A 51,296-nucleotide genomic window follows, 5' to 3' on the forward strand; every position below is an offset into this window, starting at 1 on the left:
CACCAAGACCGCGGCCAACCCCGCACCAACACGTTCCATCACCCCGAAAAACTGCTCCGCGACGGAGACGACGACGACGAAGACGAAGACGAAGCTCCATAGCCTGAATCACAATTACCTTGCAACGCAACGTCATACGTGCTCAGCTCACCGTGCGAGGGAACTAGCTGCAATTCGTGGATAGCGGACGTCGCTGAAACTCTAGCCACGGTCGTCGTTCTCACCGCTTTGGCCCTCATCGCCGGGCGGAGTCTGGGCGGCCAAAATGATCGAGATCGGTATCGGTGTGGACAGCTCGAATTTGCCTTGCTCGTCATAGTAGGCGCCGATCGTGTACTCGCCTTCGGTCTCGATCGGGAACGAGAGTTCTTGGGTAAAACACCGGTATTTGGATGCCTTATCGTCGTCGTCCGGCCAATGCCAACTGGCTTTGAGGGTTCCGCACGGCACCCCGGCGGGATCCTTGCACACGACATGGAGTTCCGGGTCATAGTCACCGCCTGCTTTGGCATGTACCACCAGAACAACGGGAACCTTTGCCCAGAGCGGCATTTGGTCGACCTGAAACCAGGTCATCGGGATGCGCGTCGCATTGATCGCGCCGTATTCGTCCAGCGTGGCGGTGCCGGCAACGAACAATGACGATACGTGCAGCATCACGACATCATAAGGACATCGAATAGCTGAATCCGGACGTTCGAGTTGCGGGCGCGCCGCGCCCAGTTGCGCCCGGAGACGCGGTGTAGCGACGAAGGCGGATATCGCGCCGCCGGAACTGCCCGCCTGAGGGTCGGGCGATCGAGCGTTGCTACACCACGTCTCGGGACTTGTCCTCCGATCTAGTCGGCCCGAGAGCCGACACCGTGCTTACGAATCGATGTCGTCGACCACAAAGACAGCCCAGCACGCGTTTGATGCTGGCCTCTTGCTCGGCAACGGACATGGCCGCGGTGTCGCTGTCGGTGGCGTCGGGGTTTTCGCGCGGCGCGCTATCCAACTCGATGGTGAATGCCCCCGGCCGGTCTGTTAGTTGCAGGCCCCACCCGAAGATGCCGTGCGCGGTGCGAAAGTACTGCCTGGCCGGGACGGCACCGAATCCCGGTACGTTCAGCGCCCCGCTCACCGGATCCACCCAGTCAAGCGGCGGCAGCACCCCGAACGTCACATGTTCGATGACGTCGTAAGACGACATCCCGGGAAAGTCGATGCCGGCCAGCTTGCGGGTGATACTTGAGCCGCCGTCGGCGCCTATCAGGTATTCGGCCGTTAGCTCATAGGCGCCGTCCGGGCCGGCGATGTTGACGGTGACGCCGTCGTCGCACTGGTCGAAGCCGGTCAACGCGTGACCCCAGCGGAAGTCGACGCCGTATTTTTCGGCGGCGGCTACCAGCACCTCGATGAGCCTGGGTTGTTCCACCCGAAGTGTGTACAGCTGGTGATCCGGCACCTGCGCGAAACTGAATGCGAAGCCGGCGAAAAATGAGCCGGGGGCGGGTTGCGGGGGTTCATCCGTCCCGGTGAGAGTGCTGTACAGGCCGCGATGGTCGAAGATCCGGACTCCTTGGCCGACAATGCCCGCCGCGCGAGGTTGGCGGTTAGGGCCGGGACTGCCGTCCAATACCACCGGCCGTATCCCGGCCAGTCCCAGTTCGCAGGCCAGCATCAGCCCATTCGGGCCGGCTCCGGCGATGACGACCTGGGTCACGGGGTGAGATTACCTAGTCCGCCGCGGTGACCGGCCCGAGGCCGGTCACGATGTCGTCCAGACGGAACGACTCTGGCTGTTCGAGTTGGGCGTAGGTGCACGAGCGTGGATCGCGGTCCGGGCGCCACCGGTTGAACTGGGCCGTATGGCGAAACCGGGGGCCTTCCATGTGGTCGTAGCGCACTTCGACGACACGTTCGGGGCGCAGCGGCACGAACGACAGGTCTTTGCCGGCATTCCAGCGGGAGAATTCGTTCTTGCGCGGGGTGCGTTCGCCGGCTTCGTGGGCGGCCCAATTCCACGGATGGTTGTCGAAAGTTGTCACCAGCGGCTGTAATTCGGTGAAGAGCTGCCGTCGCTGCGCCATCGGGAAGGCGCCGATCACACCGACCGAAGCGAGTTGGCCGTCCTCCTGGTAGAGCCCCAGCAGCAGCGAGCCGACAGCGTCACCGCCGGACTTGTGCACCCGGTACCCGGCCACCACGCAGTCGGCGGTCCGTTCGTGCTTGATCTTGAACATGACCCGCTTGTCCGGCTGATAGGTGATGGTCAGCGGTTTGGCGATGACGCCGTCGAGACCGGCACCCTCGAACTCGAAGAACCAGCGCTGTGCGGTCGACAGGTCGGTGGTGGCCGGGGTGAGGTGGATCGACGGGCCCGAGCCGGACAGCGCATCCACCAGCGCCGCCCGCCGCTCACTGAACGGCCGCTTCGTGTAGTCGTCGTCGCCGAGTGCCAGCAGGTCGAACGCGATGAACGACGCCGGGGTGTGCTCGGCGAGCATGCGCACCCGCGAATCGGCCGGGTGGATGCGCTGTTGCAGGGCCTCGAAATCCAGGCCCTGCCCGGTGGCGATGACGATCTCGCCGTCGAACACGCAGCGCGGCGGCAGTTCGGCCCGCACCGCGGCGACCAGCTCGGGGAAATAGCGGGTCATCGGCCGCTCGTTGCGACTGCCCAGCTCGACCTCGTCGCCGTCGCGAAAACAGATGGACCGGAAGCCGTCCCATTTCGGTTCGTATGACGCGCCGGCCGGGATGGTCTTGACGGACTTGGCCAGCATCGGCGAAACGGGCGGCATCACGGGTAGGTCCACGGGTTCATTCTGTCGTGCGGCATGCTGGACTCCAGTTATGGCCGCTGCAGCAGAAGAACTCGACGTCGACGGCATCCGGGTGCGGGTGACCAACCCGGACCGGGTGTACTTCCCGCAGCTCGGGTCCGACGGCACCAAGCGGCGGCTGGTGGAGTACTACCTCGCCGTGGGCCGCGGCCCGATGCTGGGCGCGCTCCGCGACCGGCCCACACACCTGCAGCGCTTCCCCGACGGCATCGACGGCGAGGAGATCTATCAGAAGCGGGTGCCCCAGCACCGTCCCGACTACCTGCAGACCTGCAAGGTGACGTTCCCATCGGGACGCACCGCCGACGCGCTGAAGGTGACCCACCCGGCGGCGATCGTCTGGGCGGCGCAGATGGGCACCGTGACGCTGCACCCGTGGCAGGTGCGCTGTCCTGACACCGAGCACCCCGACGAGTTGCGCATCGATCTGGATCCGCAGCCCGGCACCGGTTTTGCGCAGGCGCGGGCGGTCACCGTCGACGTGTTGCGGCCGCTGCTCGACGAACTCGGGTTCGTCGGCTACCCGAAGACCTCCGGGGGGCGTGGGGTGCATGTGTTTGTCCGGATCGCCACCGACTGGGACTTCATCGCGGTGCGCCGGGCGGGCATCGCGCTGGCCCGCGAGGTGGAGCGTCGCGCGCCCGACACAGTGACCACGTCCTGGTGGAAGGAAGAACGCGGCGAGCGCATCTTCATCGACTTCAACCAAAATGCCCGCGACCGCACCATGGCGTCGGCGTATTCGGTGCGCCGCACCCCGATTGCCACCGTGTCGACACCGTTGACCTGGGATGAGCTGGCCGCCGCCGACCCCGACGACTACACCATGGCCACGGTGCCCGACCTGGTGCGGCGTCGCAAGGACCCCTGGGCCGGTATGGATGATGTGGCGCAGTCGATTGCGCCGTTGCTGGACATGGTTGCCGCCGACGAAGAGCGCGGGCTCGCAGATATGCCGTATCCGCCGAATTACCCGAAGATGCCGGGCGAACCGAAACGGGTGCAGCCGAGCCGGGATACCGATCTGAAGAGGGACACCCGAAACACCTAGCGGCTCGCCGAGCCCAGTCCGCGGTCAGCGCACCGGTGGCGGACTCGCGGCGTTGCTCTTCGGGTCGATCAGGATCTTCGCGTGTGCCTCGGGGTCGCCGAGCGCGTCGAACGCGGCCTCGACACCGGGCAACCCGACGGTCCCGGTGATCAGCGGCGCGGCATTGACCTTGCCGTCGGCGAGCATGTGCAGCGTGTCGCGGAACTCCAGCGGGGTATAGCCGAGCACGAACCGCAGGTCGATCTCTTTGTTGATCGCCATCGCCGGGCGGATGTGGTCTGCGCCCATGCATACCCCGACCACCACAACGCGGGAAAACAGCGGCGCACTCGCGATGATGCCGTCGATAATGCCTGGGACACCGACACATTCGAAGATGACCGGGCTCTTGGGTGTCGCCGCGCCGGCCGCTTCGGCGACGCGCCACAGATGCCACCAGGGCAGCCGTAACCGGTGCAGCTTTTCGACGGTGCCGACCGCGAGGTCGAACGCGTCGAGGATGCTCTTCAGGTAGCCCTTGCCCGGTCCATGGGCGGCGGCCGTTTCGTAGGGGGAGTCCTGCGCCGGGTCGACGACGGCGTCGGCACCGCAGGCGGTGGCCAGCGCGCGCCGGCCCGGGGAGAAGTCGCTGGCGATCACGGTGCGCACGCCGTGTGCCTTGAGCATGCAGATCACCGCGAGGCCGATGGGGCCGCAGCCGATCACGATTGCGACGTCGCGGCTGCCCACGTCGCCGCGCCGGACGGCGTGCCAGCCTACGGCCATCGGCTCGGTCAGCGCGGCGATCTCGGGCGACAGGCCGTTGGGGACGGGAAACGTCAGCGACTGCTCGACCAGCAGTTGCTCGGCGTAGGCGCCCGGTGCCATTGTCGACAGTCCGATCCCGTGCACCTCGTTGCCGCGTCGCAGCAGTGGCATGGCCACAACCGGCGTGCCGGGCCGGGGAGCCTTGCGGGTGCCGGGGCCGTAGTCGAGCACCTCGCCGCAGAACTCGTGTCCGAACACCACATGCTGATCGGATCGCATGAAGGCGTGGTAGCCCGATTCGTCCATCATGTCGGCGAGTTCGTCGCAGTGGTAACGGGCATGCAGGTCCGATCCGCAGATGCCGCACTTGCGGACATCGATCAGCAACTGCCCTTTGGCCGGTTGCGGGGTGGGCTGTTCGACTACCTCGAGCTTGGCGTTGGTGCAGGTTACCGCTCTCATTCTGAGACAGCCTGTTCGGTCGGGTTGATGTTCTTGCCGGGCCCAACGTAAACCTCGACGAACCCGGCTGTCACCCCCGGCACCGGCAGGTTGGCGTCAGGGTCAGGCAGCACCCGCCGAACTGATCATGGCTTCTCCGCGATCATCAGGGTGTAGCCGAGTCGTCCGGCCTGGACTTCGGCGCGCGCCAGCGCGGTGAACGCGCGGACGGTGTCGAGCTGGATGACGTTGTCTGCCAAGGTATCTGGTACGGCGATGGCCAAGGCGGTGATCCGCGAGTCGATGCGGTCGATCATGTCCAGCAGGCTCCGGTCGTGCGACTCGACGTGGCGGATGCGTAGCCCCGCCTGCTGCAGGATGCCGGTGTAGTCGGTGACCGACCGGGCGTCGGCGATGCAAGCCACCCATGCGCGCAGTGAGGTCAGCTCCGGCGGTAGGCCGGCATCGGTGACGGTGACATCGGTGATGCCGACCAAGCCTCCCGGACGCAGGATCCGGGCGAACTGGCGGGCTGCCGCAGCCTTGTCCGGAAAGGTGCACAGTGCGCATTCGCACACCAGGGCGTCAAAAGCGTTGTCCGCCAGGGGAAGTGCCTCGGCGTCGCCGTGATGGAGGTGCACCCGATGCTGCAGCCCGGCTTGCGCGACGGCCGCCCGGGCGCGCGTCACATTGATATCGCTGAGCTCCACTCCGTCGACCTCGACATGGTATTCACTGGCGAGCAGTCGTGCGGTGGCGCCCCGCCCGGCGGCGACATCGGCAACCCGCCGCCCTGACCGTAGCCCAAGCCGGTTTGCTAGCCTGCGGGTCAGTGCCGCGCCGCCCGGATGATAGGAGTCGCCGAGCAGCAGGGTGACGATGTCGCCGGAATAAGCTTCGGCGCAACAGGCTTTGATCTGCTGCGGTGACAGCGTGATTGGCGTCGCACGGTGGCCGGCCTGCTTGGAGCCGTGTGGGGAATCGGCCACCAGACCGGCCAGCGGGGCGGCGTTGGGCACGATATCGGGAACCGGCACGCCGGTGAGCTGTTCGCGGACTTGCTCGCGGTAGCCAACCGAGTTGTAGGCGCAGAACGGGATCAGTCGCCCGTCCGGAGTAAGTTGCTGCACACAGCATTTCATCAGTTGCTTGACGTTCAGGGTGTAGGGGTCCTGGAAGTCCTGGATCACGATGGCGAAGACCCGATCGGTCAGGTTGGCCAGCGCCTCGGGCAGGTTGATCCCGCAGGCGTTGGCGCAGTCGAGCGCGGCTGCCGCCCTCCGCAACTGTTCGATCGTGGTGTCGGTGCCCAGCACCGCCGACGCCGACCACAGCTTCTCCAGCGCTTCGCGAATCGCCAGGTCGGGGATCACCCGGTTGGACACGTAGTCGAGATAGTCCTGCACGTCGAGCAGCCGTGGAATCGGCAGCACATGCTCACCGTCGGTGAGCAGATAGGTGATCGATCGACAGGTGGGAAAACAACACGGAACCGGGAAAAAATCGTCGGCCTGGAACCAGTCGGGCAGCTGGGCGGCGATGCCGTGCACGATATCGGAGTTGGTCAGCCGGGTCAGGGGATCGAACTGCAGGTGCCGGCCGGCGTGGGTGACCGGCTGGAACACCACCGATTGCACCGCGGGCTGCGCCATACCGTGGCGGATGACGGCGCCGAGTTCGTGGTCGTTGATCCCGCGCTCCACTGCGGCAACCAGACTCACGGTCAGGCCCGCCGCCGCGCAGTTGTCCAGCGCACGGGCCTTGATGCCGCGCAGATCACGGCCGCGGATCTGCCGGTGGGTTGCTTCCTCGACGCCGTCGAACTGCAGGTAGATGTGCACCGGGCGGCCCGGCCGGTTGCGCTGCGCGAGGTTGGCGACGAACTGCCGGTCCGACGCGAGGCGAATGCCGTTGGTGTTGATGATGACGGTTTTGATCGGACGGGTCTGGGCGGCGTCGACGAACTCGAGGATCTGCTTGTGGATCGTCGGCTCGCCGCCCGAGAACATCACGACTTCGGGTTCGCCCTCGGCCGCGACGAGTGCGTCGAGCATCTTCTCGCACTGTGCCACGGTGAGCGCGTAGCCGTCGGGCTGGTGACCGGAGTCCGCGAAACAGATCGGGCAGTCCAGGTTGCAGTGGGTGTTGACTTCGATCAACCCCAGGCAGGCGTGCTGTTTGTGATCCGGGCACAGGCCGCAGTCGCTGGGACAGCCGTCGCGGATCTCGGTCTGAAACTGCAGCGGAATGGTGCCGGGTTTGTTGAATCGTATTGATTCCAAGTACATCTGGGCGTCCCCGTACACCAGGGCCTCGAACTCGCCATGGTCGCGGCAGCGCTTGCGCAGATATACCTTGCCGCTGCGGACGTTGACCTGAGCGTCCACCACCGCCTTGCACACCGGGCAGATGCTCCTGGTGTACTCGAGGAATACCTCGTCGAGATCCCGCTTCGTCATCGTCACTGGTGCCCCGCTTCCCATCGGCCCGGTGAACCGGAGTAGCTCATCACGGCGGATAGCGTGCCCGCGCGCAACTGTCATCAGGACTACAGTTCAGCTGCGCGCCGCACCGCAATAGCGTGCTATAGCGGCAAGGATGATTGCAGGAGGTTGACCAGAATGATTCGGGCTGTCTGGAACGGGGCCGTGCTTGCCGAGGCGCCGCGAACCGTCCGCGTGGAGGGCAATGACTACTTTCCGCCGGAGTCGCTGCGGCGCGAGCACCTGGTCGACAGCTCGACGAAGTCGAGATGCCCCTGGAAGGGCCTGGCGCACTATTACACCGTGTCGGTCAATGGCGAGGTGAATCCGGACGCCGCGTGGTACTACCCGCGTCCGAGCCCGCTGGCGCGTCGGATCAAGAACCACGTCGCGTTCTGGAACGGTGTGCGCGTGGAAGGGGCTCCCGAAGAAGCTCCCCCGCAAAGCCCATCGGATAAGGATGGCCGGCTGCCGATCTGGCGCATCGGCATCACCGGCGGTTTGGTCGGCATCCTGTGCTGCATCGGACCCACCGTCCTCGCGATGTTCGGAATCATCAGCGGCGCAACGGCATTGGTGTGGGCCAATAATCTGTACGGCAACTACGCGTGGTGGTTCCGGCTGAGCGGCCTGGGTGTCCTTGCGCTGCTCGTATGGATTGCGTTGCGGCGACGCAATCAGTGCAGTCTCCCCGGCATCCGCCGGTTACGGTGGCGGCTGGCGACCACGCTGGGGATCGCGGTTGGCACCTACGCGGCGTTGTATGCGGTGACGACCTGGCTGGAAAGGTTCGCGTAAAACCGATTCTAGTCCGACGGTCTGGTGATGCGATGAGATGCTGCGACGAGATGCCCTGCGACGGGCGAATATTCGCGATCCAAGGGCGGCAGCCAGGAGTGCGGCGAGAATTACCAGCAGCGGCCATACCCCGAGCGAGTCGACGCCCCGGACCAGCCAGGTTTGCACCGCACCGGCGGCTTCAATGACGGGATCCTCCGTGCCGGCCTCGGTGAAATACAACCGGATCTCGTAGTAACCGTAATAGGTCACGTAGAGCCCGGTCAGCAGCAGCAGCAGGCCGGCCATGCGACCGAGGTGGGGCAGGATGCGACGGAGCACGCCCGCCGCCGATGACCCGACAAAGGCCACGGCCAGTGCGGCCACTCCCACAGTGATGGCCATGCCGACGGCGTAGACCACGAATGCCAGAACCCCGGTGAGTATCGAGCCCCGCCGAAATGTGGTGCTGATCAACGCCAGAAAGGGCCCGATCGTGCACGACAGCGAAGCCACCGCGTATGCGACGCCGTAGCCGTACATGGAACGCAACCGCGCCGTCGGCGCGCCACCGGAAAGCTTCGGCACCACCACAGCGATATCTCTGCCGGTGAGCAGCCAGGCCGCCAAACCGATCAGCAACACACCGATGATCACGGTGGCAAACGGAACATACTGCTGCACCGAGGAGATCAGTGGAGCAATCAGCAGACCGAAGATGCCGAACACCGTGAGGAATCCGGCCGACATGACAAGCGTGGCCGCTCCGGCACGGGCCAGCGCCACCGACCGCGACGTGATCTGACTGCCGCCAGCAATCACCAAACCCAAATATCCTGGCAGGAAGGCAAATCCACACGGGTTCAGCGCGGCCACCAGCCCGGCTGCCAGCGCCAGGCCCAGCGGGGTCGTGTCGATCACAGGTCGGCCAGCCCGCTAACCCGCTTGGTCAACTCGGGTTCGGTCAAGGGGCCGTCGACGACGTCGATAGTGCCGTTTGCGCTGACGAATGCGAAAGCCGGTTGCGCCGTCACGCCGAACCTCGCCCAGACCGCCGCGTCGGTATCGGCCAGCTGCGGCATCGAGCTGAGCTGGTATCTGTCGACGAAATTTTGCATCGCCGGTAACTGGTCTTGCGCGGCCACTCCTATGAAGGTCACCGCCGGATGCGCCGCGGCGACGTTGCCGACCGTCGCGGCTTCCCTTTGGCAGACGGGACACCGCGGCGCCCAAAACCACAGCACTGCCGGCCTGCCCGACAGGCTTTCGCCCGAAAATATGCGGCCATCAAGGGTCTTTGCGGTGAACTGCAGCTGCGCCGGCACGGGCAGGTGGGCACCGGCCGGTCCGGATGGCGCAACCGAGGTTACCGCAGGCACCGCAGCCGGCAGCGTGGTAGCGCCGCGGGCGCACCCAGCGGTCAAAGCGATGAGGGCGGCAAGGCCGGTCAGGGGGCGACCGATCATGACGCGTCCCTGCGCCCGGTGATCGTGTTCAGGTGGCCAACCGGAATGGTCGCGCCGATCGACAGTGCTTTACTCGTCACCTCCGTAGTCCAGCCCAACGGGTCGACGGAAACCACAGGTTGGTCAGCGTGCTGACAGTTGCCCGTGTTCGCGCTGGTTGCGGAACGGTCCGGGCCGGGTATCAGCGTGGGATCAGATAGATCCGGCGCCGGAACATGCTAATAGGTGAACTATGACAACAGCGTTCGTGCTCTCCGGGGGCGGCAGCCTCGGGTCCATCCAGATCGGGATGCTCCTCGGTTTGGCCGAAAGCTGCATCGCGCCGGACCTGATCGTCGGCACGTCCGTCGGTGCCGTCAACGGCGGTTGGCTGGCGTCGCGTGCTGATGTCGAAGGGATCGGCATGCTGGCCGACCTCTGGCGGTCGCTGTCGAGAGAAGACGTATTCCCCACCCGCCCGATCGTCGGGCTGTTGGGTTTTCTCGGTCTGCGTTCCAACCTGGTCCCGAGCCACGGCCTGCGGCGGCTTCTCAAGGGCCATCTTTTTACCCGACGTCGAAACGACCGTTGGGCTCGCGGCAGGGCTGGCCGCCGTTAAAGCGCCGGTTCGTATGGGCGGCGCGGCCAAGTCGGGCTGTGCTCTGGGTCAGAGTCCCGTGTCACGTCGGTACGGGCCTCGTCGCGGGCGTTGGAAGGAAAAGAGGTGTCGACGCACCACCAGGCATCGCAGAGTTTAGCCCACCACTGCGGTACTGGTAGCGGGGAGGCGCCGCAGGCCACCACCCCGTAGGTATCCGGGTCGCCGGGAGCTCCGGGCGACGACGTCACGTATTGATCCACCATTGCGGCGACGTTGTTGTCCACGTCGATCTCGCAGTGCACGTTTCCCGCATACGGTGACGGGATGCTCACTTGCATACCAGCTTTCGCCGGATCGGCCAGCATGGTGTTGGTGGTGAATTCGCGGCCTGTTGCGCTCAACGGGGCCGTAGCCGTGTAGCTGTCGTTGACCATGTAGATCGCCCGAGCGCTGGAAATGGGCGCGTCCACCTTCACGATGTAGGTGACGTTGTGCGGGTTGTGGGGGTCGGCCAGGGCAGTCGCGGGAGTCAGCAGCCAGCCGATGGCAGCGCCCGTCACGGCGGCGATCACCGCCCAGCTGCGCGTGGTGGGACTCATGACGGCAGACAATACGCTCCACCTGCTTTGCCGGCCAGGCTTTTCCGGCCATTGCCGTAGCCACATTACGGCGAGGTCCGGCCACTATTCGGCTGCGCGAGTTCTTTCAACCGAATAGTCATGTGGATAACACACTCCTGCCAATCCGTCGCCGGCCCAGGTAACCCCGCATAACGATGTAAAAGTTTGGCTTCTGGCAGCCGCCTGTGTGGGTTACGCTCTGCGCTGACTTCCACGACGACAAGGATCCGCAATGGAATCTACATCCCTCGGGCGTCGCCCGCGGCGAACTCCATTGGACCGCAGGACATTTTTGGCGCTGATGGCTGTCACCGCCGGCGCGGGTGTGATCAGGAGCGCCGGTCCGGCGCGGGCCGGCGGCGAAGAGCTTCGCGACTTGGCCGAAGTTTCAAGCGAGAACGGCGTCTTGGATTATTCGCTGGAGGTGGTGACCAATCCGGTAGAGCTGGGTGGTCGTCAGCTGACCCTGGAGACATACAACGGTCAGTTTCCGGGACCGATCTTGCGGATACGGCAGGGCGACAACCTACGAATTCTGCTTAAGAACCGCATCGTTCCGGTAGGCATTCCCACAAATAATGTTTTCATGGTGCCCTATTGCGCCTCCAAGTCCAACGACCCGCGTTTCGATACCCGGCGAGCTTGCGTCCACGACTTTTGGAATAGGTGGGAGCGAAGGGCAACTATGTTCCAGGAGCTGGTCGACACGAACCTGCACACCCATGGGCTGCAGGTGTCTCCGGAAGACCCAGGGGACAACGTGGGACTTCAGCTGGGCCCGCTGCAAGACCACCAGTACAGCTACAACATCGCGGCCAACCAGCCGACCGGGTTGCACTGGTATCACCCGCATTTCCACACTGCGACGGCCCATCAACTGTGGAACGGGCTGTCCGGTCCGATCATCGTCGAGGGCGAGATCGACGCGATACCCGAGATTGCCGAAATGCGAGAGCGAACCATCGTGGTCAACGAGATGTGGATCGCGGACGACAGTGCCGAGGTGCCGTTCGCCGTGGTGGTTCCCATGGCGGGTCACGCGCCCTTCGAATCCATTCCCGCGGTGCCGTCGTCCATGTACTTTCCCCTCAACGGCCAGTTGCTGCCGGACATCAATATCAAACCGGGGGAGGCGCAGCGCTGGCGGTTTCTCAACGCGTGCCCGCATCGGTCGATCTGGCTGCATGTCGAGGGTCACACATTGCATCAAATCGCCACGGACGGAACGCCATACCGGACACCGCGGCCCCGGGCGAACATCATGCTGGCCGCCGGCAACCGGGCCGAGTTCATCATCAAGGGCGGTGAGCCGGGCCGCTACCGGATCTACGCGGCAGCCTACGACCAAGGCCACCCCGGTGGCGCCCGACCCTCGATGTCGTTGGGCACATTGGTGGTCAACGGGAACAAGGTCAACAGCCGGATGCCCACGACCCTGGTGGATCCGCCGCAGATGCCGAACCTGCCGATCGCCCGTCGGCGCACCATGGTGTTCTCCGGAGACATCACCGGCCGGACCGGCATGGGAGTGCAGTTCCTGATCGACGGCAAGGAATTCGATCACCAACGGATTGACACCGAGGTCGAGGCGGGCACCATCGAAGAGTGGACGTTGATCAATGAGGACGTCTTTCAGCATCCAATTCATATCCATGTCAACCCGTTTCAGGTCGTCGACATCCACGGCATTCCACCCGGGGACACCAGCTGGCAGACGGAGCCGGACGTGTGGTGGGATACCTTCCGGCTGCCCCCGTTCGGCCGGTACACCCTGCGTATGTATTTCCGCCCCGACGTGACCGGCATGACCGTTTATCACTGCCACATTCTGCCGCACGAAGACAGAGGAATGATGGGCCTTCTCATGATCGATCCGCCCGGACAGCATGCAATGGAGTGACGATGCACCGCCCAATTGTTGTCACTCTTGTGTTAGCGACGTTGTCGGCCGTGGGGCTCGCAACCGCGGAGCCCTCGATGCAACCGATGCAAAACCAAGGCCGTTACAGCTTCAACCAGCAGCATCGCGACAATCTCAGCTGGTGGAACCGCACCTGGGTGCCACAGCTCATTCCCAAAGGCGCGCTGCTCGAAGTGCAACTGCCGAGCGATCCGATCCACTGGATTCCCTACGGCGAACCGGACTGTCAGCCGAGCCCGGGTTGGGACTGGGCCGAAATCAGCGGTTCGTGGTACCCCGACGGCCCCCCGCGGCACCAGCGGGTTGCCGTGCAACTGGAAGGTCAGCGCACCGTTCCCAACGAGAACCGCTACCGGGAGTCGGCAAATCCGTACGAACTGCCCGGCGTGTACATCCCTTTCGACAAACGGGTGGACGGCAGCAAGACCATCACGATCTTCGACTACCGACTGCTGCCCGGAAACCCCGACGACTATTGGGCCGGAAGGGGTTTGGCAACAATCTGCCTGCGGCCCGACCCGATCCCCGAGGACGTCAGAGTGCTGGGCTTCCCGCCCGACACGCCGCCCACCTATGTGCTCACGCTGGTCGTCGGTGTGCGGCAGGCCTCCTACGGAGGCGGCCTGCCGCCGACCCCGTTACCGCTACCGCCGATGGTCACCCTCGAGCCGGACGGGCCGGCCGCGCCGACCGAGCCCGCCACCGAGGAGCATGGCTGAGGTTATGGCCCCCAAATCATGAGGTCTTCCATCCCGTTGTTCATCGTCACCGTGGTAGGCGAAGGGCCGGTAACGTCGAAGTGGATCTTTCCGGTTGATTGCGCGCCCTCGGGAATAGTGGCTCCGCTGATGTTGGACGGCGACGCGACAAACCACAGCACGCGGTAAGCGGCTTGGTCGGGGGCGACGGAGTTGAACTGCGAAATGGCGGGGGTGACGCTGCCCCGAATGGCCTTGACGGTCGCTGTCGCCTCCCAAAGCTTTCCGGCCACCTGGTAGCCCGGTGTCTCATCGCTGCTGGGCTGCAGGTTGCTGACCTTCCAGCTCAAGACAACCTGGCCGACGGTGTCGGTCATCGTTAGTTCGCTGCCAAGTTTGCCGACCACAGTATGGTCGGCCGACGCAATTGGTGCGTTGGTGAGCCCGGCAGTTGCGACGACCAGGGTTGCGACTGCCGCCTGTATCAACGTGGTGATTTTCATGGTGCTCTCCTCGGTGGTTGGAGCGACAACGATCTATATATAGATCACCCTTTTCGCATATGACCACTGTTTTCAAGAATTGTTATGCGCCGCCACCAGCACTCCGGCTCGGCGTGCGATTCGATGCCGACAGAAATGGTTGCTTTGACCATGCCGGTTGCTCGTTCGTGATGGATAGCGGCTATCCCAATGTGACCGGCGGAATACTTGACGATGTCGCCGGGCCGGCTACCGCAGGCCCGAATTCGAAAGTTATTGCGCGCGAGCGCGCAACCCGCCCTCGTCGACGATCTCGATGACCGCATATCCGACCCGGATCAGCTGATCGCGTTCAAAGTCCTTGATCAACTTGTTAATTGACGGACGTTGGACACCGAGCATGGCTGCGATGGTGCGTTGCGCCAGTTCGACATGGTTCTCGATGGCCTCGTCGAGCAGCAGTTGGGCCAGTTGAGCCGACAGCGGCCGGCCAAGCAGTCCGATCAACCGCGACTGACTGGCCGACACTCGTTGCGCCACGCTCGAAAGCCAACGCCGCGAAATCGCCGGGTGGGTTGCGAGCAGCCGATCGAATGCCTGCCGATCCAGAAACAGGCAGCTCGAATCGGTCAGCGCCCTTGCGGTGTAGGGCGGCGGCATGTCGAGCAGCAGCGGGATGTCGCCGTCGACATCGCCCGGGCGAAGCACATCGACCACCACGCGCCGCCGCCCGGAGCCGACCGCGAGTTCGATCCGTCCCTGCCGCACAATGCACACCCCGCTGGCGACGCGGTCGGCCAGGAAGACGACCGTTCCCGGGGCAAAGTCTCTGGATTGCAGGCTTTCCGCGAGCGCTGATACATCGTTGGGGTGCAGTGGCGCCGATGCTCCGCGACCCACGCACCGCGCCACCCAGGCTGCGTGTCGGACCTGCGCCTCCGAGACCTGCTGGCCGCCGCCCAGCGATTGCACGAGATGCCGGAGCGGACTTTCCGGGTGGTCTGACATCGCGCCTCCTTCATGCACCGCCGATCATGTCACGAGCGGGGGCCGATATCCGGTTGCGTTCGATGCCCGCTCAGCGATACCCCAGCCTGAGGAGAACTCGAGCATTGAAGGCGCCCTCGTCGGTTGTCGGCAGCCTGAAGTCGAGACCGTCGGCCACCCGATTGATCGTGTTGAACAACGCGCAGACCTCGATCGCGTCGCGGACCGCTTCCGGGCTGACGCCGGTGTCGAGGACCGCGCGCACATCGGGCGGTCCGATTTCATCGGGTGTGCGGGTCAACTTTTCCAACAGGCCCAGGGTCGCCCGCACCCGGTCATCGACCGCTGCGGTACGCCAATCGCTCACTGCCGCAACGGTGATCGCGGGGTCGAGGACAGCCGAAGCGACCGCTACGTGGGTGGTGGCGCAGAATTGGCACCGGTTTTGCTCCGAGACAAAGGCGGCGAAGAGTTCGCGCTCACCGACCGTCCACGGCGAGGGTCCGCGCATCACCGCCTGAACCAGTGCGAAGAACGGCTTGCCGAAGAACCGCGGACGGTAGTGCCGCATCTTGATGATGTCGGGTATGTCGCGGCGGGTCGCGGCCCGCAACGCCGCGAACAATAGGCGAGTGCCGAATCGGCCACGTGCGACGCTGTGCAGCCTCACCGCAACGCCTCGTTGAGGGCGCCCATACCCGCGCGCCGGCGGCTGTCACCCGCGCCGAGCGCGGCGGCGATAGTCACTTCGAATATCTGGTCCTCGGAGTAGCCGGCTCGGCGCAGCCGCTCGATGTCGCTGTCCTGCACGCGGTAGGCATGCCGGCGCAGCTTGTCCAGATATGCCTGCAACGGCTCGGGCAGGTCATCGCCGTGGTAGGCGGCGCGTCGCAGGGCGGGATCGGTATCGGCCGGGGCATCGAGAACAGCGTGGCGAAGTCTGTCCCGCAAGCGTGGGTATCGGTCCAGTATCGACACCGCGCACCCCCTTGTTGGTGGGCCGGTACGGCAGGGTGTGTCTGACCTTAGCCGGGGATCAGCTACAGCGCGCACGCCGGCAACCGGCCGGCCTGTCACCATGGAGTACGTGACCACCGCGATTGTGGTGACGGTGCTGGTACTGGTGGCTATCGGCATCGTGATCAACGAACTTCTTCGGCTACGCACGTGGTTGAAGAATTCGCCAACCCCGCCCTCCGAGAGGGACGACACGGAGCCCCCCGACGGGCTCGCGTGATTTCTCGTCGAGATTGCCGCCACGGTTGCGGACCGGTCAATCTCGATGCAACCGGCTACGCCCGCAGGGCGGCGACCGTATCGGCCAAGGTGCTCAGCGGATCCCGATAGGTGATGCCGAGTTCATGCTCGGACGGTGAGTCGTCGGACTCCGGCATCTGGGTGTAGTACTGCATCCCGGCGGCGGTGAACGGATTGTCAAACGGCAGGTACGGACCGGCCAAGTCCAGCAGCGTCCCCGCGACGCGCAGCACGGTGTCGGGGACCGGGACGCTCACCATCGGTGTCTTGGCTACCTGGCCGAGCATTGTGGCCAACTCCGCCACCGGAATCCGGTGCCCGCCCACCATGTAGCGACGGGGCCCATGCCCAGGCTCCAGCAGCGCGGCATGCACGACGGCCACGTCGCGGACGTCGATCACCAACCACGCCGCCCGGCGCCCGGGGATCGTGTGCATCTGCAGCGCCGCCTTGACCCCCTCACCGGCCTCACCGAATTGATCCCCGACGGGCGGCCCGAGAACCATGCCGGGATAGGTGATGTTCACCGGCGCGCCCGCGTCCTGTAGGCCGCGCGCATAGATTTCGACCTGAGCCTTCGACGTTCCGTAGCCATCCGTTCCGCCGACAACCGGCAGATCCGCCGTCAAGGTCTCCAAATCGGGATGAAAGAGCGCCGTGAAACTGGATACGTGCACGATGGGATCCAGCCCCAGTTGGACGGCCTGCCCGAGGACATTGCGGGCGCCCTCCATGTTGGTGCTCAGCATCTGTTGTGTCTGGCGCTGGTCGGTGGCAACCAGTGCGGCACTGTGCACGACGGCGTCACATCCGGTCAACGCCTCGCGGACCGCATCGCGGTCCTTGATGTCTGCGGGAACGAAGTCCGATGTGTCGACCCCCAGTTTGGCGACGGTTCTCTCCAGCTTTGCCGGATTTCGGACCAGGAAGCGCACCGAATGGCCGGCATCGGCAATCGCCTTGGCGGTCCAGCCGCCGACGAACCCCGTACCTCCGGTTACCAGAACATGCATGCTGCGATTGTGCACGGTGGGCGGACCGGCGCGCGGCCGGGGCGGGACTTGCGTCTGGCGTCGACTGTGCATCCCGTGACGCAACACGCCGACGAAGCGTCGAATGATTCACGCTCGGTGGGGGCGGATTCTTCAGATCCTAGAGGTGACGCGCCGCGAAATCCGCGCCCTGGCTTGTCATGCCGTTCATCGCATACGAGACGTGGGCGACGGGATCGTTGCCGGTACCGCAAACGCCGTCGCCGTTGGCGCACAACTCGATCGTCTTGGGCTGATAGAGCGGCCCGATGGTGATCGGCGGCGCGCCGTACCGGTTCAGGAATTGACCCGACGGCGTTCCGAAAAGGGTAACCGCGGCAACGTGATTGGCGATCTCTGCCGGCATCGGCGCCGGCACCGCGGCCGCCGGAACACCGGGCGGCACGGCAGCGGAGGTGACGTAACCGGCCACCGCCGCCCCCTGGGAGTAGCCGCCGAGTATCTGCCGAGTCGCGGGGCAGCTGGCCGCCATGGATCCGATATGCGAGCTGGCGTCGCGAACCCCGTCGATAACCGTGGGCGGGAAATCGCTGCTGGAAAAGTCGCTGCTGGCCGGATAGTTGATCGCATAGACCCCGAGTGACCTGGAACCGATCTGCGAGCGCAGCGCCTCCACGAACGAGGCTCCGATATTGCCAATTCCCGGCGGTTCGCCGGTGCCGCGGGCGAACAACACCTCGATGTCGGGGCATGGCTCGGCGGACGCCGATGGGACCTGGACGGCAGGTGCCGCGGTCAACGCGGCAAACGTGCCCACCGCGACCGCGGCGCCGGTTGTCAACCGGCGTGCCCAGGAGAACTTTGTCGTCGACCAGCGCTGGCCCATCGTGGTCATCCCTTACTTCCGGACGGCGTCCTAGACCTTCTCACCGGCATCTTTCAGGCTCGCCTTCGCCTGGTCGGCCCGGCCTCGGCTCGTGGTCTCCCGATTTCCGGTGGCCCTGCCGATCGCTTCCTTGGCCCGCCCGCCCAGGTCCTCGATTTTGTTCTTCAGCTTGTCCTTGTTGTTCTTGGCACTCATTGTCCCTGGATACCCGGCATCGGGCGAGGGTGAAACCTCGGCCATGGTTGGAAGGGTGCCGCCGGGTGGGCGGCGTGGACACACATCAGCGGAAGAAACCCGACTGCCCGGACCCGAGGTTGAAGCCGCCCGAGCTGTTCCCACCGGTGTTATGCAGGCCCGAGTTGCTGCCGGTGGCACCGGAATTGAAAAAGCCCGAGTTCAATCCGCCGCTGCCCGAATTGAAGAAGCCGGTCACACCGAAGCCTGCGCCCGAGTTGAAGAAGCCGGTAGCGCGGCCGCCACCGCCCTGGTTCCAGAAGCCGGAGTCCAAGCCGAGACCGCTGATATTGCCTATGCCCGAGCTGTTTTCGCCGCCGTTGAACAATCCTGAGCTACCGGACCCCGGGTTGCCGAAGCCCGAGTTGGGCCCGGGCTGGTCGGCTGAACTACCCAACCCGGTGTTCAGCTCGCCCGCATTGAACAGGCCGGTGTTGATACCGCCCGAGTTCGCCAGGCCGGTGTTCAACGGGCCCGAATTGAAGTAGCCGGTATTGATGAAACCCGAGTTGAAGCCGCCGGTGTTGTGGTTGCCGGAGTTGAAGCTGCCGACGTTGAACGAGCCTCCGTTCGCGAAACCGGTGTTGTGGTAGCCGCCGTTTCCGAAGCCGGTGTTGACGCCGCCGAAAGCGCCGGAGCCCGAGTTCCCGACGCCGGTGTTGGTGTCGCCGGAGTTCCAGATGCCCGTGTCGACCTGGCCCGAGTTCGCGATGCCGAAGCTGTTGAGCCCGGAATTGGCGATGCCCACGTTGCCGCTGCCGGAGTTGAAGAAGCCGATGTTGCCGGTGCCCGAATTGCCGAAGCCGATGTTGCCGCTTCCCGAATTCAGCCAGCCGGCGAGATTGATGCCTCGCTGATTGTCGCCGGTGAGCCCAATGCCGATGTTTGCGTTGCCGGTGTTGCCGAAGCCGATGTTGTTGTTGCCGCTGTTGCCCAGTCCCCAGTTGCGATCGCCGACATTGCCGTACCCCACGTTGACGTTGCCGTTGTTGCCGGATCCGACGTTCTGGTTGCCGCTGTTGCCGTTGCCGAAGTTTCCGCTGCCCAGGTTCCCACTACCGACGTTTCCATTGCCCGCCGAACTCCCCGGGCCCGAGTTGCCGAAGCCCACGTTATTGCTGCCGTTGTTCCCACTACCGACGTTGAAGTTGGCCTGCACCGCGTCCAAGAAGTTCCCGTTGCCGCTGCCGAGGTTGAAGTCGCCGAAGTTTCCGCTGCCCAGGTTGGTGTTGCCGAAGTTTCCGCTGCCCATGTTGGTGTTGCCGATATTGCCGCTGCCCAGGTTGGCGTTGCCGGTGTTGCCGCCGCCGAGGTTGAGCGAGCCGATGTTGCCGAGACCGAGGTTGATCGGTGGCAACTGCGCGGCCACGGCCGACGCCAGCGCGTGATAGCCGGACATTGCGGCCGCGTCCTGAGCCCACATCTGCTCATAGCAGGCTTCGACGGCCGCGATCGCCGGGGCGTTCTGCCCGAACAGGTTCGACCACACCAGCGACACCAGCTGACCGCGATTGGCCGCGACCATCATCGGATGCACGGTTGCTGCCCGAGCGGCCTCGTAGCCGGCGGCCGCCACCCGGGCCTGGCCCGCCGCTTGGGCAGCCGCGGCCGCGGCCGTGGCGAGCCAGGCTGCGTACGGGGTCGCCGCCGCGGCCATTGCGGCGGCCGCCGGGCCCTGCCAGGATTGACCGGCCAACGCCGTGGTCACCGATCCGAATGAGCTTGCGGCGGCCTCTAATTGGGTGCTCAGCCGATCCCAGGCCGCCGCTGCGGTCAGCATCGGAGCAGTCCCCGCGCCGGCGAAGATCCGCGCCGAGTTCAGCTCCGGGGGCAACACCGCGAAGTTCATCAGCGGAAGAAGCCGGATACTCCGGGGTCGGTGTTGAAGCCGCCCGAGCTGGTACCGCCGGTGTTGTTCAGGCCCGAGTTCCCGCCCACGCTGCCGGAGTTGAAGAAGCCCGCGTTGAATCCGCCGCTGCCGGAGTTGAACAAACCCGAGTTCACCCCGGCCGAGCCGGAGTTGAACAATCCCGTGTTGCCGTAACCCGAGTTCAACAGGCCGGTATTCCGATCGCCCCAATTGAAGAAGCCCGTGTTGAAGGTGACGGGCGAATTCCCGATGCCGGAGCTGTCCGCGCCGGTGTTGAAGAAGCCCGAGTTGCCGATGCCGGTGTTGCCGAAACCCGAGTTCAGCACCGGCTGATTCACCGCGCTGCCCACACCGGTGTTGTAGCTGCCCGAGTTGAACAGGCCGGTGTTTTGACCCCCGGAGTTGGCGTAGCCCGTGTTGACGTTGCCGGAGTTGAAGTTTCCGGTGTTGAGAAAACCGGAATTAAAGCTGCCCGTGCTGTGATTGCCGCCGTTGCAGCAGCCCGCGTTGAAGTCGCCGGCATTGGCAAATCCCGTGTTGTGTTCCCCGGTATTGCCAAAGCCTGTGTTGGACCCGGCAAGTGGGCCGGCGCCGGAGTTGCCGATGCCGGTGTTGCGGAAGCCGGAGTTGCCGATGCCGGTGTCGAGATTCCCCGAGTTGCCGAGACCGGTGCTGGTTTCACCGGAGTTGCCGATGCCGAAATTGCCGCTGCCGGAGTTGAAGAAGCCGATGTTGTTGCTGCCGGAGTTGCCGAACCCGATGTTTCCGGTCCCGGAGTTCAGCCCACCGATCCCCATTTGGTTGTCGCCGCTGAGGCCGATGCCGATGTTGCCATTCCCGGTATTGCCGAAGCCGATGTTGCCGAGGCCGAGGTTGCCCAGTCCCCAGTTGCGGTCGCCGGTGTTGCCGTAGCCCACGTTGACGCTGCCGTTGTTCCCCGAGCCCACGTTGTCGCTGCCGGTGTTCCCATTGCCGACGTTGTGGTTGCCGAGGTTGCCGTTACCGATATTTCCGTTGCCGGCAGTGCTGGACGGACCGGCGTTTCCGAAGCCGACGTTGAAAGCGCCGAGGTTTCCACCGCCCACATTGAACGTGGATTTGACTCCGAGAAGCACGCTTCCGTTTCCGCTGCCCAGGTTGGTGTCGCCGTAGTTGCCGCTACCGAGGTTGCTGCTGCCGGTGTTGCCGCTGCCCAGGTTCGTATCCCCGTGGTTGCCACTGCCCAGGTTCGCGTTGCCGATGTTGCCGCTGCCGAGGTTGAGATTGCCGATGTTGCCGATGCCGAAGTTGATCTGCGGCAGCGCCTGCTGCGCCAATTGCGTGGCCGCCGCCGAAGCCCGCGCGTGATAACCGGACATGGCCGCCACATCCTGGGCCCACATCTGCTCGTAGCCGGCTTCGGCGGCCGCGATCGCCAGGGCGTTCTGGCCGAACAGGTTGGACAGCACCAGTGCCATCAGGCGATTGCGGTTGGCCGCGACCAGCACCGGGTGCACGGTGGCGGCGCACGCGGCTTCGTAGCCGGCGACCGCTGCCCGGGCCTGCCCGGCCGTTTCGGCGGCCATGGTCGCGGCCATGGTGAGCCAGCTTTCGTACGGGGCAGCCGCGGCGGCCATCGCCGCTGCCGCGTGGCCCTGCCATGATTGACCGGCCACATTGGCGGTGACCGAGGCGAACGAGCCTGCCGCCGTGGCCAATTCGTCGGCAAGCCGGTCCCAGGCCGCCGCCGCGGCCAGCGTCGGTCCCGAGCCTGCGCCGGCGAAGATCCGTGCCGAATTGACTTCCGGTGGCAGCACCGAAAAGTTCATCGCCGCGACCCCTTTCCACCCAGAACTCTACGATCGTGGGCGGCGCGGGGGTGCCGGTTCGTGCTACTTGCTATTTGCGCCGCGGCACCGTCCCGCGGGCAGTGTCAGGGGAAGGTCGTTGTAAGTCGCGATGCCGGGAACCGCCGCGACGACGGCCGGGATCGCGTTGACCACCGGCATCGCCGTCATGATGTGGCCGAGCACCATGAAGTCGGCGATCGTCTCGGCCTGGAAGTACGGCGGCGGCAAGAAGCCGATCCGGGTGGTGACCGTCGGTTGCCCGTCGACTTGGATGACCCAGCCGTCCTGGTCGATCTTCCAGTCCGGTTCGAGGGTCTGTCCCTTGCGCCAGCGGACATTGAGCTCGACGACGGTTGTGCCGTCGAGCACGCCCTGCCAGCTTGCGTGCACACCCGCGACGCATCCCGCGGGTATGGTCCACGATCCGAGGTCGAGGTCCGCCGTGGTCTGCGCATACTCGGCCACGCAGCGCACGGCGTCGAGTTCGACCTCCAGCGCGTCGGCTACCAACCGGACCGCTTCGCCGAAAACGGCTGTCCCGTGCGCGGTCATCGCCTGCAGGTCCGGGTGGTCGATCGGCTGGCCGAAGCCGACCGGCTTTTCCGTCGCCGGGGAGTCGTAGAACGTGGTGTCGGCGGCCTCGTTGACGGTGACCTTGTCGATCCGGTCGCAGACCATCGCGGACACGATGGCCAATAGCTCGGCGAAGCCGGGGCTGACGCCGGAGCCGAAGATCGTCGAGCCGCCTCGCCGGCACGCGTCCAGGATCCGGTCGCGGTCGGCGCCCAGGTTGTGCCCGGTGATGAAGGCCGCGGTGGTCACCACGTTGACGCCGGCCGACAGGATGCGGACCAGTTCGTCGACGTTCTTCCACATCGGGTTGTAGACCACGCAGTCCGGCTCGAGGTCCAACAGCGCGTCGACATCGTTGGTGGCGGCCACGCCCAGCGGTGCGATGCCGCACAATTCGCCGGCATCGCGGCCGACCTTTTCCGGCGACCAGGCATAACACCCCACCAGTTCGAGGGCTGGGTTGGCGGCGATCGCCTGCAGTGCGCTCTTGCCGACGTTTCCGGTGGTCCATTGCACGACCCGATAGGTTTTTGGCACTCGCTCAGCATAGGGAGCGCGGCGATCAGGTCAATAAGCCGACTCGCCGGCCAGGATTTCGGCGAGGAAGGCGTCGGCCGGCGGTCGGTCCACCCGCGCCCGCACCCAGCGGCGGACCCGATCGCGAGTGTGCCGCGATTCTTCGACGTCGGCGCCGATCACCACCGAGGTCGTGCGCCAATCATGGTTCCAGGCAGCCGATTCCGTCAGCGCGCGCTGCTGCGCGTCAACCAGGGAGACAGTGGCCCGGCCGCCGGCGTCCAGGGCTCCGGCGCCGCTGACCTCCCCGGAGTGCACCCGTACCGGGATGTCGGTGGGCGGATCCGGCCCGACGACGGCTGCGCGTATCACCGCGGCAACGCCCGGGCCCGCCGCCTCGACGCTCCAGTCGACGGTGTCCTCGGCCGCATCGAAGATTCCGGGCGGCACCGCACCCCAGTTGATCGACGCCACGCCCCGGCCGATCGTCGCCGCACCCGGCGGAGCCGCATCGGCGCCGGCGGCCAGTGCGTAGTCGTCCCGGCGACCGCTAGGCAACGTCGCGACAACCGCCGAATCATCAACTGCCGCGGACAGTTCCGACCAGTCGATGCCATCAAGGCCCGCCTCGTCGGCGAGCCGGGCGCCGGCACGCACCAGCTCGAGGACACGTCGATCGTCGGTCCGCAGGTGGGAAAGCAGCGCGGCGGCATGCGGTGTCAGCAGTCCGGCCACATCCGAATCCAGGGTGTCATCGGTGAAAAAGCCCTGCGCGCCGGCCGTCAGCAACGCCACCTCGGTGTCGAGCAGGGCCCGGTCGAGTCCGGCGATACCGTCGCGCTGACTGGCGGGCCACCACCGCCGCAGCCAGTGGCCGAGCGCCAGCCTGCGCAGCGGGGCCGTCGACCCCGGCGCCACGTCGACACCGGTGAGCTCGAGGTCACCGGCCGAGTGCGCGGCCACTGCCGATACCAGCGCCACATGGCCGGTCTCGCCGACCACCCGCCACAGCCAGTCGGCGCGCGACACGTCGGTGAAGGCGATGTGGATCGCGGCGTCGGGCGGGTCGTCGATGGTCCACGACAACACCGCGCCACTGACTTCCAGCAGCGCGGTCAGCGGTGCCGCCGGCCGGGCAGGGCCCGTCGTCCACAAGCCGGATTCGGCGACCAATCTCATCCCGCCACCTGCAATTCCAGCATCGACTTGATCCGCTGCCGGTGGTCGAGGCTGACCGACCGCGCGACGCCCTCCAGCAGGGATCGCACGTCGTCGACGTCCTCGCACGGCTCCTGCCAGACGTCACGTCCGTGCAGCCGGGCCCACAGCCGGCTCAGGTACGGCTGCGGGTAGGCGGCAAGGTCGTCCACCACCTGCCGTTGCCGCGGGTGGATCGGTCCGCCTTCGGCGAGGTAGCGCCGGGCGTGCAGGACATACGCCTCCTTACGCAGCCTGGACTGGATCTGCGCGGCCAGCGGGTACCGGTTGGTCATCGTCCGGTCCAGGGGCGCGAGCTCGACCGCGACCTCGATGCCGGCCACCAGCGTCGCCTGCTTGTCCTCGGCCAGCAGACCCCACGGGGCACAGGCTCGGTCCACCTCCTCGGCGCACAACAGCGGCACATCGGGTAGCGCGTCGCGATCCAGGGCACGCCGTAGCGTGGCCCGCACCCGATCCACCACCGTCCGGTCCAGCGGGCGGTCGCTGTCGGAGCCGCCGACGACCTGTGGGCGCTGTTGCGGCGCAACGGAACTCAGTCCCAGCGTTACGATCGACCACGGCAGCTGGGCATCGTCGACGCGGGCCAGCGCGCCCAGGTTGTACGGGGTGGCATCGGCGATCAGGGCCCACCAGACGCGCTGGCGGGCGGCGGCTGCGCTATGACCGGTGGCGGCACCCAGCACGGTGCCCAACCCGGCCAGAAACGGCTCGACCACGGTGTCCAGAGCCGTTTCCGGGGCGCGTATGTCCCGCCAGCTGCGGTCGAGTTGCGTAGTCAAGGTGGTGACCACCGTGGGGTTCGACACGTATTCGTTGAGCACTTCGATGGCGGTGCGGTCGCGGCCCTGATGCACCTCGTGCAGCACCGCGGCCGGCGTCTCCCGATCGTCGGCTGCGGGTGGGCCTTTCGTCACCGCCAGCTCGAAACAGACCGGGAAGTAAAGCTCCTGGGCGTTTCCGCTGCGAATCCGCAGCCGGCGCCGTTCTCGTTTGAGCACCTCGAACCATGCAGCCGCGTAACGCAATTCGGGGCCACTGCCGATGATCAGGTCGCTCATTGCCGCAGCCGTGTCAGGCTCGACGACCGGGGCCGAATACTGGGGATTGGACCGCAACCGCAGCACCAGCGGATCGATGATGCGTTTGACGGTCCGGCTCAACGGGCCGCCGTCGTCGTTGCTGAGCACCTCGACACCGGGACCGATTGCGCGCCATGCCCGGTCGATCACCGCCCGGCGGGGGTGACCCACCGCTACGGCCGTGGCCACCCGAGCCACCCGCGGATCCGCGCTCATCTCGACAGGATAGGGGTATCGGCGACGATAGTGATAACCCGAAAGTTGGGTTCGGTAGCCGGTCGCACACCGGAGCCTGGTGGCATGAACACATCGAAGCTGCCGGCCGTCGTCGCCGAGATCAGCGCGCGGTCGGCGCCGGGGAACGCCAGATCTGGATCGAGGTGGCCAGCGTGCACTGCGACACCTTCATCGGCCGATTGGTGCGCGACGACGACGATTCCGACGAATCGCCGTTGCGCCCCGGCCTGGTCGTCTTGGTGGCATTCGATCCCGCAGACCGGGAAGCGCTTTCGCTGCCCGACGACGTGTTGGCCGTCCGTGCGCGCGGTCTGAGCTTTGCGTGAGCGTCAGCGCGCGCCGTCGACCGCGAAAGTGACCAGGGCTGCCCAATACAGCGGGCTGGCGGTAACGTCTCCGTCCCGCCAGCGTCGCATCTGGTCGCGCTGCCAGCGATTGACGGCGCATCCGGCGTCGACGGTCTCGTGGGCCCGGTCCACGGCGGCGACCACGTCGGCCATCGGATCGACCAGATCGTCACCGGCGGTTGCGAATTGGCGATAGGCGGCCGTGGTGGGCAGCGACCACAGGGTGGCCGTCACCAGCTGCGCCCCACCGAGAATCATCGCCGCCACCAGGCCGGTAGCCTCGTCGAACCGGTAGTCACCGCCCGACGCGCAGGCCAGCAGTGCCACCCGCGGCGGTATCGGCAACCGCAGGGCCATCAGATCCGACGCGGTCAGTGGCCGGTGCTCGCCGACCGCGTCGGCATCGCCGGCGATCTCCGCCCGACAGGCCAGGTGCAGCGCGGCCCGGTCGGCCCGGCCGAGATCACTGTCGGCCGCACTCGCGTGCCCGACATACACGAGTCGGCTCGGGTTTCGCGCCAGCAAGCCGGCGAGCCACCAGCGGTCGGCATCGCCGCGGCGAAACAATTCGACCGCCGCCTCGACGGCCGGCAACACCGCGCGGCGTTGCATCAGCTCGGCAAAGTGCCGTGCCAGCGCGGTGTGCTCCGACGGGCGGCCGAGCACCGATCCCAGCGCGGAGTCGGGCCGCTGCCCGGGTACGCGGGGATCCAGCACCAGCACCGGCGGACCGTCATGCCGGGCGTCCCAGCCGGCCGGTGCCCGCGGGGCATTGACGATGTTCTGCGGTACCGCCAGCAGCACGTCGACCAGCTCCATCAGCCGGTAGCCGTCGGTGTGCGCGGTGATATCGGCCAGCTGCCACGGGATGCGGGCGGCCGCCCGGCCGCTGGCGGTGATGGCCTCCTGGCGGGCCCGCACCAGCTCTTCCTTGCTCGGCCCGGATTTCGGCACCGCCAGCAGGCCCCAGGGCACACGTGCCAGACGGGCGCTGGGGGCGACGAACAGCACCGGGCGCGGCGACGACACACACTCCGTCAGCAGCTGCCAACCCGGTGCGCCGATCAGCAGCACACCGAGGATGTAGGCGAGCGTCAGCTCGGCATCCGGCGTCGCGAACGGACCTGTGGCCAGTGCCCGTTCGATGGCATCGCGCCGGCTCTCGGAGCCGTGCGGCTCGGGCAGCGCGTCGGAGAGTTCGTCCAGGGCCGCTAGCAGAATCGGCTCTTCCACCACCCAGGCAACGGTTTTCGACGGCTGACCGACGATCCGCAAGCTGGCGTAGGTGGCGATCCCGACGTCGGCGTATCGCAGGACCAGAGTCAGCCGGTCCGAGTCGCTCATGGCCAGGTCGACCAGGCGGGTTCGGCGGCGGTGACAGCGCGACCGTAACGCCGAAACGCCAGTGCGCGATAGTGACTCATGATCGGCTCGGCATTCGGCTCCATCCGCAGCGGCGGCAACGGCCCAAGCCGGGTCAGCGAGTTACCGGTTTGCGCCGGTGGACCCGCTGCCGCGAGGGCCGGCTCCGGCTCGGCGTCGGCCAATGCCGTTGCGCTGGTGGTCGACGCCCACTCACCCACTGCCGGCCGCTGCGGTTCCGCGTTGAAAGTACCTCTGGCGCTGTGATATTCGACCAGCTCACTGACCAGACCGGTGTTCTCCCATTCCCAGGCGACAGCGAAGGCACCGGCCAGCATTGGTGCCGACACATGGGCCGCCCACCGTGCTCTCGCGTCCGCGTCGGCGATCGAATAACGCACCGAGTCGACGGCCAGCGCCGCGGGCACCTTGAGCTCGGCGGCCTGCTCGAGCTTTTTGAGCGCGCGCCGGTATTGCGGGGTGCCGACTTCGCCGCGCAGGATGCCGAGCCCGTCGGCTTGCCGTGCCTCGGTCTCCTGCAACGTCTCCTCCGGGTCGCCGGAGCTGTCAAAACCCAAGTCGGCCAGCGCGTCTGCCCGCCACACGGTGCCCAGGTGGCTGTCGAGCTGAGCGTACTGCAGCCAACTGCTGCGCGGTGAGGAGTCGAGCAACTCGCGCGCCTGCGCGATCATCTCGACTGCTTCGGCGAAACGGCTGCAGAAGATCGGGATCCAGCTGCGTTGCAGCAGAATCCGGTGCAGATGCAGCGGCTTACCCAGTTCGCGCCAGTGCCGTTCGGCGTGTTCCCAGCATTCATCGGCGGCTTCCAGTGCGCCGCTTGCCAGCCGGGTAAGTCCCAGGTACAGCCAGCACCGGGCGACGTCGTGCGCCCGGGCGTACCGGGCGATGACCGGATGAGCCTGCGACACCAACTGCTCGGTCATCACATGGTCGCCCACCAGCCAGCGGGCCACCGCACGCTCCAATTGCGTTCTGGCCGAAGCTAATTCCCAGCCGTTGGCGGTGGCGCGGGCTTCGGCTCGCCGCAGCCAGGGCTCGGCTTCCGGCAGTCGCCCGGTCTCGACGCAGAATCTGCCGTATCCGGTGGCCGCGCAAACCCAGAGATAGTCGTCATAGGCGTCGGCGGCAGGCCGGTTCACGGCGTCGAGTATCTGCTCCCATAAGTGCAGCGATCGGGGATGAAGGTCGTCGTCGCAGAGTGCAACGGCGCACCGGAGGCGGGCGTGGGTGAGCAGCGAGGCGCCCTCGCCGGCAAGATCGGGAAAGGCGTCGTCGGAGTCGGTGACCAACGCCGCCAACTCCGCCAGCGCCGTCCGGGCGCCGTCGTGATCGCCACGTGCCGCTGCCAGGCCGGTATGCAGCGACTGAGCGCGCCGCGAATAGCGGCAGACCATCCGCACGATGTCCGCGTCGGACATCCGCACCTGACCGGCTGCCTCGGGCATCGTGCCGGCCCGAATCCCGGAGTAGCTCGCCACACAGTCGCGGATCCGCCGAATGCATTCGTCCACACCGTCATTGGCGCCGCGGGCCAGGTAGATCTCACCGAGCTGCGCGAAAACCTCCAGCATGAGGTCGTCTCGATCGGCCTGCTCGATACGCGGCATCAGGGACAGCAGCAGCTGGCGCGCACCCTCCTCGTCGGCGGCGAACGCCAGGCGCCGGGCGCCTTCGAGCTCGTCGGAGATCGACACGGCTGCATCATAAGTCCGGCCGGCGGACATGGAGGCATGTCCGCCGGCCGGGATCGGCCGCACTAGCCGCACGTCACCTTGATGTTGAAGTCCTTGGTGATCATTCCGGCCATCGGGTTCTTCAAGTCGGCGCCCTGCGCCTGGCCGGTGATGGTGTAGGTCTTGCCGTCCACCGCGACCTTGGCCGAGCCCACCTTGGCGCCCATGTTGTCGGCGACGGACAGGGCGTTGCCGTCGACGACCAGCGCCAGCGACTCGACCCGTGGTGTCGCCTCGTCGGTCATCACCACCGCCAGCGCCTGTTGCTGCCCACCGGTGGAGCCGCTGCCGATGTTGATCTTGCCGCCCTGCTTGACGCAGGTCACCGACGCCGGGTTCAGTCCGGGAAGATCGGTGCCGCCCACCTGGACCTGGGTGCCGCCACCGCCGGTGGAGACGCTCGATGCCGGGCCGGCTGTGTGACCGCCGCTGGAGCAGCCCACCAGTACCGCAGCGCTGCCGATGGTTCCAATCGCAGCCGCGACAACACGCTTCATCGGATTTCCTTCCGTTGTGCGCCGCCCCGATGGCGGCGTCATGGCAGCAAGTACAAATCCGCTCGGCTGCTACCGATCCCAAGTATTCGAGCGACCCGGAAGCGCCGCCGGTTCGCCGTGGTGATGAAGTGTCGGTGTGATCGACATCCAGATCCTGGAATCGGCGCGAGTGGTGACGCTCTCATCGGGGCGGGTGAACGCCCTGGACATCGAGCTGCTCGGCGAGTTGACCGACGTCCTGCACCAGCTGCAGGGCCCGCTGGTGATCACCGGCGCCGGGCGGGTGTTCTGTGCCGGCGTGGACCTCGATCGCGTGCTGGATGGCGGTGCGGGGTACACCGATCGGCTGATCCCGGCGCTGTCGGACGCGTTCGAGGCGATGTTCAGCTATCCCGGGCCGACGGTGGCCGCGATCAACGGTGCGGCCATCGCGGGCGGATGTGTGCTGGCGTGCGCGTGCGATCGGCGATTGATCAGCCCCGATGCCCAGATCGGGGCATCAGAGGTGCGGGTCGGAGTGCCCTTCCCGGTCGCCGCGCTGGAGGTGATGCGCTATGCGTGCGGCGACCGCGCCGAGGAGGTGCTGCTGGGCGGCGGCACGTTCCGCGGGAGCGAGGCCGTCGCGCGGGGATTTGCGCACGCCGTCGTCGACGAGGGCCTCCTCGAGGCGGCCGTCGCGGAGGCGGCGAGCCTTGGTGACATTCCGGCCGAGGCATACCGGCACACCAAAATCCAGCTGCGGGCGCCCACGGTGGTGCGCATGCGCGAATCCGGCGACATCGACGACGGCGTCCGCCGGCGCTGGGGTGCCGAGCTGACCCGGCAGGGGATCGCCGGCTACCTGGAGCGTCTTCGCCGGCGCTGAGCTAATCCTCGACGGTGACCCCGCCGCGGGTGCGCCGGCGGCGGTGGGACGTCTTGCCGGTCGGGCGGCGGTTGCGTATCGCGCTTCGCGGCTCCTCGGCGGCTTCGGTCTCTTCGGTCTCTTCGGTCTCTTCGGTCGCTTCGGTCGGGGGTGATTCCTCGGCCGTTACTTCCGGCTCAGCCTCGGCCTCGGCCGTCGGTTCCGGGGTTTCCGGCTCGGCCGGCTCCTCTTCGGTTGGTTGGGTTTCGGCTTCGGTCGTTTCGGCGACCTCGACTTCTTCTTTTTCGTCGGCTTCTTCGTCAGCCGCGGCTTCGGCTTCTTCGGTCTCAGCCTCTTCGGTCTCGCCGGGCTTCTTGCGGCGAATGCGCCGCTGCTTGGTCGCCTTCGGCTTGAGCGGTTTCGGTGGCGGCGGCGGCAATTCCGCAACAAACGACAGGTAGAACGCGAAGAACCCGAGCACCCCGATGGCGGCGGCGGCCCCATAGATCCCGAACAACCACTGTCCCGCGGAGTCCAGACTGAGCCAGATCTCGCTGATCGCGGTGCCGATGATCAGCACGCCCGCCAGCACGTGGGCCACGATCGACCAGGTTCTTATCGACAGCGCGAGCTGCGGGGTGCCGAGTTCCGGCTTGCGGGTGCGCAACAGGGTGAACACCACCGGCAGTGCGGCCAGGCCAATCAGCGCGCCGGCCACGATCCGCAGCGTCGTTCCCAACGCGTGCGAGGTCTCGCCCATCAGCTCGTACCAGCGGGGCAACACGAAATAGAAGTAGAGGAGGCCGGCGGCGATCGAAAACGACGCGTGCCAAACGACGGCCCACTTGCGGCGCATATGCCTCCTCATACTGGTTGGCACTGGTCAGCTTAACGTTGCCCCACAAGCTGGCCGGCCCCCGTGTGTGTCCGCGTTGCGGACTTATGGCGGAGGATGCGGGATTTGAACCCGCGAGGGCTGTTAACCCAACCCGCGTTCCAGGCGAGCGCCATAGGCCACTAGGCGAATCCTCCGCCGATATGGTAGCCGCTGGACGGGGCCAGGTGTCCTGCGGCCGCCGTCGAGTGCGTCAGCCGGGGTACTAGACTCGCCGTTGGACCCCGCGCGGCGTCTATCCTGTGAACTCCCCCAGGGCCGGAAGGCAGCAAGGGTCAACGGGCTCTGTCGGGTGCGCGGGGTCCCCTCTGGTCAGGGGAGGCGCAACCGCGTTCGACGGCGAAAGGGCCGCATGGTGTCGTTCGATTCCCTCAGCCGTGACGAGCTGGCAGCGCTGCATGACCGCCATCAGCAGGACTACGCGGAGCTGCGGGCCAAGAAGCTGGCGCTGGATCTGACCCGCGGCAAACCTTCCGCGGCGCAACTCGACCTGTCCAACCAGTTGCTGAGCCTGCCCGGAGACGACTATCGCGACCCGGAGGGCGTCGACACGCGCAACTACGGCGGCCTGCACGGCCTGCCGGCCCTGCGTGCCATCTTCGCCGAGCTGCTCGGAATCCCTGTCCAGAACCTGATCGCGGGAAACAACTCCAGCCTGGAGTTGATGCATGACGTGGTCGCGTTCTCGATGCTCTACGGTGGCGTCGATTCGCCTCGGCCGTGGAAGGACGAACCGAGCGTCAAGTTCCTGTGTCCCGTTCCCGGGTATGACCGGCACTTCGCCATCACCGAGACGATGGGCATCGAGATGATCCCGGTCCCGATACTCGACGAAGGCCCCGACGTTGACCTGATCGAAGAATTGGTCGCCGCCGATGCCGCGATCAAGGGCATGTGGACGGTGCCGGTGTTCGGCAACCCCACCGGAGTCACCTATTCCTGGGAAACCGTTCGCCGGCTGGCCCTGATGCGCACGGCCGCGCCCGACTTCCGCTTGTTCTGGGACAACGCCTACGCGGTGCACACGCTGACCCATGACTTCATCCGTCAGGTCGACGTGCTGGGGCTGGCCGCCAAGGCCGGCAACCCGCACCGGCCCTACCTCTTCGCGTCCACGTCGAAGATCACCTTCGCCGGAGCCGGTGTCAGCTTCTTCGGCGGGTCGCTGGGCAACATCGCGTGGTATCTGCAGTACGCCGGGAAGAAATCGATCGGCCCGGACAAAGTCAACCAGCTACGGCATCTGCGGTTCTTCGGCGACGCCGACGGCGTGCGCCTGCACATGCTGCGCCACCAGCAGATCCTGGCGCCCAAGTTCGAGTTGGCGCTGGACATCCTGGATCAGCGGCTGCGGGATTCCAAAATCGCCTCCTGGACGGAGCCCAAGGGCGGCTACTTCATCAGCCTCGACGTGGCGCCGGGGACGGCGCGCCGCACCGTGGCGCTGGCCAAGGACGCCGGAATCGCGGTCACCGAGGCGGGTGCGTCGTTCCCGTATCGAAAGGATCCCGACGACAAAAACATCCGGATCGCGCCCACATTCCCGTCGCTTCCCGACCTGCGCGACGCGGTCGACGGCCTGGCGACGTGTGCGTTGTTGGCGGCTACCGAGTCGCTGCTGGGTCCTGGTCATCACAGCTAGATCGACTGCGCGCTCAAGGCTTTCGCTGTGCGTCCAGGGCGGCAGAAATTGCGAAATCCCGCCCGGTGTTCACCCTCGACGCCGTGAGCGCACACTCGATGCCCAGCCGGGCGCTAGTCACCCAGGCTGAGTAGCCTGCTGACCGTGGCTCTCTACCGCAAGTATCGACCGGCAACGTTCGCCGAGGTGGTGGGGCAGGAGCACGTCACCGAGCCGCTGTCGGTCGCCCTGGAAGCCGGCCGGATCAACCACGCGTACCTGTTCTCGGGGCCGCGTGGCTGCGGGAAGACGTCGTCGGCGCGCATCCTGGCGCGCTCCTTGAACTGTGCCCAGGGCCCGACGGCCACGCCGTGCGGCGTCTGTGAGTCCTGCGTGGCGCTGGCGCCCAACGCGCCCGGCAGCATCGACGTGGTCGAGCTCGACGCCGCCAGTCACGGCGGCGTCGACGACACCCGCGAGCTGCGGGATCGCGCGTTCTACGCACCGGCTCAGTCGCGGTACCGGGTGTTCATCGTCGACGAGGCACACATGGTCACCACCGCCGGTTTCAACGCGCTGCTCAAGATCGTCGAAGAACCCCCCGAGCACCTGATCTTCATCTTCGCCACCACCGAACCGGAAAAGGTGCTGCCCACCATTCGGTCGCGCACCCACCACTACCCGTTCCGGTTGCTGCCACCGCGCACCATGCGAGGGCTGATCGAGCGAATCTGTGAGCAGGAGGGCGTCGTCGTCGACGACGCGGTGTACCCGCTGGTGATCCGAGCCGGCGGCGGGTCCCCGCGTGACACGCTGTCGGTGCTCGACCAGTTGGTGGCCGGCTCCGACCACGGCCACGACGGCATCCGGGTGACCTACCAGCGGGCCCTAGGGCTGCTGGGCGCCACCGATGTGGCCCTGATCGACGACGCGGTCGACGCACTGGCCGCGGGCGACGCGGCGGCGTTGTTCGGCGCGGTCGAATCGGTGATCGACGCCGGGCACGACCCTCGCCGTTTCGCCACCGATCTGCTGGAGCGATTCCGCGATCTGCTTGTCCTGCAAGCGGTTCCGGACGCCGTGTCTCGTGGGGTGGTGGATGCGCCGGAGGACGTGCTGGACCGGATGCGGGATCAGGCGGCGCGCATCGGGCCGGCGACCCTGACCCGGTACGCCGAGGTGGTTCAGGCCGGTCTGGGCGAGATGCGCGGCGCGACTGCGCCGCGCCTGCTCCTGGAAGTGATTTGCGCCCGGCTACTCCTGCCGTCGGCCAGTGACGCCGAATCCGCGTTGCTGCAACGTGTCGAGCGGATCGAGACCCGGTTGGCCATGTCGATACCGGCCGCTCCGGAGACACCGGACACTGCTGCCCCACGTCGTCCGGCACCGCCCGCGCGCGCAGCGGACACTGCGGCACCGCGTCGTCCGGCACCGCCCGCGCGCCCGGCGGACACTGCGGCCCCGCGCCGGCCGGCACCGCCAGAGCCGGCTCCCGAACCGGCTCCCGAACCGGAGAAGGCGCCAGCCGAACTCAACGCAGCCGCCGTTCGTACCATGTGGCCGACGGTGCGCGACAAGGTGCGCCAGCGCAGCCGCACCACCGAGGTGATGCTGGCAGGAGCCACCGTTCGCGCCCTGGAGGGCAACACGCTGGTGCTGACCCACGATTCGGCGCCGCTGGCCCGCCGGTTGTCCGAACAGCGCAACGCCGACGTCATCGCCGAGGCACTCAAAGACGCGTTGGGCGTCGCCTGGCGGGTACGGTGCGAGGTGAGCGGACCCGAGCCCGTCGCAGCCTCGGTGCCCGCGAAAGCGGAAGAGGTTGTGCCAGAGACCGATTCCACTCAGCCCAGGGAAGACGAAGAGGAAAGCATGCTCGCCGAAGCCGGCCGCAATAACCCCTCCGAGCCGCGCCGCGACCCCGAAGAGGCAGCACTCGAGCTGCTGCGTAACGAACTGGGCGCCCGGCCCATCGACTAAGAAACAAAACTAAGGCGTCCACCAGGGCCGTAGCGGCAGGTCATCCTCGCCCCACGGGTCCACATTGACGGCCAGCACGTGATGCAGCTGAATGTTGTTGTGTTCGAACGCCACTCGGGATGCAGCCATGTATAGACCCCACACTTTGGCGGTGGGCAGTCCGACCTCGGCGACGGCCTGCTCCCAGTGGTCGACGAGGTTGCGGCACCAGTCGCGCAGCGTCATCGCGTAGTGATGCCGGAAGTTCTCCTCGTGCAGCACCTCGAAACCGGCGTCCTGGACGTCGGTGATGATGCGCCCCGAGCCCGCCAGCTCCCCGTCCGGGAAGACGTAGCGGTCGGTGAACCCGCCCGCGAATGGGGCTGATTTGTTGTCATGGCGGGTGATGCAGTGGTTGAGCAGCAGGCCGCCGGTGCGCAACTTCGACTTGAGGAAGCCGAAGTAGGCCGGATAGTTCCGGACACCGATGTGCTCGGTCAGGCCGATCGACGAGACCGCGTCGAACCCGGTCTCGGTCACGTCGCGGTAGTCGCAGTGCCGCACTTCGGCAAGGTCACTCAAGCCGTCGTCGGAAATCGCCTGTCGCGCCCACTTGGCCTGCTCGGCCGATAGCGTGGCACCCAGCACATGGACGCCTCGTCGCGCTGCGTAACGCACCATGCCGCCCCAGCCGCACCCGACGTCGAGCAGTCGGTCGCCCGGTCGTAGCCGCAGCTTCTCGAAGATCAGCCGGTATTTATTCTCCTGAGCCTCTTCCAGCGTCGCGTCCGCGTTCGGGTAGACCGCGCAGGTGTAGGTCATCGACGGGCCGAGCACCCATTCGTAGAAGGTGTTGGAGACGTCGTAGTGGTGGTGGATGGCTTCGGCGTCACGGGACTTGCTGTGCAGCAGGCCCTCGGCCAGCCGGCGCCACCGGGGCGGTGCCTCCTGCGGCGGCGGCGCGATCGGCAGCAGGTTCTCCACACCGATCGAGCGCGCGACATTGGCCAGCACCCGCGGCGACGGCCGCTTGAACTCCACCCGGTCGGTCAGCGCTTTGAGCAGCTGATAGGGGTCGCCGGGATGGACGCCGCGGGTCTGCAGGTCACCCGATACGTAGGCGCGGGCCAGGCCCAGTTCACCCGGAGCCGTCGCCAGGTAGGTGATGCCGCGGGGTGACGTGAGTTCCAAACCCATCGCCGCGTCGTCGGGCCCGGCAGTGCTGCCGTCATAGGCGGTGAACTTCAGCTGCTGCTGTCCAGCTGCGGTGAATGTCGCCAGTATTTCGGCCATGGTCAGCTTGCCACCGGTTGTGGGACGGCGGGATTCCTTGATTGTGGTCATCGTCGTTGTACCGCCTTTGCGTAGAGGTCGAGTAGACGCGAATCGGGGTCGTAGATCTTTTTCACGGTGTGGTAAGACTCCCCGCTGTAGAGCTCGTCAAACTCCTCGCGGGTGTAGTAGCTGTCGGAGTAGAGCGACTTGTGGCCGTCGAGCTCGCTCACCTTCGCCTCGATCGCCCGGTTCGTCGCGCCCTCGGCGGTGGCCACCGGCACCGACGACCAGAACCCGATATTGACGTAGGTGCGATCCGGTTGGATCGGGTACAGCGGCCACCCGCTCGGGTTGCGCAGCCGCACTGGGCACACCCAGATTGGTGCGATCGGCAGTTTGTCCAGGAACCACTCCAGGAATTCGCCGGTGCGCCCGATGGGCACCTCGACGTCTTGCACGACCCGTTCGCGCGCCGGACGTCCGTTGCGTTTCTCGATCCGGTCGGCGATTCCGAAGCGCTGATCGGCCGCCACCAGCTTCCAATAGACGCTGCTGCGCCGGTAGCGGCGCGGCCACCAGCGCCGCAGCCGCGGGTTCTGCGCGCCGAAGGCGCGTGAACACCAGAACCAGTCGGTGTCCCAGCGCCAGAAGTAGTCGTGGATGGTCAACCGGTCTTCTTTGACTCCGGTCCCATGCTGGATGGACCGGTAGTAGATGTCTTGTCCGGTGTAGTCGCTGACCGGGCCCGGAGTCCTCGTCCGCACGCCCACGCACAGGTAGCTCTCGTCGGCGCCGAACACGACTCCGTCGAGGTAATCCACCGGGACTCCGTCGAGTCCCTGGGTGTCGACAATGCGTTCCATCGCCGCGATCATCTCGGCCAATGAGTGAAATCGGATGTGCCGCAACGCCACGAAGGGCTTCACCGGCTCCAGCTCGATCCGCAGCCTGGTCGAATACCCTAGTGTCCCATAGGAATTCGGAAATGCGCGGTACAGGTCGGCGTGCTGGCCGGGAGATACGGTGAGCAATTCGCCGGCGCCGGTGAGAATATCCATTTCCAGCACAGACTCGTGCGGCAGGCCATTGCGAAACGATGCCGACTCGATGCCCAGGCCGGTGACCGCCCCGCCGAGGGTGATGGTCTTCAGTTGCGGAACCACCAGCGGCGACAGGCCGTAACGCAACGTCGCGGCGACCAGGTCCTCGTATGTGCACATGCCGGCTACGTCGGCGGTGCGGGCATCGGGATCCATGCCGATGACGCCGGTAAGTCCGGAGGTATCCAGGCCGGGGGCATCGCGTTTGGTGCGGGCGCGGAACAGATTTGAGGTGGGCTTGGCCAACCGGACGGTCGCGGTTGCGGGGATCGATCGATAGCTCGCCAGCAACCGCTCTACGCCCGATGTGTAGGTGGACAGCGCAGATTCACGGGCGGGCATCACATATATCGTAGTCACCGACCACAGCCCCTGCATCCGCGCGCGGGCTCGATACGGAGGAGTTGCGCCTGATGGCACAGGTGAGCGCAGCCAGCACGATCTTGATCAATGCTGAGCCCGCGACCGCACTCGATGCGGTGGCCGATTATCGCGATGTCCGCCCGAAAATCCTCTCTCCGCAGTACAGCGAGTACCAGGTGCTCGAGGGTGGCCAGGGGCAGGGCACGGTCGCCAAGTGGCGGCTGCAGGCCACCAAATCACGCGTGCGCAATGTGCAGGTCAATGTCGACGTCGCGGGCCACACGGTGATCGAAAAGGACGCGAACTCGTCCATGATCACCAATTGGACGGTGGCTCCCGCGGGACCCGGCTGCAGCGTCACCGTCAAGACCACCTGGAACGGCGCGGGGGGCGTCAAGGGTTTCTTCGAAAAGACGTTTGCGCCACTGGGATTGAAGCGGATTCAGGGCGAAGTGCTGGCCAACCTGAAAAAGCAGCTGGAAAGCTAACGCGCCTGGCTTTGGGCGGCCAGGAAACCTGCGATGCCGCGGACCAGCGCGCTGGCGTACTTTTGCCGGCCCTCGGCGGATTCGATCAGCGCCGAGTCCGCCGGGTTCTTCATGTTGCCCAGCTCGACCAGGATCGACGGATACTGCGCCAGGTTCAGGCCCGCCAGGTCGGAACGTCCGTACAGCCCGTCCTGGCCGATGTAGTTGGCCGGCGGAATGCCCGAGGCCTGCAGCTGGTCCCGCATCACCTTGGCGAACTGCACCGAGGGTCCGGCCTGGGTCGCGTTCAGTGGCGGGGCCGAGTAGTTGACGTGGAAGCCGCGGCCGGTGGCCGGCCCGCCGTCGGCATGCAGGCTGACGACCGCGTTGGGATGCAGGGCGTTGGCCATGTTGGCCCGCTCGTCGACGCACGGTCCCAGCGCGTTGTCGTTGCCGCGCGACATGGCGGTGCGCACGCCCAGCGCGTTGAGCGCGGCCCGCAGCCGCAGCGCGGTGTCCCAGGTGAAGGTGTGCTCCGGATAGCCGCTGTTGGTCGACGTTCCGCTGGCTTGGCAGTCCTTGGTGCCGCCCCGACCCGTGGGCACCTGGCGCCCGATCGACGAGTCGTTGGCCCCGTTGTGGCCGGGATCGATGAATACCACCATGCCGGCGATACTCGCGGGGGTGGCGGCGGCTTTCGGGACCAGCGGTAGCGCAGCGGCGACGAGCACGCCGGCGACCCCTTGGAGTAGGAAGGCGATCCCGACACGCAGGCTGACTCGTACGTCCACTGCGCAAAGCTAACGCGGCGCGGTCTAGGCTGGATGTTTCGAATCGCCCGACAACCGCAGGCGAAACCAACTCGAGACAAAGATGCGAGGGGACTGTCATGCAACCTGGAGGCGATATGTCGGCACTGCTGGCCCAGGCGCAGCAGATGCAGCAGAAGCTACTGGAAGCTCAGCACCAACTGGCCAACTCCGAGGTACACGGCCAAGCCGGTGGGGGCTTGGTCCAGGTTCGGGTCAAAGGCAGCGGCGAGGTGATCGGTGTGACGATCGATCCCAAGGTCGTCGACCCCAACGACATCGAGACGTTGCAGGACCTGATCGTCGGTGCGATGCGCGACGCGTCGCAGCAAGTGACGAAGATGGCGCAGGAACGGCTGGGGGCGCTGGCCGGCGCGATGCGTCCGCCGGGTGCGCCCGGGCCGGGGATGCCGGGAGCGCCGGGTGCGCCGGGTATGCCGGGTGCGCCGGGTATGCCGGGGGTCTGACCCGTACCGACATGTTCGAGGGACCTGTCCAGGATCTGATCGACGAACTCGGGAAGTTGCCGGGTATCGGACCCAAGAGTGCGCAGCGCATTGCATTTCATCTCTTGTCGGTCGAGCCGTCGGATATCGACCGCCTGACCGCAGTGCTGAGCCGGGTGCGCGACGGCGTGCGGTTCTGCGCCGTCTGCGGCAACGTCTCCGATGGCGAGCGTTGCCGCATCTGCGCTGATCCACGACGCGACGGCTCCCTGGTGTGCGTCGTTGAGGAGCCCAAGGACATCCAAGCCGTCGAGCGCACCCGCGAATTCCGCGGCCGCTACCACGTCTTGGGTGGTGCGCTTGATCCATTGTCCGGGATCGGTCCTGAGCAGCTGCGGATCCGCGAGCTGCTGAGCCGCATCGGTGAGCGGGTCGACGACGTCGACATCACCGAGGTGATCATCGCCACCGACCCCAATACCGAGGGTGAGGCCACCGCCACCTACCTGGTGCGGATGCTGCGCGACATCCCCGGCCTGACCGTCACCCGGATCGCGTCCGGTCTGCCGATGGGCGGCGACCTGGAGTTCGCCGACGAGCTGACCCTCGGCCGCGCGTTGACCGGCCGCCGGGTGCTCGCCTGATTTCTCCGTGATGTCGCCGAGCCTGTAATTTCGCAGGCCGCTACTCGCACTTTCTCTGCAGATTTACAGGCTCGGTGAGTTGTCGGTTCCCGCTGCCAACATTTCAAGCCATGACGGCGGTTTTCATCGGCAGCGAAGCTGTCTCGTCCAGGAAAGTGACCCGGCACGAACTGCAACGGTGGTACCGGCCGGTGTATCCAGGTGTCTACGCCCCACGGCGGCACAACCTGTCACTGCGCGACCGGACTATCGGGGCATGGCTATGGTCGGGACGCCGAGCGGTTATTTCCGGTATAGCCGCATCCGCACTGCATGGCGCGCAATGGATCGACGATGACGTCGCCATCGAGTTGGCCTGGTCCAACACCAGGCCGCCGCGGGGGCTCGTCGTTCGCGATGAGGTCCTGGCCGATGACGAGGTCACCCGGGTCGTGGGCCTGCCGGTGACGACGTTGGCGCGGACGGCATATGACCTCGGTAGGCACCTGCCACGCGGACAGGCCGTGGCGCGCCTCGACGCTCTCATGCGAGCGACGCCGTTCTCAACCGAAGATGTGTTCCTGTTGGCCAAGCGCTACGCGGGTGCGCGCGGTGTCCGGCGACTGCGGGCGGTGCTGCCGCTCATCGACGCGGGAGCGGCGTCGCCCAAAGAGACCTGGCTGCGGCTGTTGCTGATCGATGCCGGGTTTCCCCTACCCAGCACGCAGATACCGGTGCAGCGGGATTGGCGGCTGATCGCGATGCTGGATATGGGCTGGGAGAAATACCAGGTGGCGGCCGAATATGACGGTGACCAACACCGCACCGATCGCCGGCGGTATGCGCACGACCAGCGGCGACTGCGCACCCTCGCGCAGCTGGGCTGGCTGATCATCCGGGTGATCGCCGAAGACAGGTCCGACGAGGTGATCGCCCGGGTGCGTAACGCACTGCTGGCCAGAGGGTGGCGGCCTTAAGCCCTTAAGCACGCAGTCGCTCGCGCCGCAGCAGGTCCACCTCGGGGAGCTCCAGCGGCTGTAGCGAACCCACCACCTTGCCGAGCAACAGGTCGGCAAGCTCGGGGTTGCGGGCCAGACACGGCCCGTGCATGTAAGTCGCGACTACGCCGCCCTGAACCACGCCGTCGAAGCCATCGCCGGCTCGGTTGCCGGCACCCTTGACCACCGCCCCCAACGGCGATGCCCCGGGCCCCAGGACGGTGCCCCCGCGGTGGTTTTCAAAGCCGGTCAACGGCTGCGTCAAACCGGTCAGCAACGGCGTGCTGACCAGCTCGCCGATGGTGCGCGCCTGTTGCGGCGAGGTGGTGGCATCGAGCAGGCCAACGCCGTCGACCCGTTCTCCCGAGGATGTCTCGTACCACTGGCCGAGCACCTGGACAGCCGCACAGATCGCCAGCACGGGCGCGCCCCGGGCCGCCGCATGCTGCAGGCCCGGGTATTGCAGCAGGTGCTTGGTGGCCAGCCGCTGGGCATAGTCCTCCGCGCCGCCCAAGGTGTAGAGGTCCAACGACTCCGGGACCGGATCAGCCAGCGTGATCTCGACGATCTCGGCGGGGATGCCTCGCAGCAGCAGCCGTTGGCGCAGCACCACGGCGTTGCCGCCGTCGCCGTAGGTGCCCATCACGTCGGGCAGCACCAGCCCGATCCGCACCTTGGAGTCAGCCATGTAGGGCCAATGCCCGGTGCAGCTGCAGGAACGCGGTGTAGTTGGCGACGACCTCGACCCGCCCCGGCGGGCAGGACGCGATGGCCGCCATGGTGTCGTGCACCAGGGTGTGCTCGACACCCGCGTAGCCGAGACGCACCGCCAGGTCGGTGCCGCGTTCGCCGGCTGCGATGACTGGGGTTGTTTTGAACGTCTCTTCGAAATGCTCGAAGCGTACGTCCCACAGCCACGACAGGTCCTCGCCGTCGGGGACCTGACCGTTGACCGCGATGACCACCCCGGCCGCCCGTTTGTCTACCATCGACAGCGCTTCCTGCCAGCCGGCCGGGTTCTTGGCCAGCAGGATCCGCGCTTCGTGCGCGCCGATCCGCACGGTCCGGTAGCGCCCGGCGACCTCGTCGACGTTGCAGACAGCGGCGACGGCTTTCCGGGGATCGGCGCCCAGCGCGACGGCGGCCGCGACGGCCTGGGCGGCATTGCCGCGATTCACCGCCCCCGGAAGCGCCAACCGCATCGGCAGCGCCAGCCCGTCGGGCCCGTACAGGGTGTGGTCGTCGAACCACCACTGCGGGCTGGGCCGCTTGAAGTCGGCGCCGGTGCTGTACCAGTGGCCGTGCTCGCGGACGATGACCTCGCCGCTGCGGGGGCAGCTCACCGAATCGTTGGACCAGGAGCCGCCCGCGGCCACCCACACCACCTGCGAGCTGTCGTAGGCCGCCGACGTCATCAGCACGTCGTCGCAGTTGGCGACGACGATGGCCCGCGGGTGCCGGGCGAGGCCGGCCCGCAGGGTGCGTTCGATCACGGTGATCTCGCCGACGCGATCCAGCTGATCCCGCGACAGGTTCAGCAGGACGATGACAGCGGGCTCCACGGCGTCGGACACGTGCGGAACGTGCATTTCGTCGACTTCCAGAGCCGCCAGCTTGGCATGACGATCCGCGGCCAGTGCGGCCACCAGGCCCGCATCCATGTTGGCGCCCTCGGTGTTGGTGGCCACTGCGCCCAACGTGCCTAAAGCTGCGGCCGTCATCCGGGTGGTCGTCGACTTGCCGTTGGTCCCGGTGACGACCACGGTGCGACGGCCGGAGGCGAGTTGGCGCAGCACCGAGCGGTCCAGGGTCATCGCGACCAGGCCGCCGATCATCGCGCCGGCTCCGCGCCCGGTGACTCGCGATGCCCAGCGCGCGCTCGCTCCGGCGGCGAGGGCAAGGCGGGCCCGGGTGGTGATCACCCGGGTGAGTTTAAGGGCGATCGCAAGCTCGGTGCTTGTCGCCGGGCGTAGCGGGTCGCCCTCGTGTGGTTTCAGCGCGATCGCAAGCTCGGTGCTTGTCGCCGGGCGCAGGGGGGTCGCCCTAGCTCCGCGGGACCCCACCCGCTTGCCGGGGACGGGTCGCCCTCGTGTGGTTTCAGCGCGACACGATGCGCAGTGACGCCGCTGATGTCGGTCGCGCATGCCATCCTCAACCTTGTGAGCCACACCTGGGGACGGCCGGCCAGCCACCCGCGCGAGGGTTGGGCCGTCATCGACGTCGAGACCTCTGGCTTTCGGCCTGGTCAGGCCCGGATCCTCAGCATCGCCGCGCTAGGCCTCGATGCCGACGGGCGGGTGGAGCAGTCCGTGGTCAGCTTGCTCAATCCCGGGGTGGACCCCGGTCCCACCCATGTCCACGGTCTGACCGCGACCATGCTCGAAGACCAGCCGCAATTCGCCGACATTGTCGGTGAGCTGATCGAGGTGCTACGCGGGCGCACCCTGATAGCGCACAATGTCGCGTTCGACTACGCGTTCCTGGCCGCCGAAGCCGAACTGGCCGACGCCGAACTTCCCGTCGACACCGTCATGTGCACGGTCGAGCTGGCCCGTCGGCTCGAGCTCGGCATGGACAATCTGCGGCTGGAGACGCTCGCCGCGCACTGGGGTATCACCCAGGAGCGCCCGCACGACGCCTTCGACGACGCGCTGGTGTTGACCAGGGTGCTGACGCCCGCTCTCGAGCGGGCTCGGGAACTGGATGTCTGGCTGCCGATACGTCCGGTGACCCGGCGTCATTGGCCCAACGGGCGGGTGACTCACGACGAGCTGCGCCCGCTGAAGGTGATGGCGTCCCGGATGCTCTGCCCGTATCTCAACCCGGGCCGCTACGTCACCGGCCGGCCCTTAGTGCAGGGCATGCGGGTGGCGTTGGCCGCCGAGGTGGGGCGCACACATGAGGAGCTGGTCGAGCGGATCTTGTATGCGGGACTGGCTTATAGCGACGACGTAGACCGGGAGACCTCACTAGTGGTATGCAACGAGACCGCTCCCGACCAGGGCAAGGGATATCACGCCCTGCAGCTGGGGGTGCCGGTGGTATCCGACGCGCAGTTCATGGACCGGGTGGCATCCGTCGTCGGCGGCACCAGCATGGAGGTATTCACCGACCCCGGCTTGCTCGACGAGCAGCTCGCCCTCTTCTGAATCTTGCTTGCACTTCTGAAGACGACGATCAGCAGCAGGTCGTTCCCGACAATGTTCTGGCGGCGGCGACACACCCACTGATGCCGCCGAACCCGCAACGCCGCACCATTCCGGGCATCCCCCACCGACGATGAGCCGGCCCGGGTCGTGGACCGCTTGCTGGGAATGAACTCAGCAATGCGCAAGTTCGGCTGGGCTGTGAGCATTGCTTCGGCATTGCTCGTAACTGATCGCAAAGTACCCGGGAACCGCCAAGCCGACGACGATCGCCACTATGCCCAGCACGATGCCGGCAACCGCGACACCGTTGTTGTCGGCTTCGCCGCGTCTGACCCGCGTTCGCCCGAAGGATCCCATCACCACGGCGCAGATGCCGAGGATGATTCCTAAGCCAACTGGCAACAGGCACAAGAGCACCGCGAGGATTCCGATGACCAGTGCCGCGATGCCCAGGCCGTTCTTCGGAGCGGGCGGCGGGTAAGGGTAGCCGGGGTATTGCTGCTGCGGCGGCGGATAGCCCCCTGGGTAGGGCGGTGGCGGATAGCCGCCGGCGCTCGGCTGCTGGATCCCGGGGGGCCGCTCGTCGGGGGGCTGTGTGATGGCGCGCCTCCTGCCTAGTCTCGCGATGCCCGGTTGACTGCTGACACCACCGCGCGCAACGACGCGGTGGTGATCGACGGCGCGATACCCACGCCCCAAACGACCTTGCCGGCCACCGACGCCTCGACATATGCCGCGGCCTGCGCGTCGCCGCCGGCGCTCATCGCGTGCTCGGAGTAATCCAGGATGGCCACGTCGAAGCCGACGGGACGCAGCGCATCGACAAACGCGGCCAGTGGGCCGTTACCGGTGCCGCTGATCTCGGTCTCCACGCCGTCGATCTTGACGGTCGCGACGATGCTGGTGGTGCCGCCGTCGTCGTCGGCGGCATCGACGTGCTGCTTGATCCGCTCCAGCGGCCGTACCGGGGCCAGGTATTCCTCGGCGAATACATCCCACATCTCCTTCGGTGAGACCTCACCGCCCTCGCCCGCCGTGCCCTCTGCGATCTGTTGGATCACGCGCGAGAACTCGATCTGCAGCCGTCGCGGCAGGGCCAGGCCGTGGTCGGCCTTCATGATGTAGGCCACCCCGCCCTTACCGGACTGCGAATTGACGCGAATCACCGCCTCGTAGGTGCGGCCGACATCCCGCGGGTCGATCGGCAGATACGGCACCTGCCACAACATGTCGTCGACGTCGGTGTCGGCGGCGTCCGCGTCGAACTTCATCGCGTCCAAGCCCTTGTTGATGGCGTCCTGATGGCTGCCGGAGAACGCCGTGTAGACCAGGTCCCCGCCGTAAGGGTGACGCTCGTGCACCGGCAGCTGGTTGCAGTACTCGACCGTGCGGCGGATCTCGTCGATGTTCGAGAAGTCGATCTGCGGGTCTACCCCGCGGGAGAACAGGTTGAGCCCCAGCGTCACCAGGCATACGTTGCCGGTGCGCTCGCCGTTGCCGAACAGGCAGCCCTCAATCCGGTCGGCACCGGCCTGATAACCCAATTCGGCTGCGGCGACGGCGGTTCCGCGGTCGTTGTGCGGATGCAAGCTCAGAATGACGGAGTCGCGACGCGCCAGGTTGCGGCTCATCCACTCGATCGAGTCGGCGTACACATTGGGTGTGGCCATTTCCACGGTGGCGGGCAGGTTGAAGATGATCGGGTTGTCCGGCGTCGGCTGGATGATGTCGCCGACCGCGTCGCAGACTTGTTTGGCGTATTCCAGCTCGGTGCCGGTGTAGGACTCCGGCGAGTACTCGAAACGCCACTGGGTCCCCGGATACTTGGCCGCCTCCTCGACGCACTTGCGGGCGCCGTCGGTGGCGATGGCCCGCACGGCGGCACGGTCTGCTTTGAACACCACCCGGCGCTGCAGGATCGACGTCGAGTTGTAGAAGTGCACGATGGCGCGCGGCGCTCCGGCGCATGCCTCGAAGGTGCGCTCGATTAGCTCCGGACGGCATTGGGTCAGCACCTGGATGGTGACGTCGTCGGGGATCGCGCCCTGCTCGATGATCTCGCGGACGAAGTCGAAGTCGGTCTGGCTGGCCGACGGGAACCCGACCTCGATCTCCTTGTAGCCCATGCGAACCAGCAGGTCGAACATGCGGCGCTTGCGGGCCGGGCTCATGGGGTCGATCAGCGCCTGGTTGCCGTCGCGCAGATCCACCGCGCACCACAGCGGCGCGCCGGTGATGAAGCGGTCAGGCCAGGTGCGGTCGGGCAGCCGGATGGGCTCGACTTCTTCGGCGAAGGGGCGGTACCGGTGGACCGGCATCGACGAGCCCCGCTGGGGATTCCATCCGGGTTGGCCGGGCCGCGGCGGGCCGGAAGGTTTGACGACGGTCCGGGCGAACGTATAGCTGTCGGGTGAATCGGAATTGGTCACGGTGGTTGCTCCGGGTGATGAACGGGGTTGTGAGAAGGAACCTCAGACCGGCGCGTCGCGAACGCCCGCGACGAAAAGCCGGTCTGGATCAGACCCCGTCGCGGCGTCCGAGGAGGAGCACCCGCTGCACGTTGTGCACTCTACCGCTATCGATCCGATCACCAAAACCGGTCACGGCTGTCGACACCGAGTGTGCACTGACGGGTGTGGGTGTGCGTTGAGGGCGGGGAAATCGCGAAAGTTCCGCCCCGAGCTCGCACTCGAAGCCGTCAGCTCACACTCGAAGCCGTCAGCTCACACTCGATGCGCGTCCACGTATCCTGTTGTGGACCTGAAGCCGGGCCAATCAAGACAGGAAAAGATCAGTGGCGCTCGTCGTGCAGAAGTACGGCGGATCCTCGGTGGCCGACGCCGATCGGATCCGCCGGGTCGCCGAACGCATCGTAGAGGCCAGGAAGCAGGGCAACGACGTGGTCGTCGTCGTCTCGGCGATGGGTGACACCACCGACGACCTGCTGGACCTGGCTCAGCAGGTATGTCCGGCTCCGCCGCCCCGGGAACTCGACATGCTGCTGACCGCCGGTGAACGCATCTCGAATGCGTTGGTGGCCATGGCAATCGAATCGCTGGGAGCCCAGGCCCGATCCTTCACCGGTTCGCAGGCCGGGGTGATCACCACCGGCACCCACGGCAACGCCAAGATCATCGACGTCACGCCGGGACGGGTGCGGGCCGCGCTCGACGAAGGCCGGATCGTGCTGGTCGCTGGATTTCAGGGCGTCAGCCAGGACACCCGCGACGTCACCACCCTGGGCCGCGGCGGCTCGGACACCACGGCGGTCGCCCTGGCGGCCGCGCTGCGCGCCGACGTGTGCGAGATCTACACCGACGTCGACGGCATCTTCACCGCAGACCCGCGGATCGTGCACAACGCGCGCAAGCTGGACACGGTCACGTTCGAGGAGATGCTCGAGATGGCGGCCTGCGGCGCCAAGGTATTGATGCTGCGCTGCGTGGAATACGCCCGCCGCTACAACATTCCGGTGCATGTCCGCTCGTCGTATTCGGACCGGCCGGGCACCGTCGTCGTCGGATCGATCAAGGACGTACCTATGGAAGACCCCATCCTGACCGGAGTCGCGCACGACCGCAGCGAAGCCAAGGTGACGATTGTCGGGCTGCCCGACATCCCCGGCTATGCGGCCAAGGTGTTCCGCGCCATCGCCGACGCCGAGGTGAACATCGACATGGTGCTGCAGAACGTCTCCAAGATCGAGGACGGCAAGACCGACATCACCTTCACCTGCTCGCGCGACGTCGGGCCGACCGCGGTGGCCAAGCTGGACTCGCTCAAGGACGAGATCGGCTTTTCCCAGCTGCTCTACGACGACCACATCGGCAAGGTGTCGCTGATCGGGGCGGGCATGCGCAGCCACCCGGGGGTCACGGCGACCTTCTGTGAGGCGCTGGCCGCCGTCGGGGTGAACATCGAGCTGATCTCCACCTCGGAGATCCGGATCTCGGTGCTGTGCCGCGACACCGAGCTGGACAAGGCCGTTGTTGCGCTGCACGAGGCGTTCGGCCTCGGCGGCGACGAAGATGCCACGGTATACGCGGGGACGGGACGCTAGATGGTTGCGACAGGTTTGTCGATCGGAATAGTCGGCGCCACCGGCCAGGTGGGCCAGGTGATGCGCACGCTGCTCGACGAGCGCAACTTCCCTGCGACATCGGTGCGGTTCTTCGCCTCGGCCCGCTCCCAGGGCCGCAAGCTGGCCTTCCGCGGTCAGGAGATCGAGGTCGAAGACGCCGAGACGGCGGACCCCAGCGGGCTGGACATCGCCCTGTTTTCCGCCGGCGCGGCGATGTCGCGGGTGCAGGCGCCGCGGTTCGCCGCCGCGGGCGTGACGGTGATCGACAATTCGTCGGCTTGGCGCAAGGACCCGGATGTCCCGTTGGTGGTGTCGGAGGTCAACTTCGAGCGGGATGTGCGCGGGGCGGGGTCTCTCAAGAAGGGCATTATTGCCAACCCGAACTGCACCACCATGGCGGCGATGCCGGTGCTCAAGGTGCTGCACGACGAGGCGCAGCTGGTCCGCGTGGTGGCCTCCACCTATCAAGCGGTCTCCGGTAGCGGCCTGGCCGGGGTGGCCGAACTGGCCGCCCAGGCGCGTGCGGTCATCGACGACGCCGAAGCGTTGGTGCACGACGGCGGCGCGCTGGACTTCCCGCCGCCGCAGAAGTACGTCGCGCCGATCGCGTTCAACGTGGTGCCGCTGGCCGGGTCGTTGGTGGACGACGGCTCCGGCGAGACCGACGAGGACCAGAAGCTGCGCTTCGAGAGCCGCAAGATCCTGGGCATTCCCGACCTGGCGGTCAGCGGCACCTGCGTGCGGGTGCCGGTGTTCACCGGGCACTGCTTGTCCATCAACGCCGAATTCGCCCGGCCACTTTCGCCCGAGCGGGCTCGGGAACTGCTTGAGAGCGCACCCGGCGTGAAGGTGGTCGATGTGCCGACGCCGCTGGCCGCCGCAGGTGTGGACGAGTCACTGGTCGGCCGCATCCGGCACGACGACGGGGTACCGGACGGGCGCGGTCTGGCGCTGTTCGTCGCGGGGGACAACCTGCGCAAGGGGGCGGCACTGAACACCATCCAGATCGCCGAGCTGCTGGCCGCCGACTTGTGACATGCGGGTGAGCTCCGCCTGGGTCGCGCGGTGCTCGCTGGTAGCGTCTTTCCTTGTCCCGCAATGCTTTTGGGTTGCCCACGCCGATCCGCCGGCGCCGGCGCCCGAGCCGATCCTGCAGCCGCTGGCACCCGGTCAGGTACTGCGGATCGGTCCGACGGCCGGAACCGGAACTCCCACCGGGGATTACGGCATCGGCGCCACCGACCTGTGCGAGTTCGTCGAATTCCCCAGCCAATTGCTGCAAGTCTGCGGCGACAGCTTCGCCGGCCAGGGCGTCGGGTTCGGCAGCTGGTACTCACCGGTGGCACTGCACGTCGACACCGAGTCGGTCGACGACCCCGCCGGGGTGCGCTACACCGGCGTCACCGGCGTGAGCCAGCCGCTACTGGCCGATCCGACGCCACCGGAAATGTCGCAGCTGCCCGCCGGAGTGGTGCAGATCAACCGCCGCAACTATTTGATGGTGGCCACGACCAAAGACCTTGTGCCGCAGAGTACGCGGCTGGTGGTGGCCGAACCGGCGCGCGGCGGCTGGCAGACGGTTCCGGGGTCCCGGCGCGATGCGTCCTACCAGCGCTGGGGGCAGACACAGATCAGCGGGTACTACGACCCGATTCCCACCTCGGATTCGCCGACCGGGTGGGTGTACATCGTGGCCGACAGCTTCAGCCGTCGGCGACCGGTGGTGCTGTATCGGGCCACCCCGGAGGCGTTCACCGACCGGTCCCGCTGGCAGGGCTGGGCCGCTGGACCCGGTGGCGGCTGGAACAAGCCGCCGACCGCGCTGTGGCCCGACCGGGTCGGCGAGATGAGCATCCGGCAGATCGAGGGCAAGACGGTGCTGTCGTATTTCAACGCCAGTAACGGCGACATGGAGGTCCGGGTGGCCGACGACCCGACATCGCTTGGTACCGCTCCGGTGACCACCGTGGTGCAACACGAGGAGGAATGGCCCGAGCCGGCCGAAAGCCTGCCGCCGCCCTACGACAATCGGCTGGCGCAGCCGTATGGCGGCTACATCTCGCCCGGGTCCACCCTCGATGAGCTGCGGATATTCGTCAGCCAGTGGAACAACGCCGATCCGCGTGCCGGCGCGCCGTACCGGGTGATCCAGTTCGCGGTCAATCCGTTCAAGCCCTGATCAGAGCCTTAGACGCGGCGATACTTGGGGTACTTCTGCCGCCACCACCGCCAGTGCCTTTGCCGCCTTTACCCCCGCTGCCACCCATGTTCATGAACGGAGGTGGGTCGGGCCTCGCATCGATGCCGGCGCCGTCGCCATCACCGCCAGCAGAGGCGGCTCCTCACAGCTACTACATAAGTTGCGCATAGCCGCCACCACTGTTTGCCCCGGCATCATGCGTCTCATGAGCGAAACACCTGAAATTCCGACAGCGCCCACGTCTACCGCAGTAGCACCACCACCACCGCCGGCGGCGGTGCCGCCGGCACCCCATCAGACTCCCAAGGTCTTCAAAGCCGCGGCATGGGTGGTCATAGTCGCCGGAATCGTGTTCATCGTTGCGGTGATCTTCTTCACCGGGTTCCGGCTCGGCATGCAAAGCGGTCACGGCGGCTTCCACCACCGCCATCACAAGCCCCACGCGATGATGCACCGGATGGGAGGTCCCGACGGTGCGGCACCGGCGGTGAGCCCGAGCACCGGTCCCGGCGGTCCCGCCCAGGTGCCGTCCTCGGTTACGCCGGCCACCACACCTGGTCGTTAGAAACTTCGACACCAGGCCCGGTGCTCACTTGAGCACCGGGCCTCATGAATTTGTGATCAATCCGGGGTCATATCGCAGTAACCCTTTGCGGTTGTCGCGGGGCTGAGCAATATTCGAGTGATGAGCGAAACACCGGAGCCCGCACCCTCACCGCCCCCACAGCCAA

49 protein-coding genes, 1 tRNA gene, 1 other RNA gene and 3 pseudogenes are annotated in these 51,296 nt (G+C 66.5%); 21 read left to right on the top strand and 33 right to left on the bottom strand.

What is annotated here, in order from left to right; all coding sequences use genetic code 11:
* Nucleotides 1-201: 201 nt before the first annotated feature.
* From AWC07_RS10405 to AWC07_RS10415, 3 genes are all read right to left on the bottom strand, one after another.
* Entirely contained in the window at nt 202-657 is a 456-nt protein-coding gene (locus AWC07_RS10405) for a hypothetical protein (RefSeq protein WP_244187551.1), read from the bottom strand.
* A 151-nt stretch (nt 658-808) separates the two neighbouring features.
* Nucleotides 809-1,705 carry an FAD-dependent oxidoreductase gene (locus tag AWC07_RS10410; protein ID WP_051507833.1) on the bottom strand — a complete coding sequence of 299 codons (897 nt, stop codon included), beginning with the start codon at nt 1,703-1,705 and terminating at the stop codon, nt 809-811.
* 13 nt (nt 1,706-1,718) lie between these two features.
* Nucleotides 1,719-2,801: an ATP-dependent DNA ligase gene (locus tag AWC07_RS10415; RefSeq protein ID WP_036410417.1), complete on the bottom strand. Its 1,083-nt coding sequence runs from the start codon at nt 2,799-2,801 to the stop codon at nt 1,719-1,721.
* A 37-nt stretch (nt 2,802-2,838) separates the two neighbouring features.
* Here AWC07_RS10415 and AWC07_RS10420 point away from each other — a divergent pair, with 37 nt between their 5' ends.
* Nucleotides 2,839-3,879, top strand: coding sequence for a DNA polymerase domain-containing protein (locus tag AWC07_RS10420; protein ID WP_036410419.1), 1,041 nt, complete (start codon nt 2,839-2,841; stop codon nt 3,877-3,879).
* Nucleotides 3,880-3,903: 24 nt separating this feature from the next.
* Here AWC07_RS10420 and AWC07_RS10425 read toward each other — a convergent pair whose 3' ends face one another.
* Both AWC07_RS10425 and AWC07_RS10430 read right to left on the bottom strand, forming a co-directional pair.
* Nucleotides 3,904-5,088, bottom strand: a complete 1,185-nt coding sequence (locus AWC07_RS10425) for a zinc-binding dehydrogenase (protein WP_036410421.1) — start codon at nt 5,086-5,088, stop codon at nt 3,904-3,906.
* A gap of 125 nt (nt 5,089-5,213) precedes the next feature.
* Nucleotides 5,214-7,610 (bottom strand): radical SAM protein, encoded by a 2,397-nt coding sequence (locus AWC07_RS10430; protein ID WP_244187552.1) that lies wholly within the window; start codon nt 7,608-7,610, stop codon nt 5,214-5,216.
* Between the two features lie 78 nt (nt 7,611-7,688).
* On the opposite strand from AWC07_RS10430, the pseudogene AWC07_RS28060 reads away from it, so the two are divergent.
* Nucleotides 7,689-7,979: pseudogene (locus tag AWC07_RS28060) on the top strand (DUF427 domain-containing protein); the annotation flags it as partial.
* Complete coding sequence (locus AWC07_RS10435) at nt 7,962-8,348, top strand: hypothetical protein (RefSeq protein ID WP_036410442.1); 387 nt, start codon at nt 7,962-7,964, stop codon at nt 8,346-8,348. The pseudogene AWC07_RS28060 and the gene AWC07_RS10435, both read left to right, overlap by 18 nt.
* A 57-nt stretch (nt 8,349-8,405) precedes the next feature.
* On the opposite strand, the pseudogene AWC07_RS10440 reads toward AWC07_RS10435, so the two are convergent.
* Both AWC07_RS10440 and AWC07_RS10445 read right to left on the bottom strand, forming a co-directional pair.
* Nucleotides 8,406-9,248 (bottom strand): annotated as a pseudogene (locus AWC07_RS10440) (cytochrome c biogenesis CcdA family protein); the annotation flags it as partial.
* Nucleotides 9,245-9,793, bottom strand: coding sequence for a redoxin domain-containing protein (locus AWC07_RS10445; RefSeq protein WP_036410426.1), 549 nt, complete (start codon nt 9,791-9,793; stop codon nt 9,245-9,247). The gene AWC07_RS10445 and the pseudogene AWC07_RS10440, both read right to left, overlap by 4 nt.
* 232 nt (nt 9,794-10,025) lie before the next feature.
* Here AWC07_RS10445 and AWC07_RS10450 point away from each other — a divergent pair.
* Nucleotides 10,026-10,358 (top strand): annotated as a pseudogene (locus AWC07_RS10450) (patatin-like phospholipase family protein); the annotation flags it as partial.
* A 29-nt stretch (nt 10,359-10,387) separates the two neighbouring features.
* On the opposite strand, the gene AWC07_RS28665 reads toward AWC07_RS10450, so the two are convergent.
* Entirely contained in the window at nt 10,388-10,972 is a 585-nt protein-coding gene (locus tag AWC07_RS28665; RefSeq protein ID WP_036410428.1) for a hypothetical protein, read from the bottom strand.
* A gap of 253 nt (nt 10,973-11,225) precedes the next feature.
* Here AWC07_RS28665 and AWC07_RS10460 point away from each other — a divergent pair, with 253 nt between their 5' ends.
* Nucleotides 11,226-12,893 carry a multicopper oxidase family protein gene (locus AWC07_RS10460; protein ID WP_244187553.1) on the top strand — a complete coding sequence of 556 codons (1,668 nt, stop codon included), beginning with the start codon at nt 11,226-11,228 and terminating at the stop codon, nt 12,891-12,893.
* Between the two features lie 77 nt (nt 12,894-12,970).
* Entirely contained in the window at nt 12,971-13,633 is a 663-nt protein-coding gene (locus AWC07_RS10465) for a hypothetical protein (protein ID WP_244187554.1), read from the top strand.
* A gap of 2 nt (nt 13,634-13,635) precedes the next feature.
* Here AWC07_RS10465 and AWC07_RS10470 read toward each other — a convergent pair whose 3' ends face one another.
* The 4 genes from AWC07_RS10470 to AWC07_RS10485 form a co-directional block, all read right to left on the bottom strand.
* Nucleotides 13,636-14,115 (bottom strand): MPT63 family protein, encoded by a 480-nt coding sequence (locus AWC07_RS10470; protein ID WP_036410432.1) that lies wholly within the window; start codon nt 14,113-14,115, stop codon nt 13,636-13,638.
* A gap of 252 nt (nt 14,116-14,367) precedes the next feature.
* Nucleotides 14,368-15,102 carry a Crp/Fnr family transcriptional regulator gene (locus AWC07_RS10475; protein WP_085105062.1) on the bottom strand — a complete coding sequence of 245 codons (735 nt, stop codon included), beginning with the start codon at nt 15,100-15,102 and terminating at the stop codon, nt 14,368-14,370.
* A 70-nt stretch (nt 15,103-15,172) separates the two neighbouring features.
* Nucleotides 15,173-15,751, bottom strand: a complete 579-nt coding sequence (locus tag AWC07_RS10480; RefSeq protein ID WP_036416854.1) for a carboxymuconolactone decarboxylase family protein — start codon at nt 15,749-15,751, stop codon at nt 15,173-15,175.
* Entirely contained in the window at nt 15,748-16,059 is a 312-nt protein-coding gene (locus AWC07_RS10485) for a carboxymuconolactone decarboxylase family protein (protein ID WP_036416856.1), read from the bottom strand. Before AWC07_RS10485 ends, AWC07_RS10480 begins: the two co-directional genes overlap by 4 nt.
* Nucleotides 16,060-16,168: 109 nt before the next feature.
* Here AWC07_RS10485 and AWC07_RS27545 point away from each other — a divergent pair, with 109 nt between their 5' ends.
* Entirely contained in the window at nt 16,169-16,318 is a 150-nt protein-coding gene (locus AWC07_RS27545; protein WP_167380054.1) for a hypothetical protein, read from the top strand.
* A 55-nt stretch (nt 16,319-16,373) separates the two neighbouring features.
* Here the strand turns inward: AWC07_RS27545 and AWC07_RS10490 are convergent, their stop codons facing one another.
* The 9 genes from AWC07_RS10490 to AWC07_RS27550 all read right to left on the bottom strand — a co-directional run bounded on the left by AWC07_RS10490 (nt 16,374) and on the right by AWC07_RS27550 (nt 25,933).
* On the bottom strand, nt 16,374-17,351 hold the full coding sequence (locus tag AWC07_RS10490) for an SDR family NAD(P)-dependent oxidoreductase (RefSeq protein ID WP_036416914.1): 978 nt from the start codon (nt 17,349-17,351) through the stop codon (nt 16,374-16,376).
* A gap of 139 nt (nt 17,352-17,490) precedes the next feature.
* Nucleotides 17,491-18,225, bottom strand: a complete 735-nt coding sequence (locus AWC07_RS10495) for a cutinase family protein (protein WP_425271241.1) — start codon at nt 18,223-18,225, stop codon at nt 17,491-17,493.
* A gap of 21 nt (nt 18,226-18,246) precedes the next feature.
* Complete coding sequence (locus tag AWC07_RS10500; RefSeq protein WP_036416859.1) at nt 18,247-18,411, bottom strand: CsbD family protein; 165 nt, start codon at nt 18,409-18,411, stop codon at nt 18,247-18,249.
* Nucleotides 18,412-18,496: 85 nt separating this feature from the next.
* The gene (locus AWC07_RS10505) at nt 18,497-20,299 is read right to left on the bottom strand and encodes a PPE family protein (RefSeq protein ID WP_036416863.1); all 1,803 of its coding nucleotides are present in this window, start codon (nt 20,297-20,299) and stop codon (nt 18,497-18,499) included.
* Nucleotides 20,299-22,128 (bottom strand): PPE family protein, encoded by a 1,830-nt coding sequence (locus tag AWC07_RS10510; RefSeq protein WP_036416865.1) that lies wholly within the window; start codon nt 22,126-22,128, stop codon nt 20,299-20,301. The genes AWC07_RS10505 and AWC07_RS10510 overlap by 1 nt, the downstream gene beginning before the upstream one ends.
* Nucleotides 22,129-22,191: 63 nt before the next feature.
* Nucleotides 22,192-23,259 (bottom strand): NAD(P)H-dependent amine dehydrogenase family protein, encoded by a 1,068-nt coding sequence (locus tag AWC07_RS10515; RefSeq protein ID WP_036416868.1) that lies wholly within the window; start codon nt 23,257-23,259, stop codon nt 22,192-22,194.
* A gap of 30 nt (nt 23,260-23,289) precedes the next feature.
* Nucleotides 23,290-24,417, bottom strand: coding sequence for a hypothetical protein (locus AWC07_RS10520; protein WP_036416870.1), 1,128 nt, complete (start codon nt 24,415-24,417; stop codon nt 23,290-23,292).
* The gene (locus AWC07_RS10525; protein ID WP_036416872.1) at nt 24,414-25,754 is read right to left on the bottom strand and encodes a hypothetical protein; all 1,341 of its coding nucleotides are present in this window, start codon (nt 25,752-25,754) and stop codon (nt 24,414-24,416) included. Before AWC07_RS10525 ends, AWC07_RS10520 begins: the two co-directional genes overlap by 4 nt.
* A complete protein-coding gene (locus AWC07_RS27550) occupies nt 25,751-25,933 on the bottom strand; it encodes a hypothetical protein (RefSeq protein WP_036416874.1) in 183 nt (60 codons plus the stop codon). The genes AWC07_RS10525 and AWC07_RS27550 overlap by 4 nt, the downstream gene beginning before the upstream one ends.
* Here AWC07_RS27550 and AWC07_RS10535 point away from each other — a divergent pair.
* Nucleotides 25,928-26,101, top strand: a complete 174-nt coding sequence (locus tag AWC07_RS10535) for a hypothetical protein (RefSeq protein ID WP_244187555.1) — start codon at nt 25,928-25,930, stop codon at nt 26,099-26,101. The two genes, AWC07_RS27550 and AWC07_RS10535, sit on opposite strands and share 6 nt — an antisense overlap.
* A gap of 3 nt (nt 26,102-26,104) precedes the next feature.
* Here the strand turns inward: AWC07_RS10535 and AWC07_RS10540 are convergent, their stop codons facing one another.
* The 3 genes from AWC07_RS10540 to AWC07_RS10550 form a co-directional block, all read right to left on the bottom strand.
* Nucleotides 26,105-27,466: a CHAT domain-containing protein gene (locus AWC07_RS10540; protein WP_036416879.1), complete on the bottom strand. Its 1,362-nt coding sequence runs from the start codon at nt 27,464-27,466 to the stop codon at nt 26,105-26,107.
* Entirely contained in the window at nt 27,463-29,199 is a 1,737-nt protein-coding gene (locus AWC07_RS10545) for a tetratricopeptide repeat protein (protein WP_036416920.1), read from the bottom strand. Before AWC07_RS10545 ends, AWC07_RS10540 begins: the two co-directional genes overlap by 4 nt.
* A gap of 62 nt (nt 29,200-29,261) precedes the next feature.
* The gene (locus AWC07_RS10550) at nt 29,262-29,735 is read right to left on the bottom strand and encodes a lipoprotein LpqH (RefSeq protein WP_036416880.1); all 474 of its coding nucleotides are present in this window, start codon (nt 29,733-29,735) and stop codon (nt 29,262-29,264) included.
* A 136-nt stretch (nt 29,736-29,871) separates the two neighbouring features.
* Here AWC07_RS10550 and AWC07_RS10555 point away from each other — a divergent pair, with 136 nt between their 5' ends.
* Nucleotides 29,872-30,600 (top strand): enoyl-CoA hydratase/isomerase family protein, encoded by a 729-nt coding sequence (locus AWC07_RS10555; RefSeq protein ID WP_036416883.1) that lies wholly within the window; start codon nt 29,872-29,874, stop codon nt 30,598-30,600.
* 1 nt (nt 30,601) lies between these two features.
* On the opposite strand, the gene lucA is transcribed toward AWC07_RS10555, so the two are convergent.
* Both lucA and AWC07_RS10565 read right to left on the bottom strand, forming a co-directional pair.
* Complete coding sequence (gene lucA, locus AWC07_RS10560) at nt 30,602-31,435, bottom strand: lipid uptake coordinator LucA (RefSeq protein WP_036416884.1); 834 nt, start codon at nt 31,433-31,435, stop codon at nt 30,602-30,604.
* Nucleotides 31,436-31,522: 87 nt separating this feature from the next.
* Nucleotides 31,523-31,611: transfer RNA gene (locus tag AWC07_RS10565), tRNA-Ser, on the bottom strand.
* A 78-nt stretch (nt 31,612-31,689) separates the two neighbouring features.
* On the opposite strand from AWC07_RS10565, the gene ffs reads away from it, so the two are divergent.
* The 3 genes from ffs (at nt 31,690) to AWC07_RS10580 (ending at nt 35,075) form a co-directional block, all read left to right on the top strand.
* An RNA gene (ffs, locus tag AWC07_RS10570) (signal recognition particle sRNA small type) lies at nt 31,690-31,786 on the top strand.
* A gap of 43 nt (nt 31,787-31,829) precedes the next feature.
* Nucleotides 31,830-33,116 carry an aspartate aminotransferase type Ic gene (locus tag AWC07_RS10575; RefSeq protein ID WP_139829637.1) on the top strand — a complete coding sequence of 429 codons (1,287 nt, stop codon included), beginning with the start codon at nt 31,830-31,832 and terminating at the stop codon, nt 33,114-33,116.
* A 144-nt stretch (nt 33,117-33,260) separates the two neighbouring features.
* Complete coding sequence (locus tag AWC07_RS10580) at nt 33,261-35,075, top strand: DNA polymerase III subunits gamma/tau (RefSeq protein WP_036416888.1); 1,815 nt, start codon at nt 33,261-33,263, stop codon at nt 35,073-35,075.
* Nucleotides 35,076-35,084: 9 nt separating this feature from the next.
* On the opposite strand, the gene AWC07_RS10585 is transcribed toward AWC07_RS10580, so the two are convergent.
* Together AWC07_RS10585 and AWC07_RS10590 are read right to left on the bottom strand one after the other, a co-directional pair.
* On the bottom strand, nt 35,085-36,398 hold the full coding sequence (locus AWC07_RS10585) for a class I SAM-dependent methyltransferase (RefSeq protein WP_208622393.1): 1,314 nt from the start codon (nt 36,396-36,398) through the stop codon (nt 35,085-35,087).
* Nucleotides 36,395-37,771 carry an FAD-binding oxidoreductase gene (locus AWC07_RS10590; RefSeq protein WP_208622394.1) on the bottom strand — a complete coding sequence of 459 codons (1,377 nt, stop codon included), beginning with the start codon at nt 37,769-37,771 and terminating at the stop codon, nt 36,395-36,397. Before AWC07_RS10590 ends, AWC07_RS10585 begins: the two co-directional genes overlap by 4 nt.
* 71 nt (nt 37,772-37,842) lie before the next feature.
* On the opposite strand from AWC07_RS10590, the gene AWC07_RS10595 reads away from it, so the two are divergent.
* Nucleotides 37,843-38,280, top strand: coding sequence for an SRPBCC family protein (locus AWC07_RS10595; RefSeq protein ID WP_036416893.1), 438 nt, complete (start codon nt 37,843-37,845; stop codon nt 38,278-38,280).
* Here AWC07_RS10595 and AWC07_RS10600 read toward each other — a convergent pair.
* Nucleotides 38,277-39,050, bottom strand: a complete 774-nt coding sequence (locus AWC07_RS10600) for an Rv3717 family N-acetylmuramoyl-L-alanine amidase (RefSeq protein WP_051508147.1) — start codon at nt 39,048-39,050, stop codon at nt 38,277-38,279. The genes AWC07_RS10595 and AWC07_RS10600 overlap by 4 nt on opposite strands.
* Before the next feature lie 98 nt (nt 39,051-39,148).
* Between AWC07_RS10600 and AWC07_RS10605 the strand changes: the two genes are divergently transcribed.
* The 3 genes from AWC07_RS10605 (at nt 39,149) to AWC07_RS10615 (ending at nt 41,114) form a co-directional block, all read left to right on the top strand.
* A complete protein-coding gene (locus tag AWC07_RS10605) occupies nt 39,149-39,535 on the top strand; it encodes a YbaB/EbfC family nucleoid-associated protein (protein WP_084293654.1) in 387 nt (128 codons plus the stop codon).
* Nucleotides 39,536-39,546: 11 nt separating this feature from the next.
* A complete protein-coding gene (recR, locus tag AWC07_RS10610; protein ID WP_036416898.1) occupies nt 39,547-40,158 on the top strand; it encodes a recombination mediator RecR in 612 nt (203 codons plus the stop codon).
* 110 nt (nt 40,159-40,268) lie between these two features.
* Nucleotides 40,269-41,114, top strand: a complete 846-nt coding sequence (locus tag AWC07_RS10615; protein ID WP_036416899.1) for a hypothetical protein — start codon at nt 40,269-40,271, stop codon at nt 41,112-41,114.
* Between the two features lie 4 nt (nt 41,115-41,118).
* Here the strand turns inward: AWC07_RS10615 and AWC07_RS10620 are convergent, their stop codons facing one another.
* Together AWC07_RS10620 and AWC07_RS10625 are read right to left on the bottom strand one after the other, a co-directional pair.
* Nucleotides 41,119-41,823 carry a type 1 glutamine amidotransferase gene (locus AWC07_RS10620; RefSeq protein WP_036416900.1) on the bottom strand — a complete coding sequence of 235 codons (705 nt, stop codon included), beginning with the start codon at nt 41,821-41,823 and terminating at the stop codon, nt 41,119-41,121.
* On the bottom strand, nt 41,816-43,057 hold the full coding sequence (locus AWC07_RS10625; protein ID WP_036416901.1) for a Mur ligase family protein: 1,242 nt from the start codon (nt 43,055-43,057) through the stop codon (nt 41,816-41,818). Before AWC07_RS10625 ends, AWC07_RS10620 begins: the two co-directional genes overlap by 8 nt.
* 237 nt (nt 43,058-43,294) lie before the next feature.
* On the opposite strand from AWC07_RS10625, the gene AWC07_RS10635 reads away from it, so the two are divergent.
* A complete protein-coding gene (locus AWC07_RS10635) occupies nt 43,295-44,284 on the top strand; it encodes a DEDDh family exonuclease (protein ID WP_036416925.1) in 990 nt (329 codons plus the stop codon).
* A 171-nt stretch (nt 44,285-44,455) separates the two neighbouring features.
* On the opposite strand, the gene AWC07_RS28670 is transcribed toward AWC07_RS10635, so the two are convergent.
* Complete coding sequence (locus AWC07_RS28670; protein ID WP_244187556.1) at nt 44,456-44,701, bottom strand: DUF4190 domain-containing protein; 246 nt, start codon at nt 44,699-44,701, stop codon at nt 44,456-44,458.
* A gap of 197 nt (nt 44,702-44,898) precedes the next feature.
* Entirely contained in the window at nt 44,899-46,713 is a 1,815-nt protein-coding gene (leuA, locus tag AWC07_RS10645; protein WP_036416904.1) for a 2-isopropylmalate synthase, read from the bottom strand.
* A 365-nt stretch (nt 46,714-47,078) separates the two neighbouring features.
* Here leuA and AWC07_RS10650 point away from each other — a divergent pair, with 365 nt between their 5' ends.
* From AWC07_RS10650 to AWC07_RS10665, 4 genes are all read left to right on the top strand, one after another.
* Nucleotides 47,079-48,344 carry an aspartate kinase gene (locus AWC07_RS10650; RefSeq protein ID WP_036416905.1) on the top strand — a complete coding sequence of 422 codons (1,266 nt, stop codon included), beginning with the start codon at nt 47,079-47,081 and terminating at the stop codon, nt 48,342-48,344.
* Nucleotides 48,345-49,400 (top strand): aspartate-semialdehyde dehydrogenase, encoded by a 1,056-nt coding sequence (locus AWC07_RS10655; protein WP_036416912.1) that lies wholly within the window; start codon nt 48,345-48,347, stop codon nt 49,398-49,400.
* 1 nt (nt 49,401) lies between these two features.
* Complete coding sequence (locus AWC07_RS10660) at nt 49,402-50,544, top strand: DUF4185 domain-containing protein (protein WP_085105063.1); 1,143 nt, start codon at nt 49,402-49,404, stop codon at nt 50,542-50,544.
* Between the two features lie 217 nt (nt 50,545-50,761).
* Complete coding sequence (locus AWC07_RS10665; protein WP_244187557.1) at nt 50,762-51,130, top strand: hypothetical protein; 369 nt, start codon at nt 50,762-50,764, stop codon at nt 51,128-51,130.
* Nucleotides 51,131-51,296: the final 166 nt, after the last annotated feature.

The organism is Mycobacterium gastri (genome assembly GCF_002102175.1).
In the GTDB taxonomy this organism is placed as follows: Bacteria; Actinomycetota; Actinomycetes; order Mycobacteriales; family Mycobacteriaceae; genus Mycobacterium; species Mycobacterium gastri.

Excerpts from the sequence above, each read along its gene's own strand:
- AWC07_RS10405 (WP_244187551.1), bottom strand. The coding sequence starts at position 657 with ATGCTGCACGTATCGTCATTGTTCGTTGCCGGCACCGCCACGCTGGAC.
- AWC07_RS10420 (WP_036410419.1), top strand. The coding sequence starts at position 2,839 with ATGGCCGCTGCAGCAGAAGAACTCGACGTCGACGGCATCCGGGTGCGG.
- AWC07_RS10425 (WP_036410421.1), bottom strand. The coding sequence starts at position 5,088 with ATGAGAGCGGTAACCTGCACCAACGCCAAGCTCGAGGTAGTCGAACAG.
- AWC07_RS10430 (WP_244187552.1), bottom strand. The coding sequence starts at position 7,610 with ATGACAGTTGCGCGCGGGCACGCTATCCGCCGTGATGAGCTACTCCGG.
- AWC07_RS10445 (WP_036410426.1), bottom strand. The coding sequence starts at position 9,793 with ATGATCGGTCGCCCCCTGACCGGCCTTGCCGCCCTCATCGCTTTGACC.
- AWC07_RS28665 (WP_036410428.1), bottom strand. The coding sequence starts at position 10,972 with ATGAGTCCCACCACGCGCAGCTGGGCGGTGATCGCCGCCGTGACGGGC.
- AWC07_RS10460 (WP_244187553.1), top strand. The coding sequence starts at position 11,226 with ATGGAATCTACATCCCTCGGGCGTCGCCCGCGGCGAACTCCATTGGAC.
- AWC07_RS10465 (WP_244187554.1), top strand. The coding sequence starts at position 12,971 with ATGCAACCGATGCAAAACCAAGGCCGTTACAGCTTCAACCAGCAGCAT.
- AWC07_RS10470 (WP_036410432.1), bottom strand. The coding sequence starts at position 14,115 with ATGAAAATCACCACGTTGATACAGGCGGCAGTCGCAACCCTGGTCGTC.
- AWC07_RS10475 (WP_085105062.1), bottom strand. The coding sequence starts at position 15,102 with ATGTCAGACCACCCGGAAAGTCCGCTCCGGCATCTCGTGCAATCGCTG.
- AWC07_RS10490 (WP_036416914.1), bottom strand. The coding sequence starts at position 17,351 with ATGCATGTTCTGGTAACCGGAGGTACGGGGTTCGTCGGCGGCTGGACC.
- AWC07_RS10495 (WP_425271241.1), bottom strand. The coding sequence starts at position 18,225 with ATGACCACGATGGGCCAGCGCTGGTCGACGACAAAGTTCTCCTGGGCA.
- AWC07_RS10500 (WP_036416859.1), bottom strand. The coding sequence starts at position 18,411 with ATGAGTGCCAAGAACAACAAGGACAAGCTGAAGAACAAAATCGAGGAC.
- AWC07_RS10505 (WP_036416863.1), bottom strand. The coding sequence starts at position 20,299 with ATGAACTTCGCGGTGTTGCCCCCGGAGCTGAACTCGGCGCGGATCTTC.
- AWC07_RS10510 (WP_036416865.1), bottom strand. The coding sequence starts at position 22,128 with ATGAACTTTTCGGTGCTGCCACCGGAAGTCAATTCGGCACGGATCTTC.
- AWC07_RS10520 (WP_036416870.1), bottom strand. The coding sequence starts at position 24,417 with ATGAGATTGGTCGCCGAATCCGGCTTGTGGACGACGGGCCCTGCCCGG.
- AWC07_RS10525 (WP_036416872.1), bottom strand. The coding sequence starts at position 25,754 with ATGAGCGCGGATCCGCGGGTGGCTCGGGTGGCCACGGCCGTAGCGGTG.
- AWC07_RS10540 (WP_036416879.1), bottom strand. The coding sequence starts at position 27,466 with ATGAGCGACTCGGACCGGCTGACTCTGGTCCTGCGATACGCCGACGTC.
- AWC07_RS10550 (WP_036416880.1), bottom strand. The coding sequence starts at position 29,735 with ATGAAGCGTGTTGTCGCGGCTGCGATTGGAACCATCGGCAGCGCTGCG.
- lucA (WP_036416884.1), bottom strand. The coding sequence starts at position 31,435 with ATGCGCCGCAAGTGGGCCGTCGTTTGGCACGCGTCGTTTTCGATCGCC.
- AWC07_RS10585 (WP_208622393.1), bottom strand. The coding sequence starts at position 36,398 with ATGACCACAATCAAGGAATCCCGCCGTCCCACAACCGGTGGCAAGCTG.
- AWC07_RS10590 (WP_208622394.1), bottom strand. The coding sequence starts at position 37,771 with ATGCCCGCCCGTGAATCTGCGCTGTCCACCTACACATCGGGCGTAGAG.
- AWC07_RS10595 (WP_036416893.1), top strand. The coding sequence starts at position 37,843 with ATGGCACAGGTGAGCGCAGCCAGCACGATCTTGATCAATGCTGAGCCC.
- AWC07_RS10605 (WP_084293654.1), top strand. The coding sequence starts at position 39,149 with ATGCAACCTGGAGGCGATATGTCGGCACTGCTGGCCCAGGCGCAGCAG.
- recR (WP_036416898.1), top strand. The coding sequence starts at position 39,547 with ATGTTCGAGGGACCTGTCCAGGATCTGATCGACGAACTCGGGAAGTTG.
- AWC07_RS10615 (WP_036416899.1), top strand. The coding sequence starts at position 40,269 with ATGACGGCGGTTTTCATCGGCAGCGAAGCTGTCTCGTCCAGGAAAGTG.
- AWC07_RS10620 (WP_036416900.1), bottom strand. The coding sequence starts at position 41,823 with ATGGCTGACTCCAAGGTGCGGATCGGGCTGGTGCTGCCCGACGTGATG.
- AWC07_RS10655 (WP_036416912.1), top strand. The coding sequence starts at position 48,345 with ATGGTTGCGACAGGTTTGTCGATCGGAATAGTCGGCGCCACCGGCCAG.
- AWC07_RS10660 (WP_085105063.1), top strand. The coding sequence starts at position 49,402 with ATGCGGGTGAGCTCCGCCTGGGTCGCGCGGTGCTCGCTGGTAGCGTCT.
- AWC07_RS10665 (WP_244187557.1), top strand. The coding sequence starts at position 50,762 with ATGCGTCTCATGAGCGAAACACCTGAAATTCCGACAGCGCCCACGTCT.